This is a genomic window from Tepidibacillus sp. HK-1 (assembly GCF_001748485.2).
Classification (GTDB): Bacteria; Bacillota; Bacilli; order Tepidibacillales; family Tepidibacillaceae; genus Tepidibacillus_B; species Tepidibacillus_B infernus.
The window spans coordinates 57,672-115,342 of sequence record NZ_BDGM02000006.1; the positions used below are offsets into that span (position 1 = coordinate 57,672).

A 57,671-nucleotide genomic window follows, 5' to 3' on the forward strand; every position below is an offset into this window, starting at 1 on the left:
ACATCTGCAAAAATCTAGTAAAAAAGATAAAAGAGAGTAATATTTCTCTTTTCCTTGGCAATAATAAAAGCTAAGGAAGGAGGGAATTTAAAATGACTAGACTTTCATTGATTCTAGTAATCATTGGTGCATTAAATTGGCTACTTGTTGGACTATTTCAATTTGATCTTGTTGCTAGCTTATTTGGTGGCCAAGATGCATGGCTTAGTAGAGTGATTTATACACTCATTGGAATTGCTGGTATCTATTCTATTTCATTATTATTTAGAGAACGTACACATGTTTAAAGGTACAATTTTTCACATTGAATCACGCCCAAGTAACCCCTTGGGCTTTTTCTTTCTTTACATTGATCGGCAATATAACAGATTGGGTTATTGTACCAAGGCTTCATAATCTTTTTGCTGGGACTATGGGTGTCTTAACAAAATGTTGAAATAACAAAAAAAACTTTACATCTTTTTCATTTATTGTTATTATTTAAATATATTAAACTTATTAGTATGTAAATATTGTTTAAGGAGGATTTTAAAATGGAAGAACGTAATGGAGTTGTTACTTTTGCTGGTAAACCAGCGACTTTATTAGGACCAGAAATAAAGGTTGGAGATCAAGCACCTGATTTTACTGTGGTGGATAATGGATTGAATGCTAAAACATTAAAGGACTTTGAGGGAGTTAAATTGATTAGCGTTGTTCCTTCATTAGATACACCTGTCTGCGATGCACAAACAAGACGCTTCAATGAAGAGGCCGCCAAATTAAATGCGACTGTTTTAACGATTAGTGCAGACCTACCATTTGCTCAAAAACGTTGGTGTGGGGCAGCAGGAATCGATAAAGTTGTGACCTTGTCTGATTACCAAACCATGTCTTTCGGTTCTGCATACGGTACTTATCTTAAAGATTTACGTTTGGAAGCTCGCGCAATTTTTGTCGTCAATTCTAAAAATGAAGTTACTTATGTTGAATATGTAAAAGAGGTTACTGATCATCCAGATTATGAAAAAGCGATTGAAGCAGTGAAAGCTGCTCAGTAAAGTTGACTTATTCAGATTTGAAGAAAACCAAGGGCCATATCTATTTGAGATATAGCCCTTTTTTATTAAGCAATTTTAAATTGGTTGATCAATTCCCGCAATTCTTCTGCCATATAAGAAAGTGACTCAATTGATGAACGTACCTCTTCCATTGAAGCATTTTGTTCTTCAGATGCTGCAGCTACTGTTTGGGTAAAACTTGCATTTCCTTCAATTCCTTTTTTCATTTCTTCTATTGCTGAAATCACCTTAGTTACATATTGTTCCATTCCCTTTGCCGCATTCAATGTGCTATCACTTGTCGACGCAACATGCTGAATCGATGTTAAGATTTCTTCAAAAGCAATATTTACTTTCTCGACAGCAAGAATTCCTTCTTTTACTTCATCATTTCCTTTTGTCATCGATTGAACTACTTTGGTCGTATCTTCTTTGATCTCTATAATCATCCCTGCAATATTTTTTGCTGCATTTCCGGATTGTTCGGCAAGCTTTCTTACTTCATCTGCCACAACAGCAAACCCTCTTCCATGCTCCCCTGCTCTTGCTGCTTCAATGGCAGCATTTAATGCTAATAGGTTTGTTTGATCTGCGATATTGGTAATGAGATCGACGATTTCGTTAATCTTTTGTGAGCGTTCATTTAATCTTGTTACCACGTTCACTGATTGATCTACTGTTTTTCCAATTCCATTCATTTGCTTAATTGTTTCTCTTAGCATATTCATTCCGTTATTTGCTAATGTAGATGTTTTTGCTGCACCTGTGCTTGCATCATTCGCGTTTTCAGTAATATGTACAATTCCTTGTTGGAATTGATCAATAAATTCAGCGGTTTCTTGAACATTGACCACCTGAGTATCTGAATTGGCGGCCATCTCTTGCATGGTGAGTGAGATTTGCTCAGTCGATTGTGTGGTTTGTTCTGTGCTTGCTGCTAATTCTACAGAGGTAGACGCTACTTGTTCGGCATGAACTTGAATTTTTGCTACCATTTGTTTTAATTGTTCTTGTAAATATTCAAATGTACGAACTAAATGGCCGATCTCATCATTATTTTTAATATTGGGTATTTGTTGAGTTAGATCTCCATCTGCCATCAGGCTTGCATGTTTATCTAATAATTTAACTGGAGTAGATATCATTCTGGCAAAAACAATTGCAATGGCAACCGCTAATAAAATGGTAATTAAGGTTGTAATTAATACCAATTGTCTAATGTGATTGACTTTATCGTTATCTATTTGTTGCTGTTCAAAGATTCCCTGTTTAATAATCTCCACATTATTCATCATTTTGTCTGCTAAGGTTTCTGCCATTTTTTTGTCCATTAATGAGACAAATTCTCTAATATCATCTTGTCGAGCAGCCTCAATCATTAGTTTTTCAATTTCATTATAATTTGTATAAATGATCTGTAGTTTTTTAAATTCTCTTTGGTCGGCTTCTGTCCTTAGCTTTGTTACTAATTCATTCAACTTCTTGTGGTTCTCTGTTTTTAATTTTTCAATTTGATCAATTAATCTTTCATCTTTTGTCAGTCCTAGTTTTTGAATGTAAGATAATTCCCTTATAATATTTGATTCTAATTCTTGGGCTTCTATCATTGTGTTCATGTCATTTTGAACAATATCTTCATAGCTTTTTTGGATCTGTATCATTTGATATAATGCAAAAAGACTTACAAAAGCCATCAGTACGACTACTGTTAAGAAGCTAACTAGTATTTTTGCTTTGACTGAGATAAATCGCGTTTTCTTACTTTTAGTCTCAATATTTTTTTTAGACCCGTTTTTGTTTAATAATTTACTTGACATTAGCTTGTTAAATCTTTCTTTTAGCTTTAAGTTTGGTAGACTAAATAATTTTTTTCTCACGCCCTGTCCTCCCTTATGTCTTCATCTCTATTCTCTTTTAATTTCCAAAATTATCTTTAAAAAAATTAAATTCTACATATTTTTACAAAATCCTCTTTTAGAGAACCTATAAGAAAAGTTTTGTATATTCCATCGCGCTCCGTCATCCGTGCCCTTCTATGAATAAAGATTACGGAGAGAAGGGCACTTCTGAAGGTCGCAGCTTATGGAATATACAAACCCTTAAATGACAAGTGGAAGAAAGTTATACTTTCTTATTTTTTTAAAAAGAAAAACCTACGAGGTAAAAACCTCATAGGTTCTTATAATAAAGATGTAATTAGTTTAATTTGTTAAGAAACGTTTAAATGAATAAATAGTGGTTTGACGGTTTAGATCAGCAATGGATGTGGTTAAAGGAATACCTTTTGGACATGACTGAACACAGTTTTGTGAGTTACCACAATCGGTAATTCCTCCTTCTCCCATAATAGCCTCTAAACGTTCCTCTGCATTCATTGCTCCAGTTGGATGGGCATTAAATAGTCGAACTTGATTGATCGGGGCTGGACCAATAAATGGTGAATGACTATTTACGTTTGGACATGCCTCTAAACAAACCCCACAAGTCATGCACTTAGATAATTCATATGCCCATTGTCTTGTTTTTTCTGGCATCCTGGGTCCTGGCCCTAAATCATAGGTACCATCAATCGGAATCCATGCTTTTACACGTTTTAACGCATCAAACATCCGACTTCTGTCAATCATCAGGTCGCGAATGATTGGGAAAGTGCTCATCGGCTGTAAGCGAATTGGTTGTTCTAATTGATCGATTAAGGCACTACAAGATTGTCTTGGCTTACCATTAATCACCATAGAACAAGCTCCACATACCTCTTCTAAGCAGTTCATTTCCCAAACAACTGGGGTCGTTTTTTCCCCCTTAGCATTCACTGGGTTCTTTTGTATTTCCATTAAAACACTAATCACGTTCATGTTAGGTCGATAAGGAACTCTAAATTCTTCTGTATAGGATGGTTTATCTGGCCCATCCTGACGAGTGATAATTAGATGAATTGTTTTTTCACTCATTTCATTGTCTCCTCCTTCGATACAGCATAGTTTCGTAGTCTAGGCTTGATCAAAGAGACATCTACTGGTTCATAATCAAAAACAGGACCATCAGGAGTATACTTGGCCTTGGTTGTTTTTAGCCAATCTTCATCATTACGATCTGGGAAATCTGGCTTATAATGTGCTCCACGACTTTCATTACGGTTATAAGCTCCCATCGTAATCGCTTGAGCTAAAACAAGCATACCTTCTAACTGACGAGTAAATGTAGTTGCTTGGTTACTCCATTTTGCAGCGTCATCAATATTAATTTTCTTGTAGCGTTCCATCAATTCTAATAATTTCTCATTTGTTTTGAGTAAGCGGTCATTATAACGTACAACGGTTACATTATCAGTCATCCATTTTCCTAACTCTTCATGAAGCTTGTAAGGATTTTCATTTCCTTTTAGATTTAAGATATCGTTATATTTCTGCTCTTCTAGTTTCTTCTGATCTTCAAAGTATTGTTTGGAAACATCGGCAGCAGATTTTTTCAACCCTTTAATATATTGAACCATTTTTGGACCTGTAATCATACCACTATAGATGGCAGATAATAATGAGTTAGCTCCTAAACGGTTTGCTCCATGATATTGGTAATCTACTTCACCAGCTGCAAATAATCCAGGAATATTAGTCATATGATCGTAATCAACCCATAAACCACCCATTGAATAATGAACGGCTGGGAAAATCTTCATCGGTACTTTTCTTGGATCATCCCCAACAAATTTTTCATAGATTTCTAGAATACCACCTAGTTTAATATCTAATTCTTTAGGATCTTTATGAGATAAATCAAGGTAAACTTTATTTTCTCCATCCACACCTAAACCTAAGTCGACTACAACGTGGAAAATTTCACGCGTCGCAATATCACGTGGTACAAGGTTACCATATGCAGGATATTTTTCCTCTAGGAAATACCATGGCTTTCCATCTTTATATGTCCAAACACGTCCGCCTTCACCACGAGCTGACTCGGACATGAGTCGATTTTTATCATCCCCTGGTATCGCTGTAGGGTGAATTTGAATAAATTCTGGGTTTCCATAAATCGCTCCCTGTCTATATACTGCACTAGTTGCGTAACCAGTGTTAATAACAGAGTTTGTCGATTTTCCAAAGATCATCCCAAGACCGCCAGTAGCTAGAAGGACGGCATCAGCAGCAAAGGTATGAATCTCCATGCTTCTTAAATCTTGTGCTACAATTCCTCTTGCTCTTCCTTCATCATCTAAAACAACAGAGAGGAATTCCCAATGTTCATATTTAGTAACTAAGCCTGCAACTTCCCAACGGCGAACCTGTTCATCTGTTGCATAGAGAAGCTGTTGACCTGTTGTTGCACCAGCAAATGCAGTACGATGGTGTTGTGTTCCACCAAAACGACGGAAATCAAGTAAACCTTCAGGTGTTCTGTTAAACATAACTCCCATACGATCAAATAAATGAATAATTCCAGGAGCTGCCTCAGCCATCGCTTTAACTGGGGGTTGGTTTGCTAAAAAGTCCCCACCATAAACCGTATCATCAAAGTGAACCCAAGGTGAGTCTCCTTCACCTTTTGTATTTACTGCACCATTGATACCACCCTGCGCACAAACAGAATGAGAGCGCTTAACTGGTACTAATGAAAATAAATCAACGTGTACACCTGCTTCAGCAGCTTTGACGGTAGCCATCAAGCCTGCTAATCCTCCACCAACTACAATGATCCTTTGACTACTACTCATGTTCTCGCTCCCCCTTTACCCTAAATTTACTTGTTCGACGTATACTGGATTGACAAAAGCAAATAATGCGGAAACAGCGATAATCGATACTGCTACGAAAACAACCATCCAAACATATGAAGAAATTCTTTGTGCACGTGGTCCAATCGTAATACCCCAGCTTACCAAGAATGACCACATACCATTGGCAAAATGGAATACTGCTGAAATCACTCCAACCAAATAAAAGACAAAAGCCCAATTATTTTTAAGAATGTTAGCCATTAATTCATAATTTAATTCTGCGCCAAGTGCCATTTGAACACGGGTTTCCCATACATGCCAACCAACAAAGATAAGAGTGACAATCCCTGTCATTCTTTGTAAGAAGAACATTACATTTCGGAAATATCCATAATTGTTTACATTATGTTTTGCTTGGAAAGCCACATAAAGTCCATAAATCGCATGGTATAAAAGTGGTAAAAAGATCAATACCCATTCTAGTACTGCCAAGTAGGGCAAACTTTCCATAAAACCAGCTGCACTATTGAAGGCTTCAGGACCCTTGGTTGCTTGATAATTCACCGTTAAATGAATCAACAAAAATACACCTACAGGAATGATTCCTAATAAAGAGTGCAATTTGCGATTAAAATAATGCGTTGTTGCCATAATATCACTTTCCCCCCTTTTAAAATGAAAGAAGACATTTAAAACACCCTAGACCTTACCTTAACCTATAACCTTACCCCCTTTTTTTCATTTAACAATCTATTCCCTCTTTAGTTTCAAAGGTGAAACCAAAAAAATGAAAATTTTTTGACATTTTCATTGTACGCCTTCATTTTTAAAAGCGTCAAGAATAAGTAGAGTTAGATTAATTGTTTATTTTCCACAAAAAACTGGTTATATCGGCTTTTATTCGCTTTTTTAGAAAATTTGAGAAAAATTATATAAAGTCTTTGTTCAATCATGTACAAGTTTTAATCTTCTTAATATTTATTCTTTAGAAATATGATAATTCCTTCAATATAAAAAAATATTTTATTATTCAGAAAATAGTAGAAATGTATATTACATCGAGCTCCGTCATCCATGCCTTTCTATGAAGAAAATGGAACAAATGAAAATCCCTCTTGTAAAAAGAGGGATAAAGAATTGGTATGTTCTATTCATGATCTAATTCAAAAGAACGATGTAATTCTTGTACTCCAGAAATAGCATACTCCTTAGGAACAAGGCAGGAAACCTTAATCTCAGATGTGGTTACCATTTTGATCGGGATATCTGCATTGCTTAAGACCTCAAACATTTTAGCTGCAACTCCAGGGTTAGATATCATCCCAGCCCCCACGATCGAAACCTTTGCTAAATGATCCTCATGACTAATCGTTGTACAGGATTCCACATAACGTTCCAGAATAGCTAACGTATGTTGTAAATCACTGCTTGTGATAGAAAAAGAAACATTGATTTTGTCTTCCCCATAATCACTTGTAACAATCATATCTACATTGACTTTTTCTTTTGCCAAGGTAGAGAATAGATCAGACAAAGCATTGATTTTGTTTTCTAAGCCAATGACCTGTACACGGGCAACATTCATGTCATAGGCTACACCTGTTACTACCTTTACATGTTCCATACCATGTTCCTCCTTTATTACAGTTCCTTCAACCTGAACCAAGCTGGACCTTACAACCAAATGAACACCAAATTTTTTCGCGTTTTCTACTGCTCTAGGATGCAAAACCACTGCACCTAGATTTGCTAATTCAAGCATTTCATCGAAACTAACTTCTTTTAGCTTTTTAGCCTTAGGTTCTATTCTGGGATCTGTTGTATAAACCCCATCTACATCTGTATAGATTTCACATAGATCAGCCTTCAATGCAGCTGCTAATGCAACAGCACTTGTGTCAGATCCACCTCTACCTAAGGTCGTAATTTCCCCTTCCTCACTCACCCCTTGGAAACCTGCAACGATAACAATCTTATCATTTTTTAGCTCTTGTACTATTCTCTCGGATGATATATCTGTAATCCTTGCCTTACTGTGAACTGATTCTGTCTTTACTCCTGCTTGCCAGCCTGTAAAGGAAATTGCTGAAAAACCTATTTCTTGCAAAGCCATTGCTAACAAGGATATTGAGACTTGTTCTCCAGTTGTCAATAACATATCAAGTTCTCTTGAAGACGGTGTAGACGTGATTTGGTGAGCCATGTCTAGAAGGTCATCAGTGGAATCTCCCATCGCTGAAACAACCACAACTACCTGATTTCCCTGTTCTTTCGTTTTCGTAACAATCTTTGCAACGTTTTTGATTCGGTCAATTGTACCTACTGATGTGCCACCAAACTTTTGAACCACGATCCCCATTTTCTCCACCCTTTCCAACATATTGCGATGTTCTTCTAGTTTCGCAGAATTGTACAAAGTACAATTTAATATAAAAAAACAACAGGAAATAGACTCCTGTTGTGAATCACAACATAAAAGTTTCCCCACCCCCAAATAGTCAAGATAGTTCTCCATAGTTAAATTTGGGATCATTTAACTATGACAGTCCTACACTTGTTCAATGTAGACCCAGCTCTACTTCCTGCGAAGAAATAGGCTTCGGCGAAAGTCCCTTTTATCTTTTTTCATCAGATTCGCTTCCTCTAAAAGATGACTCTTGAATTTCGCGCCCCTACCCCACTTTAACTAAATATGATTATAGTGAGGTATACTATTAAATTTTGAAGTTATTATATCATACGGTAAAGAAATGTAAACCCTTATTCTTCAGTATTTATTGCTTCCAAAATCGTTTTAGCTAATTTATCGCCAATTCCAATTTTGCGAAATTCCTCAACAGGAGCTTCTTTCATATTCTTTATTGAGCTAAAGTGTTTTAATAATAATTTTTTCCGCTTTTCACCAACACCTGGAACCTGATCTAATTGCGAAGCAAACACCGTTTTTTTATGGGTTTGACGGTGGAACGTAATCGCAAATCGATGAACTTCATCTTGAATTCGTTGTAATAAATAAAATTCCGGACTATTTCTTTCCATAGATACTGGAACAGGTGGATCACCCATTAACAATACTGCTGTTTTATGTCGTTCATCTTTTTTAAGCCCAGCTACTGGAATAAATAAACCAAGCTCATTTTCTAGTACATCAACTGCAGCATTAATTTGCAATTTTCCGCCATCAACGATGACCAAGTCTGGTAGATTTAAACCTTCTTTTAACACTCTTGTGTAACGACGCCTTATCACCTCTTGCATCGTATGGTAATCATCTGGTCCTTCAACCGTTTTTATCTTAAATTTTCGATAACTCGATTTATCAGGCTTACCATCAATAAATACAACCATAGCGGATACAGGGTCGACACCTTGAATATTGGAATTATCAAAAGCCTCAATACGATGTGGAGTTGCAATCCCTAAACTTTTACCTAAAAGTTCAATGGCTAGACTTGTTTTAGATATATTTTTTTCTTCCATTTTAAACTTCTCTTCTAAAGCAATTCTCGCATTTTCAATCGCCATTTCTACTAATTTTCTTTTTTGACCTCGTTTTGGTTGTTGGATCTTAATTTGTAACCATTCTTCTAACAATTCTTTGTCTAATGATTCTGGCAACAAAATTTCTTTAGGCAATACAGGATTTTCAAAGTAAAACTGTGTAACAAAGGACATAAAATCTTCTTCTGGTACTCCATAATAAGGGAAAATAGAAACATCCCGTTCAATCAGATTTCCTTGCCTCATAAAAAAAACTTGAACACACATCCAACCTTTATCTATATAAAAACCAAAAATGTCTCGATTGACACGATCATTTAAACTAATCACTTGTTTGGACATAATTGCTTCAATATCATTGATTTGATCTCTATATTCTTTTGCGCGTTCGAACTCTAAATTTTCAGCCGCTTTCTCCATTTTTTGCTGAAGTTCTTTTTTTAGTTCTTTATAATCCCCTTGCAAGAAACGGATAATTTTTCGGGTCATTTCTTCATAAGTAGAATGCTCCACCTTAAATTCACACGGAGCCACACATTGACCTAAATGATAATATAGACAAACCCGATCTTTTAGTGTTTTACATTTTCTTAACGGGTATATTTTATCTAAAAGCCTCTTAACCTGCTGTGCAGCACCGGCATTAGGATAAGGGCCAAAATATTTTGCTTTATCATTTAATACTTTGCGTGTCACTTCTAAACGCGGATGTTCGTCATTCGTTAATTTAATATAGGGATAAGTTTTGTCGTCCTTTAACATGATATTGTATTTAGGGCGATATTTTTTGATTAAATGGTTCTCTAAGATTAATGCCTCAATCGCTGAATCAGTGATAATATATTCAAAGTCTACAATATCATTAACCAGCCTTTGGGTTTTTGCATCATGACTCCCAGTAAAATAAGAACGCACACGATTTTTTAATACTTTTGCTTTTCCAACATAGATAACTTGTCCATGATTATTCTTCATTAAATAACAACCTGGTTTATCAGGAAGCAATGTTAATTTTTCCTTGATGTGATCCAATCTTTTTCACCTACCAAATATGGATTAAGTTCTCCCTTCAAGTTCGACAAGTTTATTTTAATACTAACCTATTTTAACGAAGTGTGACTAGAATAAAAATGTTTATAAAACTTGTATGCATATAATAAGATCAGACTTCTTTCAAGAAATCCAATGACGACTTCAATCATCGCTAAAGTAATATAGACTTTCATTCGGCTTGCTTTATCGAATATCTGGAGGTTCATTGTTTCCCTAATATATTCTTTACATAATAGAGAAATCCCTCTATTTTTACTTATCACTAAAAATCAAAAACCCCCTAAAAATTTAGGGGGTTCTACATATTTTAGCTATTATAGATGTTTGCTAATGGTTGCCATTAATTGTTCTTTTGGTTGAAAACCTACAATTTTTTCTACTGGTTTACCATTTTGGAATAACAATAATGTTGGGATTCCCATAATGCCATATTTTGCAGCAGAGGATGGGTTATCATCAACATTTAATTTCGCAATGGTAAGCTTATTTCCAATTTCCTGATCAATTTCTTCTAATACAGGTGCGATCATTTTACATGGGCCACACCATGGTGCCCAGAAATCTACAAGCACTGTGCCTGTGCTTTCTACATCAGTTGCAAAAGATTGATCAGTTACATGAACAATTGCCATTTTAAAAATCCTCCTTCTTCCTCAAAAAAGAAATCTTCTAATAATGAGATACAGTATACAGTATATCATGTCAGAACCAAAATATCCAATACCCAAAAAATCAAAGAAGAAAACATACTTAAGTTCCTGGGCTTCGATCAGGATCATCGGGTGACAATATCTTTGGCCTTTTATTTTTATAAGGCATGGGTGAACGAACTAACACATCTAATAATGCCTTTCCATTAAAGGGAATAAGTGGCCAAAGATAAGGTGTATCGAGAGACTTGGAAAAAACTAATAAAAGGAACCATAGTACGATCCCAATTATGAAACCAACAGTTCCAAATAAATAAATGATGAGCAACAAACCAATTCGGACGACCCGGTTCGCCAAACTCAATTCATAACTTGGTGTTGCAAAAGTTCCGATTCCTGCAATTGATATATAAAGGATCACTTCTTTTGTAAAGAGTCCTACATCAACAGCCATTTGCCCAATCACGATTGCTGCAATTAAGCCCATCGCCGTTGCCAACGCTGAAGGTGTGTGTACGGCTGCCATTCTTAAAATATCTAGTCCTAATTCGGCAATCATAAACTGCCAGAAAATTGAAATTTCCCCAACCTTATTTGGTTCAATAAATTGTAATTCTTTGGATAAAAGAGAAGGATTATTAACCACTAGATACCATAAAGGTAACAAAAACACAGAAACGATCATTGCAAAAAAACGAACCCATCTTAAATAAGCACCCAAAATTGGCTTTTGTCGATACTCTTCTGCATGTTGCACATGATGGAATAGAGTAGTTGGAGTAATCATAACACTTGGCGATGTATCCACATAAATCAAGACATGCCCTTCTAATAAATGAACTGTAGCTACGTCAGGTCTTTCTGTATATCTTACCATAGGATAAGGATTCCAATGATTCTTAAACAAATATTCTTCTAAGGTTTTTTCTGCCATAGGAAGACCGTCGATCTCAATGTTAGAAAGCTTTTTTTTAATCAGTTCTACTAAATCAGGATTTGCAACATCTTCTAAGTAAGCAATTGCCATATCCGTTTTTGAACGTTCTCCTATTTGCATATATTCCATTCTTAAAGAGGGATCTCGTAATCGCCTTCTAGTCAATGCTGTATTGAAAATTAACGTTTCCACAAAACCATCTCTCGAGCCTCTTACCACTCGTTCAATATCTGGTTCTTCTGGTCCTCTTGCAGGATATGTTCTAGCATCTATTAAGATGGCTTTTTCTTCTCCTTCAACTAGTAAAGCTAACGGGCCAGATAAAACCTGAGTTACAATTTTTTTTACATCATCTGTTAATTCAACTTCTAAATAACCAATATGTTGTCCTAATAATTTTTTCACGGGATTAGAAACGAGTTTTTCGTGTTCAAGTTTACCTAAATATTGCATGATTCGGTTCATAATGTCATCCTTGGCAAAGCCATCGACAAAGTATAGAGCAAAATCTAAGCCAGCATAATGAAGTTCTCGATGAATGACATCGAAGCTTTTTCCAACTCCAAGGATTTCATTGATTAACTTTACATTTTCATCTAGATGCTTCGTTAATTTTTTCCCTTCCAATTGGTTAACTGCCACGTATTTTCACTCTCCTTCAAGCTCATACCCCTTCACTGCCAACGTTTTCATAAAAAACCATGTTAAAATAGGTAAGCTACCCGTTACTAATAGAAGGAAACGCAAACTCTTTTCACCCACTGTTGCTATAAAAAAAATAAATATCAAAACACTAAACATTCTACCTAGGTTAAGCCCAATTTCTCTAATCACGATATACTCATCCCTTAGATTAGCCGAATCTTCATTTATTCCAATTAAATCAAAAACAACCGATGTTAGCGGGATAAAATATAAAGGGGCAAAAATACTTGTACCAATTCCATAAATTAAAAGCGTGGTATAATTTGTATCTAAAAACATGGGTATCACAGCCACAGACATCATCATTGAACCAATCAGCATTGAATGATTCCTCCATGTTTTTTTTAACCATTTTCCAACCAAAAAATAAGTAACCAGTGATACTCCTGAAATGACCATTGAATAGGTACCTAAAGAAAACTCATTTTTCGTATAGATATAAACCAATAAACCAATCAGAAAGGTAATTACACCTTCTCGACCACCCTGTGCCATCATCGCCAAAAAGACATGGCTCCAAGCTTTTTGATGTAGGGTTTGCTTGATGACTTGTTTTAATCGGTACTGACCAATCGATTTTCTTTTATAAAAAAAGAAACTAACGATTACCGCTAATAAAAAAACTAAAAGAGAGATAAAAAAAATGGTTTTATAGCCTGTAACACCCTTTTGGTGGGATAAAAACCAACCAGAAAGAAATGGGGCAATCATACCACCAACAGAAGTAAATAGTCCATTCATTCCATTAAAAATATCCCTGTTATCTGGATCAGTAATTTCAAAATATAGAAGGTTAAAAGAAAACCAATAGAATCCTTGGCCGATTCCAATCAAGAGTCCTACAAGGATATAATGATTGGCCGCTTTATCCCCTAATAGAAGCACCACTAGAAAAAAGACCGATAACATGCCAACACCCAATCGTAACAAGAAAATTCGATCCATGGTTTTTGCCATTTTCCCTGCAAGAATGAAGGTAATCATCATTCCAGTAAAATGGAAAAAGTTAAACCAGCCAATGACAAAATAATTTTTTACTATTTTCCACAGATATACATTCACGAAAGTATTGGATAAAGCCACAGCAATGGTAAATAAGGTGCTGACTAAAAGTAGTAACTTTGCATCTTTATTTAACAATGACATCACTCCATAAAAATCCTCCTATTACTATTCCCAAAAGCACAAAAAACATTGCTGGTTAAACGTACCAACAATGTTTTTTAAACGAATATCAACAACTCAGCGAATTACGATCATTCACCTATCATTTTTAAGTAATGCTTGCTCCAATCACAAACGCTAACCCAATGGATATCAACAAAGAAAGCAATCCAACCGCTCTATTATCTTTGGCAATTTCTTCGTCTACTTTAAATTGAGGAGTAAAAAATTCAAATAAATAATAAGCAATTAATTGTAATAAAAATCCAAAAGTCCCCCATATAAAGGCTCCCCAAAGGGAATCATTATGATAAATAGAAAACGCAAGAATAATGGCAATAGCTACAATTTTCCCTCCTGTTGCCATCGCTACAGATAGATTCCCATTTTTTATTTCTTGCCAATCATCATATTTGGTAACTACTTCAAAGATGGCTAAAAAGATGATAATGGAGACGACTGCTAGAATAAAATAAGCAGCAGTTAATACGTACATATTCTCCCAAACTGACAAATCAAACACCTCTTCTTTTTATTTTTCTACAGAGTATGCTTTCATTCAAATTTACTTTAATTCCACTACGGTTACGCCTGATCCACCTTCACCAAACTGACCCATTCTCGTTTGTTTTACATGGGGATGCTTTCGCAAAAAATCTTGAATTCCTGTTCTTAATGCACCGGTACCTTTCCCATGAATAATGGATACTTGACCATATCCAGCGATAAACGCCTCATCTAGATAACGATCAATCTCCATGATGGCATCTTCTACCGTGCTTCCCCGTAAATCCAGCTCAGGCTTAACAAAATCCGTATTTCTTTTAATCCCTGTCATCACTACTTCTTTACTTTCTTTACTTTTTTCTGTGATAAGAACAAGGTCTGATTTGTTTACTTTCATTTTTAATATTCCAATTTGTACCAGATATTCATTTTCATCTATTTTTTCTACTACGATCCCTTTTTGACCAAAGCTTTGAACTTTTACTTCATCACCTGGTTCAATGATTTGATTTTTATTCGTCTTAATCATTTTCGATTTTTTTACTTCTGGTATCGTTTCTTCTAAGCGTTTTTTCATTTCAATCAGGCGATGTTCTTTGATTCCTGCTTGTTCTTCTTTAGCCATTTTCCTTAATTCAGAAATCACTTCATCTGCTTCTCTTCTAGCCTTTTTCACTATTTCTTCTGCATCATGTTTGGCTTTTTGTAAAAGCTTCATCCTTTCTTCCTCAAGTCTTTCAACCTGTTTATCTAATTTAAGCCGTAGTTCTTCTACTTCTATTCTTAATTTTTCAGCTTCCAATCGCTCAAGCTCAGCCGTTTTTTTATTCACCTCAAGCGATGCAATCATTGATTCAACTTGTAGATTATCCTCACTGATTTGTCCTTTTGCAAAGTCGATAATCTCTTCAGATAATCCTAGTCGTTTTGCAATCGCAAAAGCATTACTTCGACCAGGAACACCAATGAGTAGTCGATAGGTTGGCCTTAAGGTCTGTACATCAAATTCCACGCTAGCATTCATCACATCTTTAGAGTTGTATGCATATGCTTTTAATTCACTATAATGGGTTGTTGCCACCACCCTAGCATTGATGCTACGAATTTTTTCAAGAATAGCAATCGCTAAAGCGGCACCTTCTGTTGGATCTGTTCCTGCACCTAATTCATCAAGTAAAATGAGGCTTCCTTTATCCATATGGTTTAGAATTTTAATGATATTGGTTAAATGCCCTGAAAAGGTACTCAAACTTTGCTCAATACTTTGCTCATCGCCAATATCAGCAAATACAGAAGAAAATACTGCAATTTCACTTCCCTCTTCTGCAGGGATGTGTAGCCCAGACATCGCCATTAAAGTTAATAAGCCAATGGTTTTTAATGTAACCGTTTTTCCACCCGTATTCGGCCCGGTAATGACAATCGCTCGGTAATCCTTACCTAACTGTACATCGATTGGGATCACTTGATCTGCTGGGATCAACGGATGTCTTGCTTTTTTTAAGTTGAGAAAACCATTTTGGTTTAATTTAGGTTGGATGGCCTTCATTTCTTTTGCAAGCTCAGCTTTTGCCTGAATAAAGTCAAGATGACCAAGATGCAGAATATTGATTTCCAAGGAATCTGCTACATTGCGAACTTCATCACTTAACATTCTTAGAATCCGTTCGATCTCTTTTTCTTCTTTTAATAGCTGTTCTTTTAATTGGTTGTTAATTTGGACAACGACTTCAGGCTCAATAAAAAGTGTAGCTCCTGAAGCAGACTGGTCATGTACGATCCCACCAAAAACAGAGCGATATTCTTGTTTTACGGGAATGACATAACGGGAATTGCGAATCGTTACAATATTTTCTTGAAGCATTTTTTGATAACTAGCATTACGTAAAATCTGTTCTAATTTTTCCTTTACCCTACCCTCAAACATTCGAATTTGTTGCCTTATTGTTCTTAACTCAGGACTTGCCGAATCTACAACTTCTCCATACTCGTTGATACAAGCGTTAATTTTATCTTCAAGAAAGCCTAATTCAGTGATTTGTTCTGAATGAGAGAGGAGAATCGGAAGAGAAGTATCTTCTGTTAATTTGGAGATGAAACGTTTTATTTTTCTCCCTGCATAAACCGTACTAGCTACTTCTAATAATTGTTCAGTTGTTAGATCTCCACCAATTTTTGCTCTTTTAATCGAAACGCGAATATCTCTAACACCGCCAAAAGAAATTCCACCCTTTAGCCGAATGGCATCCATTGCTTCCTTTGTCTCTTGTTGAGCAACTTCAACCATCTGAAAATCGTTATTAGGTGTTAGTCCTTCGGCCCATTCCTTTCCCATGGTCGTTGAAGCTTTTTTTATTAACATCTCTATCACTTTAGGGAATTCTAATGTTCTTAATCCCCGGATATCCACAAATATGTCCTCCTTCAGCAATTTAAAAAATTTATAATATCATATACAAGTTATTATACCATTGTAGGTTATAAAATCATGTGAAATGGAAATGATAATAAGAGATAAAATTTTTTCTATATGGAATATGGAGGTAATGAATCATGACAATTTTAAGACACATTGTCCGTTTTGTTGTTGCTGCATTTGTTTTGATGTTTGTTGGCTTCCTTGTCCCTAACTTTGCTGTTAATGGGTTTTGGAATGCCTTATTAGCTGCTTTAGTGATCGCAGTATTAGGTTGGGTGATTGAAGCATTCTTCGGTAAAGATGTTTCACCTTATAGTCGAGGAGTCGTTGGATTTCTGGTTAGTGCTTTAGTCATTTATCTTACCCAGTTCTTTATTCCAGGCGTTCGAGTTACGATTCTGGGTGCTTTAATCGCAGCACTAGTCATTGGAATTATCGATTTGTTTGTTCCTATCAAGGCCAAATTTACTGGCAAAGATCGAGACTAGATTACAAAAATTTACATCATATGAAATAAGAATTTGGGACATTCTATTCACTGTGGGAAAGTGAGGTGATTAGAATGACCATTGGAACTCAATTACAACAAGCCATTGCAAGTGCTCAAAGTGTTTCCGCAAGTCTAAAAACATTTGCACTAGAAACACAAGACCAACAAGCAAAACAAATGTTTAACCAGTTGGCTCAGAATATGGATAATACAATCTCTGCACTACAAGCTCGTCTAAATTATGTATCAACTGAAGAGCCACAATATAAACAACAGTAAAGAAAACCTCATAGGGGAATGCTTAAAGAGATAAAGCCCGTTTTATACAGCGGGCTTTATCTTATTTACCATTATGTTTTTTCTTTCACTCATTACGTTTTTTTCTTAGCAAACCTATTCCGCCAATTAAGGCGATGATTAAGAAAAACCATTGTTCCACTGTTAAGCCAAAATATAATTGCATTGAGACATCAAAGATAGAAATAATTAGAAGCCCCATACCAAAAGCAACGTATAGTAGCATTAAATGGTTTTCATCTAATTTAGACCAAATTCCAAAACGAATGATTAATAAAAGTCCAAGCCAAAAGGCCTTATACCAGTTAACAGGATGGTATAGGTAGCTTGATTCACCTTCCAATGAAACCCCAAAAATAAAGCTAGTCACTTTACCATAATCCATAATGAAAAGGTAATAAAGAAACAATGTAATCGTTAATGTAAGCCAACTTAGTTCAAAAAAATCATAAATGGGGTAACGTTCCTTTTTTATTTTATAAATTAAAACGAGTGCTGATAAAATAAATGCCAGCCATAGACTAGCGGTTGAACCAGATGTCCAGATAATGATCCCTGGGTTTTGAATCACTCTTTTTAAATCAAATAAAATCCACCCGAATTTGTAGACGATCAAAAAGGAAAGAAAAAGAATCAATAGTAAGTCAGACCATTTTTCCTTCTCCCAATTTCTTTTTCGAGCTATTTTTTCGGTGATAAAAACTGCAATAAGTAACCCCGCAAACAAAATCAGCCAATTGACGGGGATTTGTAAAGGTCCCAAACTTAAAATTTGATTTGCATCCATCATTATTCTCCTATTATTTTATTGATATTTGATTCAATTTCATCGTAATTCATCGCCCCAATTTTTTTGATCTGAATCACGCCATTTTTGTCGATAAAGAAGCTAGTTGGAATACTTTCAGCTCGATAAAGCTTGGCCACTGTCTTTTTTACATCGGGATTATCATCAAATAAAATAGGCATTTCATATCCATTCGATTTCATGAAAGAAATCGCTTCTTCTCTTGAATCCTGAAATGTGAGATTCACACCTAAGAAAACCACCTGATCCCCATATTTTTCATAGGCTTCCTGGATCAATGGCATCTCTTCTTTACATGGTGGACACCAAGAGGCCCAGAAATTGATAAAAACAGGTTTTCCTTTTAACTGACTTAATGTAACCTCTTTCCCTTCTTCATTCAATAACGTAAAATCTGGAGCCGTAAATCCAGCTTCAGGCCTTGTATCTCGATTACCTGTATTCGATTGATTCATGAAAATAATCACTCCAACAACTAAGACCGCAATAGCAATACTGATCCATCCTTTTTTCACATTTAACACCTTACCTTTTCATATTTATGCTCATCTATTTATCTCTTTTATTTTTTTCAATAAACCAAGCAATTACAAATAAGATAACAAAAATGAGAAAAATAAAAAATGTTCCTCTCAGCCATAAGTTCATATGGTGAACCATCATCGTTCTTCCCATCATCATTCCCATCGAGCTAGGAGGTAGCCAGATCATTCTAAATACAAATAAGATAAATGATATACCAATAATCATCAAAAAGATGATAAGAATAGTCTCGAGGAATTTATTCATAAAACCACATCTTTTCTTTTAAATTTGATGATCATCGTTGTTCCTTTTCCTTCCACACTTTTTGCTTCAATCTGGCCACCATGTAATTGCACAATTTCCTTAACAACGTAAAGCCCTAAACCTGTCCCACCTGTCTTCCTTGCTCTTGATTTTTCTACACGGTAGAAACGTTCCCAAATTCTGGACAATTCCTTTTCTGGGACGCCTATTCCCTGATCCTCAATTTTAATGAAGATAAATTCTTTATCTCCCTCTAAAGATACTTTTATCTCTCCTTGATCCGAATACTTAATCGCATTTTCAATCAAATTATAAATCACCTGTTCCATTCGATTAGGATCAAGATAAAGCACAGGAAGATCAATCATCGGATTAAATAGAATAGAAAGTCCTTTTCCCTCAGCAACAGGTTTAAGGTTCTGGATAACTTTCTCAACTAGTTTAATGAGATTAACATATTCCTTTTTTAGTTGAAATTGTCCTGTTTGTATTTTACTCATATCGAATAAATCATTAACAAGATGTGTTACACGTTTTGCTTCTTCATTGATAATTTTTAAGTAGGTTTGCTGTTCCTGTTTATCCACTATTCGACCTTTAATTAAAATATCACTATACCCTGTTAAATAAGTTAATGGTGTGCGCAACTCATGGGAAACACTAGCTAAAAATTCATTCCTTGTATCTTCATAATATTGTAGCTGTTCACCTAACGATTGAATCGAGTCAGCAAGTTGAGCTAATTCATCGTTTCCCTTCACATCTAAGTGTTGCTTATAATCCCCTTTAGCCATTTCAATTGTTGCTTCTTTCATTTCTAGTAACGGCTTCGTCATCTTTTTAGAAAGGATAACAATCATACCTACAGCGATCAAAACAATCCCAATACTCGCTAAACTAATAAATAATTTTAATACAAAAACCATCTCTTTTAAAATGCTCGTTGGATAGTACATATAAACATATCCCAAATTTCCGTTACGAATGGGTGAGACTGTAGCAATATAATTTAATTGATCCCAGTTTTGGTTTAACACTCGGCTAATTTTGATTGCATTTCCTAAATTTATATACTCTTTCATTTCTTTATCGGTTGGATCAGACTCAACCAAGATTTGTCCTTCTTGATTCGTGACAACAACATTCGTAATGACGTTTTGTTCCATTAATGCAACATGGGTTAACGTTGTCTCATTAAAGTTTTCCTCCAAAACTTTAGCATGATTTTCTCCACGTTTTAGCAAGTCTTGAGTAATATAATCAACAAACAAGTGAGAGAATAGCTCAAATAGTGTGAAACCAAGTAATAGTAATAAAACTAAAAAAATACTGCTAAATAATAACCCTAACTTAAAAGAAATTCCATTAAAACGTTTCAAAATCATCTTCATCATGGAGCCTTATACCCAATTCCCCACACCGTTTGAATGATTTGTTCTTCAATATTAGCTTCTTTTAACTTTTCTCGGAGGTTTTTAATATGAGAGTCCACGGTTCGATCTTCTCCCATAAAATCGATGCCCCAAACCAATTCAACTAACTGTTCACGAGAAAGTACTTTTCCTTTATGATCAATTAAAACGCGGAGTAGGTCAAATTCAGTTTGTGTCAAAGGAATAAGTTTCTCTTCAAAAAATGCATCTCTAGAAGATAAATTAAGAATGATTCCTTTATACTTTAAGATCTCATCCTCTTCCTTATTTTTTTGAGTTCTTCTAAGTAAAGCCTGAACTCGTGCAGCTAGTTCAGCTTCTTCAAATGGTTTAACTAAATAATCGTCAGCACCAGTTGTTAACCCAACGACTTTATCCTCTGTATTTCCTTTCGCCGTAAGCATTAGAATAGGAACATCAGAGATTTTGCGAATTTTCTCTAATGCTTCCCAACCATCCATCACAGGCATCATGACATCTAAAATGACTAGATCATAATCATCGTTTTTAAACACCTTTTCATAAGCTTCTTTTCCGTCACTAGCTTCATCTAGTTGATATGAATAATACTTTAAGTAAAGTTGTAATAATTGTCGCATTGGTGCTTCATCATCGACGATCAAAATTTTTGCAGACATCTTATTCATCTCCTATCACATTCATTATTGACGTTTTCATCTGATTTGAAAAGAAAATTTTGCTATTCTTTATTATACCTAAAAGGGTATATCTGAATCTATTGTTTATATCATTTGAAAATATAGTTTATCAACAATCAATGAAGAAATAATGAAGAAAAAAACAAACTTGCTTCCAGAGCATATTGAACTGAATACAAATGAGGGTAAAAGTGGTATATTAGATTAAAATTAAAAGTTACTAGGAGTGATCTATATGCGAGTAGTGAACAATATGTCTGAACTGATTGGCCAAACTCCCCTTGTAAAAATTAACCGTTTGGCAGATCCTGAAGGGGCGGACGTTTACATAAAGTTAGAAATGTTTAATCCAAGTCGTAGTGTGAAGGATCGGGCAGCCTATAATATGATCATCCAAGCAGAAAAAGAAGGATTACTTAAAAAAGGATCCACGATTATTGAACCGACTAGTGGAAATACAGGGATTGGTTTAGCAATGAATGCAGCAGCCCGTGGATATCGAGCGATTCTTGTAATGCCTGATACAATGACTGTCGAACGAATCAATTTATTAAAAGCATATGGGGCAGAGGTTGTATTAACCCCTGGGGAAGAAAGAATGCCTGGAGCGATACGTAAGGCACAGGAACTAGCAAAACAAATTCCTGATAGCTTTATTCCCATGCAATTTGAAAACATGGCAAATCCTGATGCCCATCGAACAACCACTGCAGTTGAAATAATTGAGGCTGTTGAGCAAACCGAAAAAACGTTTGCAGCCTTTGTTGCAACAGCAGGAACAGGGGGAACGATTACGGGAACAGGGGAAGAATTAAAAAAATATTGTCCTCATTTAACTGTGCATGTAGTAGAACCAGCTGGTTCTCCAGTACTATCTGGTGGACAACCAGGAAAACACAAACTCGTAGGTACAAGCCCAGGGTTTATCCCACCGATTCTCAATCAAAACGTCTATGATGAAATTATCCAAGTCACCGATGAACAAGCGTATGAAATCACTCGACGCCTAGCAAGAGAAGAAGGAATTCTTGTTGGCCCGTCCTCAGGTGCTTCATGTTTTGCTGCAATACAGGTAGCAAAACGCTTCTCACCTGAAGAAGTAGTCGTTTGCATTGCACCTGACACAGGAGAACGGTATTTATCTAGTGACTTGTTTCAATTATAACCCACAAAAGTGGAGCTTTCCCATAAGTCATAAAAATGATTGAGGGTAAGCTCCTTTTATTATTTAACGTAGTTAATTGGATTCTTGGGTACTCCGTTTATCCTTACTTCAAAATGAAGAACGGTCCCTGTCGCATTTCCTGTATTCCCCATTTTCCCTATCTTTTGACCTTGAACAACATTGTCTCCCTCAGAAACATAATACTCACTAAGGTGGTTGTACCACGTTTCTACATTATTACCATGACTAACGATGATCGTTTTGCCATATCCACTTTTCCAGCCTACAAAAGTGACCTTCCCACCATCTGCAGCCTTTACTGTAAGACCATTCGTTCCTGAAATATCAATTCCTGTATGAGCTCTACCCCATCTTTGGCCAAATGGACTTGTGATGATTCCCCCCATTACCGGCCACTTAAAGTTTCCAGAACCTCTTGAAGAAATACTTGATGTAGAGATTTTTGTTCCTTTTTTTACAATCTTATTTATTGGTTTTTTTATCACTTCTTCATTCAAAATACTTTTCTGAATCGTTGTTCCATTTTCCTTTACAACCGCATATTCCACCTTTTTCTTTCCTTCTTCACCTTGTTTTACAACTTTTGTTTGGTTTTGGTAAAGAGTATTATCCTTTTCATAAACCACTTGATAGGGTATTCTTTGTTCTTCAATCACTATTTCCTTTACTTGAACGGTTACCAATGGCTTTACATTCGTCACTTTAAGTTCATCACCAATATTGATATATTCCCCTTGCAGTTTTGGATTTAGATCGTAAACCTGTTTTGTTGTTAACCCATACTTCTCAGCAATCTCTGAAATTGTATCGCCGGATTTTACAATGTATTTTTGTTCCTCTAGCGTTCCTTTTTGTAGTAAAGTAATCATTTCATTTTCAGTAAGAACTTGATTCGGTGAAACCTTTACTTCTTTCATTGATACTTCTTCTTTTAAATCAATACTTTGAACTTGAATGCTTGGTTGTGTGTTATAATCCATAGAGGCAGCAGTAACCTTTGTTTTATTCTTAATTGGTAAATAAGTATTTTTTATTTGATTCAATACTCGTTCAGCAGTTGCATGATTTTTTACATAGCCTACGCCTTTGCCATTTATAACTACTTCTACTCCTTTACCCTGAATGATAAATTTAGATTGAAGGGCATCCAATGCAAGCGCGTTATCGTATTTGCCTTTAAAGATCTTTTGTTCATGATAGGTGATATCATTACCTGGAACCATTTCTAACCCATACGTGATTTGGGCTTTCTTTAGCTGTTGATTCTTCCAATCTTCTACAACTGCAATATCATTAACAACACCTATTTGTTTTTCGTCTACATATACATGGTATAATTTTTCCATATTTAACTGATAATAGAATAAACCAAAGGTTGCCACAGCAATAACTATTCCTGAAATAGAACCGATTATGATAGATTTTCTTTTATTTTCCCATATGTACTGCTTAGTTTTTTGAAGTTGTTGATTTCCCCATAATTTGAACTGGGTGAATCCCTCTTGGAATTTACCTTTAAAGGTGGTAAATTCAAACAGATTGAACTTCTTCATGACAGCCTCCCTTTTTTTGACATAGATTAAGACAAGTTACTTTAAACCTACCCTTAAAATATGGAGAAAGGATGAAGAGATTTAGAATGATTATTGATAAAAGAATGATAGCCAAAGGAGGGGAAAACCTTTGGCTATTTCTATTAGTTAAATAAGGATTTTGCTTTAGTAATATTCTGGACTGCTGTATCTACTAATTTATTGATTTCTTCTACATTAGGGTTAGTTTCTTTTGTTAATTTGCCTAGTTCATGAATCGGTTCACCAATCGCTTCACGCAATTGGGCATCTTTTGCTTTAATTTGATCACCAATGGCATCCACTGTTTCATCTAATTCTCCAGCTTTTGTAGCGGCTAGCTTGAAATCTTTTACTGCCACGGCTTCTTTCAATTCACCTGCTACTACGATTGCTTGATCAAGTGCTTGTAGTTCTTTGCTTTGTTCTTGTTGTATAGGTTCCTCAGTTTGAATAGTTGAATCTGTTTCTGCTTTTGTTTCTTCTTGTGCAGCAGCAGGTTCAGAACCACCCATACCAATATGTTGTTCTGGCTTTGTAAAATAAGCATTGACTGTGAACCCAATAAATAGTAAAACTACAAGAGTTCCAACACTGACCAAGGCTTTTCGATTCGCAAAATGAGGTGTTGGTTTCCGATCAATAAAAGGAACTAAAACTAATCCAATCACTAATAAGATGGATGTAACAATTAACCCTTGTAAGCCAAACCAGTTTTCAATGGTAAAGATACTCATAAAGATCCATGGTGGCTTTGTAGCTTCGATTCCCTCTACAGGTGGTGCCCCAAGTGCAGGCGGGAACACTAACGCTAAAAAGATCAATACCCCAAAAATGATCAATCCATAACCTGTTAGATGTTTGATATGAACCAAGAATGTGCTTTGTCCCTCTGAATCATCTTGATGATTAGCATGTGCAGATTTTTTTGCTGCGTTTGCTTCTTTTTCTGCTTTTGACTTAAATGGTAGTGGAGAAATTTTTAAGGCTTTAATCAATAATAAATGTAAAGGAATTAATCCTAGTAAGACTAATGGTAATATACTTGTGTGTAAGCTAAAGAATTTACTTAACATAGATACAGTTGGATTTTCTGCAAAGTATGCAGCCAATGGTCCGCCTAGCAGTTCTCCGCCTGCTTGAGCATGTTCTAATGCTTCAAATGCCTCTTGGTCCCACTTTAAGATCGTACCTGTATAGTAAAGACCAACCATAACTAAGAATAAGATAACACCTAAAAGCCAGTTCGCTTCACGAGGTTTCTTATAGGAACCATAGAAGAACACGCGTAATAAATGTAAAATAATCGCAGTGATCGAAACTTGAGCCGCCCAATAATGAAGCCCACGGATAAAATTACCAAGTTCGTAATTATTTAATAAAAAACGAATACTTGCATTTGCCTGTTCTGGAGTAGGGGAATAAAACTGAGTTAGAATAATACCTGTAAGGATTGTAAGCAGTGTACTTACTAAAGTAATTCCACCTAAAGTGTATAAAAAGGTGTTTGCATGTTTGGGCACAGGATAATTCAACCCGCCAGTAGGAACTCTTTCCTTCCACCAATTTGTAAATCCATTACTCATGACTCATTCCCCCTTTATTAGCATGTTGTTTTTTAAGTACGAATGCTCCTAATATTACAGAGATAATAGCAAGAATCATAAAGAAAATACTTCCTGCTCCAAAAGATACCTTTGGTTCATATTCCAAATCGTTTTCTGGACTACCACCGATTGCTTCAACCATCAATGTTTTTGCTTCTTCCATTTTCATTTCATCCATTGCTTGTTTAGCTTGTTCCAGTTTTTGTCCATCCGCTAATTGTGTCTCCTGATTCACTTCAATGGCTTCGTTTAATTTATCTTTTGCCATTTCCATGTCATTAATTCCCTCAATAAATGCAATAGACTGTTTGACTAAAGTTGGAACATCTACAGCCCCCTCTTCCTCTCCCCCATGAGCAAAAACGGGTAAAGCACTTGCAAATACTAACAATAATACAACAATAAAAACAGTAAACTTTTTGTGCAACAGAATAACCCCCTTTAGGATGTAAATGGTTTACAATAAATAAACTAACAGAGGGTTATCACTGAAATATCACCAAATTGTAAACAACCATATGAACAATTTGTGAACTTTTTTCTCAATAAATATGAATAAAAATAACCTTCCATTTAGGAAAGGCATAAATGATTTGATCAGATGGGAATAAAAAACTTCTGTGATCATCTTCTTTTTGAATTATCAATCTATGACTGGTAGCGTAAATATAAAAGTAGTTCCTTTACTAACTTCACTTTGAACCTCAATTTGACCTTCATGTGCAAGAATTAACCTTTTCACAATGGCTAAACCGAGTCCTGTTCCTTCACTGCCAGGTGTACGCACTTTATCTACTTTATAAAATCTTTCCCAAATAAAGGGAAGCTCTTCTTTTGGGATTCCAGGACCAGAATCTGTAATCTCAACTCTAGCATGATTCTTCTCTATTGTTGTTTTTACTTTAATTATTCCTGCTGCCGGGGTAAATTTAAGCGCATTATCAAGTAGATTCGTTAAAACTTGATCTATACGATCTATATCTGCATTAATCCAAATAGGACGATCCTTTAACTGAACTTTGAGAGAAAGTGATTTTTTATCTAATATTGGATCTAGTTGGGCTAATAACCTTCTTATCGTTTCATTTAAATCCATTTTCGTTTTAAACAGTTGAAATGTTTTGGCTTCCATTCTAGAAAGATCTAATAGATCTTGTATGAGTCGAGACATTCCTTTTGTTTTGGTTAGTGCCGCAGATACATAATTCTCCATAGCGATTGGATCCTCAGTAAATTTCCTATCATTAATTCCTTGTAAAACTCCGGAAATATAAGTAAGTGGTGAGCGTAATTCATGGGAAACATTAGCAATAAAATCACGACGTACTTGTTCAGTGGTCGCTAATTCTTTTGCCATTGTATTAAAGGTATGTGCTAACTGAGCAATTTCATCATTTCCATCAACATGTATGGGATCCGTTGACTTACCAACAGCAAGCTCACTGGCAGCTTTACTCATTTGTTTTAGTGGTTGGCTAATGCGTGTAGAAATCCAATAGGTTAATAAAGTAGCGATGGCCATTGCAATCAATCCTGCTAGAATAATAAACTTTCTAACCTGTGCCATCGTTTCACGTATATCATAGATCGTCGAATGAAGGGATACGGCCCCTGTAACTTTGTCAATATTTTTTATCGGTACAACAACAGACAATACAGTATCTTGATTAAAATTAAGATAACCCCTATCTTCTCTAGTAACGATTTGATCAGATAGGACTTGATCCCACTGATCCTTTGTAAAGGGATCTTCCTTCTGGGCATGCTCATATAAACGAAGCTTTTCAAATTTTTCTCCATTACGATCAAACAATACTAATTGTGCATTTAAATGATGTTCATAATTTTCTAATGCTTTATTCATTCCATATATATCAAGTTTTCCTTCAAAATAGGATTCGATGACCCTACTTACCTCTTCTCCGTGAGAGATTAATCGTCGTTCTTTTTGTACAATATAGTAGTTTTCAAATAAATAAGATAATAACCCTCCCAAAACAACGAGTGCAATAAAGATAACGGTTAAGTAACTAAACATTAAACGCCTAGCCAGTTTTTTAAACATACTGTTTTTTCACCTCAAATTTATACCCTACACCCCAAAGAGTTTTAATTTGCCATATTTCTTTATCATCATGTACTTTTTTACGTAAGCGATCAACATGTACATCAATCGTTCGTGTACTTCCGGAAAAATCAAATCCCCAAACTTCTTCAAGCAGTTGTTGCCTTGTAAATACTTGATTAGGATGACTAGCTAAAAAGTAAAGTAATTCTAATTCTTTCGGTTTTAATTTTAAATGCTCACCATTTAAGCGAACATGGTATTCGTTGATATCTATCATTAGGTTTGGGTACACAATTTGTTTGACTTCTACCCCTTTTGGAGCATAACGGCGAAGGACAGCCCTTATTCTAGCAATCAATTCTCGGAAATCGAATGGCTTTACGATATAATCATCAGCCCCTAATTCTAAACCAAGAACCTTATCAAACTGTTCCCCTCTAGCAGTCAGCATTACAATTGGGATATTGCTCACCCGACGAATTTCCTTACATACATTCCAACCATCCAATTGAGGTAACATGATATCAAGTAATACAAGATGAGGGGCGAACTCTTTAAATTTCTCTAGAGCAGCTTGTCCATTATCAGCAATCGCTACTTCAAAATTTTCTTGAACAAGGTATGATTTGATCAATTGGCATAAGTTATAATCATCATCGACAATCAGTATTTTTTCTTTATTTGTTTTGTTCACAAGCTTCTCCCCCTACTTGTTAACTCTGTCCATTCGTTTATTTTGTAAAAATCATTACTTTTATTATACAAGCTTATGGAGTTATTTGGGGGCTTTTTCAATAAGAAACGCCCCTTGTTTAAATACAGGAGCGTTTTTTAAAAAAAGTCTTCTTTACTTTACATGATTTTGAAGATCAAATAATGGTCTAAGTTTAACCCCAATGATTGAACCGATAAAGGCTGCTACAAACCATAACCAGCCATGTAAGCTAAAAGAAACAATTCCACTAAAGAAAGCACCGATGTTGCACCCAAAGGCAATTCGAGCACCATATCCCATTAACATTCCACCGATTGCAGTTCCTATGATTGAACGAGTCGAAAATTTCCATTGAACGGGTTTGGTAAAACGTATAGCAAGTGCAGCAGCGAGTAATGCGCCCAATATGATTCCTATATCAAGTACAGAGGTAACATCAGCAAAAATACTCCCATTCAATTCATTAACCCTTGCTGGTGTTTGCCAATATCCCCAACTTTCCACTGGTACGCCGAGTTCCCTCACTATTTTTGAACCCCATAAAGCAAAAGCAGAGGTAATTCCCCATGGTTTTCCAGAGAGAACGAAAATAGCAAATTGAACCAATGCTAAAATAATAGCTCCAGTGACTAATGACCAAGGACCTTGGTAGATGACTTTCCAATCCTTGTTTGGCCGTTGATTACTTTTCAACAACTTACCATGTCGTTTACGTTCCAAATACATGGAAATGGCAACAACGATGACCGCTAGAATCATTTGTATAACAATCCCTTGCCAAATTCCGAAATTATTCAGAAAAGAAACTGGGCCAATATTTGGTGTATCCATCCACCATTGAAAATCTTTTGCTCCAAGTACAGAACCAATGATAAAGAAAATTAATGTGTTCAGAGCACGAAGATCACCACCACCTAAGTGGTATAGTGTTCCTGATGCACATCCATCTCCTAATTGCATGCCAATCCCAAAAATGAATGCTCCGAATAAAAGAGAGATCCCAACAGAACTTATATACCCATTAACCGTTTGGCCAAAAAAGGAACCTTGAATTAATAAGGGTAAGAAAAGAAAGCTCCCCAGCATCATTAAAAGCATTTGCACGCGAATCCCTTCACCACGGCGATTTAAAATAAAGTGTCTCCATGCAGAGGTAAAACCAAAATGAGCATGATATAAAGCAATTCCTGCAATGATTCCTACAAAATATAGTGAAGCCTGGCGTAAAGAAACGGCTTGATATAAGTAAACAACACCGATGAAAGCCACAAATATCGTAGCAATTATAATAGAACGATTATATCCTACCCGTGAAGGGGCAGAATTAGCAACGGTTACGTTTGTTTGCATTCAAATCACCTCTTAGTTAGTAGTTAGATCAAGTTCATTCATGATTCTTTCTCTTATCTTGATAAATTCAGTTCCATTGCGATTACGAGGTCTTGGAAGATCAACAATAATCATATCTTTGATATAACCAGGCCTTGGACTCATCACAAAAATTTTATCGGCCAAGTAAATCGCTTCATCAATATCATGGGTAATCAGAATCATCGTTTTCTGAGAACCCAACCATAAATTCATCAGTTCATTTTGCATTTTTAATTTAGTTATGGCATCTAAGGCACCGTAAGGTTCATCAAGCAATAACACATCTGGATCCATAACCAATGCACGGGCTATGGAAGCACGTTGACGCATTCCTCCAGATAACTGTCCTGGATAGTAATCTTTAAAATCTGTTAATCCAACTTTGACAAGAATCGCTTGAATACGTGCTTCCCTTTCTTCTTTAGCAACATTTGCTAGCTCTAAACCAAACTCTACATTTTCACCAACTGTACGCCAAGGAAATAGAGCGTGCTCTTGGAAAATTAAAGTCCGCTCTGGATCAGGCTGATCAATGATCTGTTCATTAGCCATTACCTTCCCTGTGGTTGGTTTTTCTAAACCAGCAATCATTCTTAATGCTGTGCTCTTTCCACAACCTGAAGGACCGACGATGGCAACAAATTCACCACTTTCAACAGAAAAGTTCACATTAGATAATACCTTTAAATCGCCAAAAGATTTACTAACATTCTCCAACTTGATTGTTTGCATTATACTGAACCCCCTGCTCCTGTCAGATCACGCCACCGAAGAAATTTCCTTTTTAACTGCTCAAGAACAAGATGATCTAGAATGAGGGCGATCCCACCAATCACTACAATATTAAGAAGAACTCCTTCCATATCGGCAATTTCCCCTGCATAACTAATCGACCAACCAAGACCAACTGCTGCTCCTCCAACCATTTCACTAGCCACAAGCGATCTCCAAGCATTGCCAAAAGCAACTTGAGCACCTGTTAAAAAAGATGGAAAGGTTTCAGGCAGAAAAACTTTTGTTACTAATTGTTTTTTATTCGCACCTAATACCTTTGCTAGTTCGAGATGAGTGCGATTTATATTTTCTGTCGCATTAATCATCGCTAAAGCCATAGGAAAGAAACTGGCAATCGTGATCACGATGATAATAGGAAGATCGCCAAACCCAAATAAAATAACTAAAAATGGAATCCACGTTATTGGAGGGATTGATTGCAATATTGAAATTACATTTTTTAGATAGATTTTAAATCCCTTCGATAAACCAGACAATAAGCCAAATAAAGAACCTAGAAGACAAGCTAAAGGATACCCAATGATTAATCGAATTAGACTACTTTGAATACTGTCTAAAAATGCTGGATCTTTTACTTCACTAAGAAATCGCTGAAAGACTTTAACTACATCTGGTAATAAAAAGTTTGGTAAAAACCATGCGATAATTTGCCATATAACGAGTAGTGTAACAATCGCATAAACATATGGAAGTGTCGATTTTATACTTAGACGCTTGACCTTTTTATTCGGTTTTAATATGGTTTGATTAGCAATAGACTTGATGATTTGTGATTCTTTTTTCACTTGAAGTCACCATCTTAAGATTGTTTTTTGTTTTGCCAAGATAAATCAAGAATATCCTCTACATTTAGAGGTTTTGATAGCATTTGTTGATCTATCATCATTTGTACAATATCTTTCATTTGTTGAATATTTTCTTGAGTAATTTCCCAATTAAAGGTTTGAGCTTCAATTGCTTCAGCGATTAAGTCTACTGAATTGATTCTCCCATTTGTTGTATCGATGGTTTCTGTTTCAATAAAACGTTTTGCCAATATTTTTGCTGCTTCTTTTGGTTGATTTTCTAACATCTCAATCGCTTCTTTTTGAGCATCTAACATCTTATTTATCGCAATCTGTTTTTCTTGAAGAATTTTCCCTGAGGTTATCGCCACCATACATGGGAAAGGCCATTCTTCTCCAACATCATAAAGTGGCGTTACAGGAATGGTTTTACGAGCAATTCGATCATATGGTTCAAAGAGAAAAGCAGCATCTACTTTCCCAGCTGTTAAGGATTGGATCGCCACACTTGGTGAAACATAAACCATATTCACATCATTACGTGTAAGATTACCCTCTTTCAGTACAACACCATTTAGCACGATGTCTGCTGTGCTCCCTTGTTTCTGTGTAGCTAGTTGCTTTCCTTTCAAATCTGGTATCGTCTTAATATTACGATCACTTCGCACTAATAGACTGTGATAACCCATTTGCGCACCGCTGATTACTTTTAAATCAGCACCTTTATCAGCCCATGTAACAGCATTTGTAAATCCAAGCACCCCTGCGTCTAATTGCCCTCCAACAATCGCTTTAATCATCTCAGGCCCACTATTAAAGATTTGAACTTCCACTTCTAACCCATTCTTTTCATAAAAACCTGCATCATAAGCAAGCATCACTTGAGCATCATCCATCACGTTTAAATAACCAATACGTAGCTTTTCTTTTGTTTGTGGATTTGTATTTGCTTGCTGCTCCTTGTTTGCTCCACAGGCGGTTAAAAATAAAGAAATGATCATTACAAACATCCCTACCCACCGTAATCGGCGTGCCCCTAAAATTTTTACCAATTCCATTTCCCCCTTTAACGTATAAACTTGACTAATTTAGTCAGGATTGTCCTTGCATATTGCAAGAAAAAACACCTCATAAGAAGAGGTGTTAAGATAACTCTTCTTATCTTTCAGAACAAATTGTTCTGCTGGAATTAGCACCGTATCATACAAATCGGTTGCCGGGTTTCATTGGGCCAGTCCCTCCACCACTCTGGATAAGAACGTGATAATATGTAATTGATCATACTGTGATTCATAGAAAATCGTCAATCCATTAATGTGCTACAATCAAAAAGTTTTTTCATGATTATTCTAATTATGCAACAACATCATAGCCTTGGTCTTCGATCGCTTCTTTCATTTGTTCAAAAGTTACTTTTCCCTCATCGAAAGAAACCGTTACATTTTTGTTCTCAAGACTAACAACCGCATTGGAGACCCCTGCTAATTTTTTTAGTGCCCCTTCTACCGCCATTTTGCAATGATTACATGTCATACCTTCTACTTTAATTACTTTTTCCATTTAAAATCCCTCCATTATAGATGAATGATTATATGAAACCCTTGTTAGGGTAACAAACAATAGTCAATAACCTTGTTTTTTTAAAATTTAATATTTTTTAATCGTAAGGAGTTAAGAACGACTGAGACAGAACTCATTGCCATCGCAGCTCCTGCAATCCAAGGTGCTAATAGACCTGCCATTGCTACTGGAATACTAATTGAATTGTAGAATAAAGAAGCAAATAGATTCTGCTTAATATTTTTTAAGGTCTGTTTACTAATATAGATTGCATCTGCAACCCCTTTTAAGCTCCCACCAATTAAGGTAACATCGGCTGCTTCAATCGCTATATCTGTTCCAGTTCCAATTGCCATCCCTACATCTGCAGTAGCTAATGCTGGAGCATCATTGATGCCATCGCCAACCATGGCAACTGTATATCCTTGAGTTTTTAAGGATTCAACTTCTTTTGCCTTATCTTCAGGCATTACTTCTGCACGAACTTCATCAACACCCACTTCTTGAGCTATACTTTTTGCGGTACGTTGATTATCCCCGGTAATCATCACGACTTTGATACCCATTTCTTTTAATTTGGCAATGGCTTCTTTTGAGTCAGCTTTTACCGTATCAGCCACTGCAAGGATTCCTAATAATTTATCAGGAGTAGCAACTAAAACAACTGTTTTCCCTTGTGCTTCTAATTGGGCCATTTTTTCTTCAATAGCTGCTGGATCAAGTCCAATTTCTCTTACTAATTTACGTGTTCCCACATAAACCATCGTATCGTTCACTTTTGCTTTTAAACCTTTGCCAGGAAGAATCTCAAAATCTTTGACTTGAAGCAAGTCGATTCCTTTTTCTTCTACGCCTTTAGCAATTGCCTTACCAATCGGATGTTCAGACGTTTTTTCAATGGAACCAGCATATTGTAATAATTCCTGTTCACTTGCATCAATCGCAATATAATCTGTTAATTCAGGCTCCCCTTTGGTAATGGTGCCTGTTTTATCTAATACAATCGCATTGATTTTTTTAGTGTTTTCTAAGTGTTCTCCACCTTTGAAAAGAATCCCATGTTCAGCTGCTTTACCGGTCCCAACCATAATAGAAGTTGGTGTTGCTAAACCTAATGCACATGGACAAGCAATAACGAGAACGGCTATCGCATTCACTAAGGCATGTTCAAAATTGTTAGGATCTAGCCAGAAGTAATAACCTAAGAAGGTTAAAATAGCGATGGCCACAACAATCGGCACGAATATCCCCGAAATCACATCAGCCATCCGTTGAATGGGTGCTTTCGTACTATTGGCTTGTTCTACCGCTTTAATAATTTGTGCTAATGCTGTATCTTTCCCAACCTTTGTCGCTTTAAACTTAAAAGAACCATGCTTATTGATTGTAGCCCCAATGACAATATCGCCAACTTTCTTATCGACTGGAATACTTTCCCCTGTAATCATGGATTCATCAACAGACGAATAGCCCTCGATAATTTCACCATCAACAGGGATTTTTTCCCCAGGGCGAACAATGATGATATCTCCTTTTACCACTTCTTTAATTGGAACTTCAATCGGTTCTCCGTTTCTTTCAACCATCGCAGTCTTTGCTTGTAAGCTCATCAATTTTTTAATCGCATCAGATGTTCGACCTTTCGCTAAGGCTTCTAAATATTTACCAAATAAAACGAGCGTAATCAGGACTGCACTCGTTTCAAAATAAAGTTGATGAGTGCCTATAATTATTCCATAAATACTATAAAAGTAAGCAGCAGATGTTCCTAATGCAACAAGGACATCCATATTAGCACTACCATTTTTCAAAGCAGAATAAGCACCATGATAGAATTGATAACCAATATAGAATTGAACTGGTGTTGCTAAAAGAAGTTGAAACCATGGGTTCATGATGATTTCTGGCACCAAATACATAACCCCAAAATGACCCAACATACTCCATAATAGGGGAAGGGATAAGAGAGAAGAAATGATCAACTTGGTTCTCTTTTTACTTAATTCTTTATCCTTAGCAGATTGTTGATCCACTTCATCCTCATGAACTTTTCCATCATATCCTAAGTCCCTAACTTTCTTTATAAAATCATCCACATCTACTTCTTCAGCATTGTATTCGACAACTGCTCTTTCCAGCGCCAGATTGACTGTAGCAGAGTAAACACCTGGTATTTTATTTAATCCCTTTTCGATTCGTGAGGAACATGCAGCACAAGTCATTCCAATTAGATCTAATTCTACTTTTTCCTTTGCTACACCATAGCCAAGATCCTTTTCTTCCGTCACCATTTTACTCACTCCTTTGATGACTATCTATCTATTTAATAAACAATTTAATAACATCCATCAATTCATCAATCGCAGGATCACCATTACCAGATTTAATTGCCTTTTGGACGCATCCGTGTGTATGTCTCTCTAATAAGGATAATCCAACTTTGTCTAAAGCAGCACGTACAGCTGCAATTTGAATTAAGACATCTACACAATAACGATCATCTTCTACCATCTTGTGAATACCACGCACTTGTCCCTCGATTCGTTTTAAACGTTGAAGAATTTTTTGATTCATCTCATTTGGGTGCATATGCTCATTTAAGTTTTCCATACCCCTACCCCCTTTATGTATTAAATTATACCGTATCTATTGAAGGGTGTAAAGTTAACTCAAATGGAAAATCTATCCTAAAAGTAATTTCTTTATTTCTTTTTCGTTCACTTCAAAACCAATAAGTATTTTTTTCTTTTTAAAAAAGCCAAATAAACCGGGTTTTTGAAAAACAAAGGTAGGAACAATTCTTGTACCAGAAACCTCTTTTAGTAGATCCTCCCTTTCAGGATGAATACTAAGATCATGTTCTACATAGTCAATATTGTGTTGGGAAAGAAACTCTTTCGCCGCTTGACAATCTATTCATGTTGGCCTTGTAAATAGTTCTAATGTAATATTTTCCATCCATATCACCCCCTCAAACCCATAAATCCTAATTCAATTTTAATTCTTTTTTAATTTGTCCAAATCAATATTTTCTCTATACAAAAATCCATCACAAATTATACCCATACCCCCGTGTAGTATATTATAAATTATAATCTTTCTAATTTAGTCATGTCTATGTCAATATTGTGTCTAAATAGTGAACTATTTTTGGAGAGGAAATTCATAATATCCTCTTAAAACGTTAGTTCTACATCAAAACCATTCAGTTGCTTCTCAATGTGATCAAAGCGATTGAGTATCTCCTTAAATATTTCCTACACACAAAATCTCCACTAGTATTAACACTCTTCCATCATCTTTTCTATATCTTCTATTAGTTTAGGAATTAACTTTTCCTGATACCCTGCTTTACGTTCTATCTTTATTTGTTCTTTTAATGGCTGTAATTCACTTAGTGTTATTGTCTCTAATTTTTTAAGCCGCGTATCAGATAATTCAACGGTTGACTTTGCTTTCATATATTCATCAACTTCATAATGCCAAAGTTGGACATGTTCGGGGTACCGGTTTTTTAATCTCTCAGCCATTTGAAGGCCCTCAGGGTCATAATCCCCAGAGTAATAAATAATAACATCATTCTGAACAAGGTAATCTAATAAAATCAAGGTAGCGAGTTTAAATTGCCCATGAGTGCATATGATTGGTGGAGACTCTTGTAATTGTAATTGGTCGATGATTGCCGAAAAAACACCAGAATTTTCAACAACAAAAACAACATTGGCTTTTCTTGAATGATACGTAACACCGGGTATAAAGAAATGGAGTTTAATCAATTCCCTTAATGCAACATTCATAACATGATTCCCCTTAAATGCCTCCCACCATAACGATTCTGGCGTCCCATCATCGCAAAAACCTAAAATACCAGTGCAAGTGACAAAATTCAATATATCATCGCGAATGATTCTAAAATATTGCATCAATTCACTAACATCTTCAGCCGTCAACGAACTTACCATCTCATAATCTTGATCTTCCAACTGTCGAATCCATTGTAAAGCCACAATAAGAAACCGACCTTGATCTGTATCCAGGTCAAAACCATGAGGATCTTGTGTCACTTGGTAGGCAAAGATAGGCAATCGAATATAGTCTTTTGTTCTAGTATCTGTCTCTAAACGAAACGTTAAAATAGAAATGGCTTTTATCACTTGTTCCAACTGACTCTTAAATAAATCCCGATCTTTGTCATAAGCAAGATGAAATCCTCTTACACCATTCCCCTTTTCTTGAATATGTTGAAGAAAGCCTAGAGCAAGTGGATCGTTGTATCGTTGTTTAAATTCCTCAAAAAAATTAGCTTTAAGTCGTTCATAGCGTTCTTTTTCTTCTGCCTGCGATATGATTGGATGTCCAATGTAACCATCTAATAAATCCTTAACATCAACTCCTGCAAACTTTGTCCTTTCAAGTGCCTTCTCAAACTGTGAAAATGCGATGGTGATTGATTTCTCTTTGGAAAAGTCCTTACGAAAAAAAGAGGAAAGTACCTCTTTTTCTTGTTCATTCACATTGACGATGGTAACTTTTCCCCCAATTCTTCCTAGACTCTTATATTTGTTGATCAATAGTTGAAAAAGTGTTTGAAAACCTTTCTCCTGTTTGAAGTATTTTACCGCTTCACTGGTTAAATGGTTTAGCTTATCCATGCATTACTTCCCCTTTAAACTTCTTTTTACACCATATACTTTATCTTTTCTTGATCCAGACGATTTTCTTCAATCCCTTCGCTTTTCAATAGTTGCAATCTTCTACCATCCCAGTGGTAGCGAACAACTGTAACATAAGATGCATTCTTCGGTCTAACTAATTCACAGATCGATAATTGAGATACTGTGTCATAATCTCCCCATAAGGCTTGTGAATTAAAGATATAATTAAACCCTAGTTTCTCTACTAGATCAAACATATCACGAATATTATTTTCATCCACACCTGCAAAGGCTTCATCTAAAGAGATGATATATGGTGCGTCATCACGGGCTTCCAGATACCTAGAATAAGCTGCAGAAAATAGCGGAATATACATCGCCATGGCTTTTTCGCCTCCACTAAACGTATAAAAGACATTGTTTGTAAGTTCTCTTTTTGGTTCTCCTTCCCTTTTGTAATAAAGAGTGAATGAAAACCATTTGCGGTAATCCAACATCTCCTTAATCATTTGGTGCAAGGTTTCTCCATAACCCTTTTCTTCAAGTACTTCTTTGGCACGAGTGATCTTAGATTGAAAATGGGTGGTGATACGATTCATATCTTCTGCTTTTAATAGTCTAGAATCAAGACGAAGAAGATCAACTAAATCTTTAGTATCCAATTCTTCTTCTATATCCGCAGTCTTAGGTTTCCATCGAATGGAAAAGGTCAACCCACTTGATGTATCCCTTTCAGACATTAAACGGTTAATTTTCTCCACCCATTGTTCTGCCCGATTAATTCTAGCGCGAATGATTCTCCCTACACTATTTAAAATAATTTCTTCGTATAATTCGCGATCTTTTTCACTTAATATTACTTTTTGCAATTCAATATCTTTATCGATTTGAGTTAAAACATAATAAGGACTGACACGATTACCATTATACTCCATAAGCAGTTGAATTCGTCTTGCTTTCTGTTTTAATTGATCCCATTTCATGATGATGTTTTCATCATCAATACTTATCTCTTCATTGATCTCAAAGATCGTATCTTGGGTAAGACGATATTCTACGAGCACACTCTGTTCTTGATAATAAACGTTTGTTAATCGTTGATTCACTTTTTCGCGATCTAGGTTTTGGAGTAGTGTACCATATTGATTTAAGACTTGTTTAGCACGACTCACAATATGCTCTTCTTCTAACCGAATAGACGAATCCTCGATCACATTCACCAGTTGTAATCGATCATCCTCTGTGAAAATGGTTAACCATTTTTGAAAGAGCTGTTCTGCAAATAAAACCTCTGATTCCTTTTTGTTGATCTCTGCTTCAGTATGATTGATTTGATTGCGTATATCTTGTATGTTTGCGATCAATTCTTTGATTTGAATTGGAATTTGCTTTAATCGTTGAACAATATTTTCAATCAGTTGCCGTATTTCTTCGGCTCCTAACTCTGCTAAACGTTCTTCAATTTGTTGTAACTGAAGATGATATTTCTTTATCTCTCCTTCAATTTGATTCAATTCCCCTTTTAATTCATCAATATCAAACTGAATTTCTTCCAAGTTTTGTTGATATAGCAAGATGCTTTGTTTACTATGTTGATAGTCTTTATAATTACTTTCTAAATCTCGTAGTTCCTGTTGATAATTCAGTATTGATGTTCTTGCCGTTTCATATGCTTCTTCCTGAATAGGCAAGCTGATTTCCTCTGTTAATTCTCGTAATTGATTTTTGATCCTCTGTAATTGTTCAAGCTCTTGTTTTACACGATCATTCTTACGTTTTGCTTCCTCTGCAAGTAATTTGATCTTTTGTCTAGTTTCTACTAATTCTTCATAAACATGTTTTACATCCTTATCTTCTGGAAAATCTAGAAATTCTCGTTCTAAGGTTGCAAGTTTCATTTCCCATCGTTGGGATTCCTGTATCATTCGAATCTTCTCGTCTTCTAGTGCACTGATTTCCTCTTCAATTCGTTGAATCACTTGTAACCGATATTGTTTTCGAGCTTCTTTGCCAATATAGATTGCCTGTGACTGATTAGGGGCATGTCCTTCAATCAGTCCAATCTGATAACGACCCTCTTCATTAATCGAAATGAGAGAATCAGCCTTTTCATCGATAACAATACTTCTTAATACATGATCAATATCCTTTCCTGTTACCTCAACTCCCTCAACCGGTGTTGGATAAAGAAGATCTGCTAACGTATAGCCAAAAAATTGTGGGTTTGGCCGAATGATTCGATCATGAACGAGTTCTACTGAATAAGATTCAGGAATAATCAATGCATCCAATAGACCCATCTCTGTAATCGCTGCTTCAATCCGTTCTCGTTGCGTTATTGACACCTCGACATGAAACTCTACCGCCGAGTAAAAAGGAAGATGAGGGATATTTTGTTTCATAAGTTGTTGTCTAGCTTCTACCGTTTCGTAATGTCTTTCTGGTTCTGGATCTTTCTTTTCCTTCCATTCTTTTAATTCTATTTTCTTCTGTTCTATTTCTTTTAGCTTTGTTTCGATTCTTTGTTGTAATTGAATGCTCTCTTTTTGGAGAACTTGATAGACTTCACGATATCGTTTTTCAATAGGAGCCTTAATTTCTTCTAAAGGATATTCGTCATAGATTTGGCCAATTCGAGAGGCCACCATTTGCACATCCTTATCTGACAAATCCAGCTGTTTATTTTGCTGTTGCCATATATGGAAAGCTTCTAAATAACGCTCTCTCTCCTCTTCAAAATATTGCTCCCATTTCCGTTCATTACTCCGTTGATCATCAAGATCTTTATTAACCTCTCCTAACTCTTTTTCTAATTCTTGATAACGTTTTTTGATGATCGAATGCTCCCTAAGAATTTTAAGAATTTCATCTAGTTTTCCTTGATAATCATGAACTTCTTTCTTCCATAAATCAAATTGATAAACCCCTTGGTAATTTCGTTTAAATTCTGGAGCGGCAATCTGATGATTGAAAAAGGCTGCCTCTTCCGCCAGAAACTCCAATTCATCAAGCGATTCCTGGATCAGGCGATCTGCTTTTTCCTCTTTTTTTGCTTCTATCCGTATTTTATCTTTTAACTCTCTTTCTTTACGCTTTTTTTCTTCTAGGGTTTGTTCCTTTTGCTTTCTTTTGAATTCTATCTGTTTTTCTGCTATTAGTAATTCTTGTTTTTTCTCTTCAGCTTTAAATACATCATGATCTCGTAATTGCTTTTCTTCATCCTTTAGAACTTCTTCTTCTCGCTCAAGTTGTTCCAAATTCCTACTCTGCAAATCCAATTCAGCTTTTAACTCACTCATACTACGCTGCAATTCTGCTTTCTTTTTTCGTACATTTTCCTGCTCTCGATGAGCCACCAATACGCCATTTGCTTTTTCTACTAAAACAAATTGGTTATATTGATCATATTCTTTACATAAGCGTTTCAAGGATCTTTGGTCTCGAATTAGTTGATCTAATTGTTGCTTGGTTTGATCCATATTTTCGATTGTATCAGATAATGGACGTAATTCTTCATCAGATAGGGCTGGTAAAGATTCATTCAAGATATCATAAATGACAGTTGGCTTAAATTCTTTGGATAATTTGGGACTACGCAATTGAATGAGTAACTTAATCAATTCATCATACGCATCTAATGTTTCAAAACCAAATATATATTTATTTACCAACTCCATATATTCTCTTTGTGTACGAACCACCTTACCACCGTTCTCTAATCTATTTTCTAATTCTCTTCTTGTCAGTGGAATCTTCTCTCCAGCTTCTAACTTATACAGGAGTATATCCTGTCCGATTCGGCGGTTATCATAGATCACAAATCCCCAGAATTCCATGTTACTTTGTCTTTTAGCCCGTAAGCCAATTCCAGTTGTCAAGTATTGCTCCGTATCCTGACGCTTATATTCAAGATATAAGTATCCTGTTCTCTCATCGCGATCAACGATCCCTTTTTCACCAAGAAGGTAATCCTCCATCTTTCTTGCTTTCGAGCCAAATGGGTCTAAACGGTCGGGACTTTTCTTTCCGTCTAATAATACAGGGAGTAAACTTTGCATGGTGACGGATTTCCCAGATCCATTACTTCCTCTTAAAAGTAATCTACCTCCCGAAAATTGAAACTCTTCCTCGTCGTAATACCAAAAATTAAGTAAACCTGCACGATGAAGTTGCCATTTATTCCCCTTCACTTTCTCCTACCTCCTCATTTCCGTTAAAATCATCTGGATAACGCCCAATCATTCGCACCAATGCTGGTAAAAGTATGACTGCCCCTGTATCCAATTCTCTCCTAGCCAATTTCCAATCCTCTAAAAGCTGAAATAATTTTATTGTGGTTTCTTGAATAGAGGCTTCACGGTGTTCCTTGCTCCAACCTATCCCATATTTTTCTTTGCAAAATCCTACCCATCGTTCAAAATCTAACCAAGTCAATAATAAAGAACCATCCCATTGAATTGGGATCTCATCTTCAACTTGTTGTTCCCGTACAATACTCGAAAATTGCAAAGCAACGTCCATAATTCCCTTATTATCTGGATATAAATGAAAGCGTGCTTTTCGTTCAGGTAATGTGAGCATTGCTGTATTTTTATATAATTCCAATTGAAAGGGTGTATGAGATTCAATATCTTCCCGTAATCGATTCCGATAATTCCGTAGATATTGAAAGTCAGGATCTTGTACCCCTTCACTGTAGAGTACAGGTGACAAGAATAGCTTTCGATAGATTCGATATCTCCTCATCGCTCCTGTATTCGCTTCTTCTCCCATCCACTCTACTTTCAAAATCTCTTCCATAGACTCAAACTGAAATAGGTCCTTTGGATAGGATCGCATAAAATAACGAGAGATGAGCGGAACTTCATAAAGTACTTCATGGTTTTCTGTCTGCGAGAAACCTTCAATATCTCCATCTACAGCCTTTACAATTCCTATCTCTTCAGAAAACTTGAGTACACGAACAAGAGACTTACGATGTTCATAATTGGTCCAATCGATTCCTTCCTCTCTTGGATAAATACTTAACAGGTCTTCGACAATTTCCATTAATAGAAATTGCTCATCAACGGCTTTCCCCTCTAAAAAGGCTAATACACATGCAAACAAGGCATAATCACGTGGATGTATAAACATTTGAATTCCCATCCATGGTTCTGGATCAACTGGAATTTTTTCTAATTTCGCAAAATGGCGATGCACAATGAAACGGTAACCAAATTTTTCCTGAAAATAATCCCTTAATGCATGTTCTCTCTCCCGAATCATCTGGTATTTCTCTGGATCCTTCTCACGTAGAATCCAAAATTGTTCAAATAAATCCTCTAAAACCTCTTGTGCCACTTCATCAAATATCAAATTTTGTTTCTCCATTTTTTCCACCTAATCTATGAAATAGAAAACATAATTGGGCATTCTTAACCATCCATCTTCTGACTCAAGCTGAATCATAGAATCATTCAATTGTAATAATTTAAATCGTCTACCCGTTTCTGTTTTACCGATTTGTTCTTTATTTCCCATCGCTTTTGCAATCCAATTCAAAAGGGTTTTACGTACGTATGGATCTACTATCGTTAATTGACTAAGTACAATTCGATCATGATTCATTATTTGTTCCATCATTTTCTGTTCTGCCTCTTTTTCTAGCAAATATTGTTGAAGTGTCTCTTTTTTCTCTCGTTCTTTGTTCACAATGATTCCAGGTCTGGTTTTTTCCTTGTATTGTTTAATCCTTGGTTTTAAAGTAAAGATCGTAGGGGGTTGGTCCCAAACCTCGGAATAGATATCTTCTGTCTCTATGCCATCTGTTTGAAAATGCCTCGTATGAAAAGCACCAAAGACAACAGACGATAGTTTATGCGCTGCTTGTATATCCTGCATCTCAGCGAACCATTTCGCTAAATGAAGATAATCCTTTCGGCGACTACGGAAATTTTGACTTCTTTCTCCGATTCGCTGTGCAAATCGAGTCATCCGTCGAATAGTCTCGTTCGTCTCATTTTGCAAAAAGGAAAGTTCACTTTCACGACCATTTTCACCAAGAAACCACTTTTGTAAGCTTTGCCATTGATCAATTGATTGCTGAATTAGATCCTGTTCATTTGGTAGATTTATTAAACGAGGAATCGATAGTTGATAGGTTGCAATACGATTAGCCACATGCTCAATAAAATCAGTCTTAGTATCATGCAAAACGGATTCGATTTTAAAGGAAGACCGTTGTAACGCAGACATAAAATTCCGTAGATATTCGGTTAAAGCATCCTTAAAGGCGAGAAATGTTTCAGTCATCATGACCTCTTCAACCTTCTCACTTTTAAGATAGGCAATATAATCTGTAGCGTTTTCCGCCATTTTCCGAAATTGATCAAACATATCTTCCCACAAACGATATAATGCCTCATTATCTAGCTTGTCCACATCATATTCACGTTTGCCTTTATGAAAGGGATTTTCGTGATAAGCAGTGAGTTGATATAAGGATTCAAGCAATCGATCAAATAAGGTCTTTTCCAATGATCCACCGAAAGAATCCCCTAATTTCTCTAACCCTTGAACCATCCGTTCAATTTCAATGGTGTAGGGAGTCGCCTGATAGCGAAACTTCTTTTTCTTAAAATCCTCAATTGAATTAACTCTTCCTGTCTCTTGACGGGGAATGATATTTTTCCACTGAACTAATTGGTTCAAGTCATTTTGTAATTGTTCTTCTGTATATTCTTGAAAGTGAAAGTTTTGTTTCAAATATTCATAGATTTCCTCTGGGAATAGATAATGACGTAATCGTTCATGCTGTTGATAAAAATAACGTAGGATTGAACGGTATCGCCATGCATTATCTGTCGTTAAATAGGTAACCTCTGATATCGCTCTTAACATTTGATCATTCATAGATTTCCTCACATTTTTAAAAATTTTCTCAGTTACAGTATATCAAACAAACATAAAAAAACATCCCCATTATTCCAAGAGGGATGTTTTTACTAATTTCACTTTTTATCTATTTTAAAAACCTTTTTGCGATTATTTTTTTGAAATTGCTCCATTCTTGCTTTTCTATGGTGAAGAGCTTTTTTTTATAGGTATTGTTTTTACGGTTAGTGTTTTTTTAAAAATTTAAGCTAGTAATGATAGAGTATAAAACAAATTCTCTCTTTTTTTATATAAAACCTGGGCTTCTTCTACAGAAATACTTGAAAAACGAATGGTATGGCCTGGTAATGCTTGCGCTAATAAAGGTAAATCAACTGAAATAACGGTAGCAATTCTAGTATATCCACCTGTTGTTTGTCGGTCTGCCATTAAAACGATTGGATGACCGTTTGATGGAACCTGAATTCCGCCAAAGGGGATAGCATCTGAAATAATATCAGCAGTAGAAAGATGTGTAATTTGGGGACCATTTAAACGGTATCCCATTCGATCCGATTGAGATGAAATTTCAAAAGTTTGGGTTAAAAAGGTCTGAATTCCTTCTTCAGTAAAATAATGAAGGTGTGGCCCTAAAATAACCCTAGCATGAATCTCACTTTTATATGTCGGAATTTCATCATAATGAAGTAACCGTCCAACATATCTTTTTTCTAGAATTCCTTTACCAAATAGAATATCATCTTTTTGTAAAGCACGACCTTTATATCCACCAATTCCGGCTTTTATATAAGTTGATTTGCTTCCCATTACGATAGGAATATCAAACCCGCCTGCAATACTCAAATAGGCTCTTGCACCTTCAACTGGGGCACCAAAAGAAAGAATTTGTCCTTTCTTTAATATAAAACTCTTCCACATGTCTATTTTTTTTCCATCAACTGTAGGAAAAAGATTACCACCACAGATAGCAAGCAACATATCATCTAACGCCTGCAAAGTGGGTCCAATTATTGAAATTTCTAAGACTGCTTCATTTCTTGGATTGCCAACCAGTAAATTGCCTATTTGCATTGAAAAAGCATCCATTACACCTGCAGCGACAATTCCATACTGTTGATAGCCTAACCGCCCTAAATCTTGAACAGTGGTGAGTAACCCAGGTTTGATTACCTTTAATAAAGGTTTAGACATTCGAGGACACTCCAAAATTTTTAATCATGATCTTTTCTTGTTTCAATTTTTCTCTTAGTTTCTTAACAAATGAAAGAGCTTGTGGTTCATCTCCATGTACACAAATGGTGTCAGCTTGAATATCAATATCTTCTCCATTTACTGCTCTTACTTTTCCCTCTTTGACCATTCGAATCACACGTTCAACAGCAAAATCAAGATCATGAATTATCGCATTTGGTTGTAAACGAGAAGTTAATGTGCCATCTGGCTGATAGGTACGATCGGCAAAAACTTCTTGGGCTACTTTCAGTCCATGTTCTACCCCTGCTTTATAAAGTTCACTACCAGCTAAAGCAAATAAAACCAACTCTTTATCTAAATCCTTCACTGCTTTAGCAATCGCCATAGCCATTTCTTTATTTTTTGATGCCATATTATATAATGCACCATGTGGTTTTACATGTTGAACACTTACTTTTTGTGAATTAGCTACACCCAATAATGCGCCTATCTGATAAATCATCATATTGTAAATTTCTTCAGGGGACATTCTTATTTCTCTTCGTCCAAAACCACTTAAATCAGGGAACCCTGGGTGTGCTCCTACCCCTACTCCTAATTCTTTCGCTTTTATTACTGTTTTCATCATAACATTATGATCCCCAGCATGATATCCACACGCAATATTAGCAGAAGTAATATATTTTAGCACCTCGTCATCATTACCAATACGATAATTTCCATAACTTTCTCCTAAGTCACTATTTAAATCAATTGAATACATAATCCATCCCCTCTTCCTTTTTGTAAGTTTTTACTTGATAGTTCCCGTTTTCAACTGCTTTCTTTATTTCTAAATATTCATGATATGAAACGCTTACAAATCTTAAGTAATGTCCTACTGATAGGAGAATGGGACGTTCCTTTGCTTGATCATATAGCTTAAGTGGAGTGATTCCGATGATTTGCCATCCTCCAGGTGTCTCTAACGGATAAATACCAGTCTGTTCACCAGCAATACCAACGGATCCCGCTGGAATACGGGTTCTTGGCTTCTCTTGACGCGGAGTAGCAATCTTATTTGACATACCACCCAAATATGGAAAACCAGGTACAAACCCGATCATATAAATTAAATAATCAGTACCCGTATGGATGGAAATCACTTCATCTTCAGTAAGATTATTATATTTTGCAACATAAGCTAAATCTGGTCCTGTTTCTCCGCCATAATAGGTCGGGATTTCATATATCTTTGCTGAAGGTAAATTAGTTTCTTTAATATGGTCTTTAATCTCTATTAACTTATTCAACATTTCTTTATATGCAATTAGTGCAGGATTATAAAAAATAGTTAGGGAAGCATAAGTTGGAATCCATTCAATAACCCCATAGATTGGGTTTTGACTTAAACCATTTGTGAATAAACGAATCGCCTGATTAATTTCTTTAGAAATTTCATTTCCAAAAGATACTCGAATTGCTGTATCCCCTAGTGGCTGAAAATCTAGGTTCATATACTCCTTCCTCCAAAAAAAGTCTACATATTTTTATTTTACAAAATTAACATAAAGATCATAAAAAAGCAAAACATTGATAAGAAGACATCGAATAATTTGCTTCATATAATTTAATGAAAGTATTAAATAAATTACACAGGAGATAACATTTTTGTCATTCCCTGTGTAAAAGAGTTACTATTTCCACAATTCAGCGATTCCTTGAAGAGATACCCACCCGATATAGGATGTAATCAATACGGCAATTACTCCAAAAATGATCATCCAAGTTGGATGGCGATAGGTTTCTCCAACAATTTTTTTATTTCTAGAAGCTACTAATATAGACCCTAATGTTAAAGGTAAAATTAATCCATTTAAAGAACCAACGATTACCAATATTGTTACTGGCTTACCAACTAACACAAAAACTAACGTTGAGAAAATGATAAATCCCATGATGATAAAATTAGTATATTTATCAAAAAGTGCGTGGAAAGAACGTAAAAATGATACGCTTGTGTAAGCTGCACCAATTACAGAAGTAATCGCTGCAGACCAAAGAACAATACCAAAAAACTTATAGCCGTAGTCACCTAAAGCGATTTGAAAGACTGATGCAGGCGGGTTGGAAGGATCCAACTTATTCCCAGCATATACCACTCCTAAAACAGCTAAAAACAGCAAAATTCTCATTAATCCAGTTACTAAGATTCCATATATCGAAGCCCTGTTTATATATGGCAGATTTTTTTCTCCAGTAATCCCAGCATCTAGCAAACGGTGTCCTCCAGCAAAAGTAATATATCCCCCTACTGTACCACCAATTAAGGTGATCATTGGCAGAAATAATATACTATAATCATCAGGAAAAATACTCTTAACAAGTGCATCTCCTACAGGTGGGTTGGAGATGAACATCACATATCCTACCATTAAAATCATAATTCCGCCAAGAATTTGAGCAATAATATCCATTGCTTTGCCTGCTTCTTTTAAGCTAAAAACAATGATAGCAAAGATGGCTGAAATTATCGCTCCAGTAGTTGGACTAACACCAAAGATAACATTTAATCCTAAACCTGCCCCAGCAACGTTTCCTATATTAAATGCTAAACCGCCTATAACGATTAAGATGGCGATTAAACTTCCTAGTCCTGGCAAGACCATATTAGCAACATCTTGCCCACGCTTTCTAGATACTGCAATGATTCTCCAAATATTTACTTGAGCCCCGATATCAATGATAATCGAGGCTAAAATTGCAAAGGCAAAATTAGCCATAAATTTTTCAGTAAAAACAGCAGTCTGAGTTAAAAACCCGGGGCCGATTGCTGATGTAGCCATAATAAAAATGGCTCCTAATATTACACTAATATTTTTTTTTGAACCCGTAGATGTGTTTGGCAGTAATGGACCATTACTCATAAATTTCCTCCTTTTCAAATCTTACTTTTTAAAAATATATATGTTCCTTGTAAAAGAATATTTTTAATTACTTAATGCTTGAAGAGGTGCCGGGATTCGTCCACCACGGTTAATAAGTTTTTCAGAAGAAAAATGATTGATTTTCATAATTGGGGCACGACCTAATAAACCTCCAAATTCCACAAGTTCACCTTCAGATTTTCCTGGAACAGGGATAACGCGTACAGCAGTTGTTTTTTTGTTAATTACCCCTATAGCAGCTTCATCAGCAATAATAGCTGATAGTGTTGAAGCAGTGACATCGCCTGGTAAAGCGATCATATCTAATCCTACCGAACAAACACTTGTCATCGCTTCTAATTTTGCTAAACTTAATGCACCTTCTTCTACTGCTCGAATCATTCCGTTATCTTCACTTACAGGAATAAATGCACCACTTAGTCCCCCTACATAAGAACTAGCCATTGCACCACCTTTTTTTACCGCATCATTCATTAAAGCTAAGGCAGCAATCGTACCATGGGTTCCAGTACGTTCAAGTCCGATTTCTTCCAAAATCTCAGCTACGCTATCATTAATAGCATTCGTTGGAGCTAAAGATAAATCCATAATTCCAAAAGGAACATTTAATTTTTTTGCTACGACCCTTCCAATTAGTTCTCCTGCTCTTGTAATTTTGAATGCTGTTTTTTTAATCACTTCTGCTATCTCTCCAAGATCAGCATTTGGATAACGTTTTAAAGCATTTAAAACCACCCCAGGCCCACTAACGCCAACATTTAGTACCGCTTCGCCTTCTCCCGAACCATGAAAAGCTCCGGCCATAAAAGGGTTATCTTCAACTGGGTTACAGAAAACGACTAATTTCGCACAAGCAATCCCATCCTGGTCTGCAGTAAGTTCAGCAGCCTGCTTTATTACGTGTCCCATCAACTTCACAGCATCCATATTAATTCCGGTTTTTGTCGTTGCAACTGATACTGAGCCACAAACCCTTTGTGTAGTTGACAAAGCGACAGGTATAGATTCTATTAAGGTTTGGTCGCTTTTAGTCATACCTTTATGTACCAAGGCTGAAAAACCACCAATAAAATCAACCTCTAAATCGATTGCTACTTTATCAAGAGTCTTTGCTATTTCAACTGCCTGTTCTTTTGTACAACTTCCTAATATTTCTGCTATAGGGGTGACTGAAATTCGTTTATTTATAATAGGTATGCCAAATTCCTTTTCAACTTCTTGTGCCACTTTGGTTAAATCTGTTGCAAAGGTAGTTATTTTTTTATAAATTTTCTCTTTCATTTTTTCAAAATCCGTATCATAACAATCACGAAGGTTGATTCCTAAGGTTACAGTACGAATATCGAGGTTTTCCATTTGAACCATCCTGATGGTTTCCATCATTTCAGTTAATGCTAAAGTCACTCTTGTCCCTCCTATCTTATATGCGATGCATCGCTTTAAAGATTTCGTCTAACTGTACATTAATTTTTAGGCCAAGGGCTTCTCCAAGTTTATTTAGATCTTCCCTCACTTGATCCACTTTTCCCTCTACATTAGACAAATCGACAATCATCATCATTGTAAAAAAATCTTGGAGAATCGTTTGACTAATATCCAAAATATTAATTCGATATTCTGCTAAAATACTTGTTACTTGAGCAATAATACCTATTTGATCTTTTCCAATGACACTTACTACGGCTTTTTTCTCATTCATTTATTTCACCTCAATCTAAAATTTTAATGATACCCTTTCCTAATAAACTAAAAAAAGAATATTGATATTATTATGCTTTAATGTAGTAGAGTAAGTCAATTTTTTATTTAAAACAATTTCATAATTGCTTATTTTAAAGAAGGACAGACCTACAGGATTTAGATACCTTTTAAGATACGCATAAAAGAGTGACTTATTCCGTAAAAAAACCCTTCCACTACAGAAGAGTTTTTCAACGGAACTTAAATACTAGTTACATAATTGCTGTTTCTCCCCTTATACTCTTTAATTTCCTTTAGATATTGAACAATCGCATCATGGGATTTAATCCCTAAGAACTTTCTTCGACTTCCAAGTTCCCTAAAGTCCTGCTGGCCTGCTCCAATAATTTTATAGGACTTATCAAGTTTAAGGGGTTCTCCATTTACTTCCACATATTCGATCCGATTACCTTCCCCGTTATATGGTTTGAATGCTATATAGAGTCCTGTTGATCGCAAAATATAACCGCCCATCTGTTGAAATGGATCACTAGCATAGACGGAAGTTAGATTTTTTTCTAAGATTTGCATGAGTTCTCTTCCCTCAACTTCTACTGTAAATAGTTCGGGATTCGAAGGAATAATTTGCCAGATGTCTTTCATAGTAATCGATCCTGGAAGAACTGGAACACCATAACGCCATCCATGAGAAAAAGAAATATCTGCATTAATGTGATGCATATAGGCATCTGTAATGAAGTGGTCCATCGGAGTCTCTAATAAGAACATTCGATGAAGTGGTATGGTTGTCTTGCCAACGACATTCTCTTGCAGGTTTTGATAAGGAATAATAGCTTGATCAACCAGCTCTTTTGTAAGAGGATCTTCCTCAAATTGATCTGTAAGCAAGGGAATAAGTTGATGAGTATAGTCGATGATTTTCCCATTTGAAATTTTCAAATCCAATTGCCCTAGGAAAGATGCATGAGAACCAGATTGGATAATTAATGTATTGTTAATTTTCATTGGCCGTTTAATCCGGTCATGGCTATGACCACTTAAGATCACATCAATACCAGTTACTAGTGTCGCTAATTTTTGAGATAATGGTAGGCCAATATGCTCGATTAATATAACCAAATCTACTTTCTCTTTTGTACGTAGATGCTCGATATATTTAGGCAACACCTCTAATCCTAAAGTGAATGAGAGACCTTCCGAAAAAGACGGGGGCATCGTCTGATCTTCATATGGAAAGGTGAGACCAATCATTCCTACCTTTAATCCTTGCATCTCTTTCACAATATATGGTAGAAAAAGAGGGATTCCATGTACCGAATCAAATACATTACAAGCGATCGTGGAAAATGGGAGACGGTTCGCTAAATTTTGCAATTGTTTAGGACCATAGGCATAATCCCAGTTCCCGGGAACCCATGCATCAAGACCAAGATTGGATACTACAGGAATCAAAGTCTCACCTTTCGATAACAATGCTGGGCCTGTTCCATGAAACAGATCTCCATTATCGATAAAGAGAAGATTGGGGTTTTTTTCTCTTTGTTGTTTCACATATTGGGCAATCCGTGCAAAACCACCTGTCATATCATAACGGATTTCACGGCCATAAAAACCTTCCCAATGTGGTTCAATATGACTATGGCTATCATTTTGTTGGATAATGGTTAATTGTACTATATTCACTCCACTCCTTTCCTCTTTAGGATAACCAAGAGGACTGGCACTATATACTTCTTAACCTTTTTCCATTCTTCTTATCCACGCTTCCATGGCAATAATCTTCGATGTCAGCTCATTGACCGTATAAATAAGAGGAACAATGATTGCCTATGAACCATAGGAACCCAGTCAAACTCTACTCCATAAAAATGGTAACGAAAGGTTAACTCATGAAGACCGAGATCATTTACGTATGAATCTTGTCCAATGTATGGATCAAATTGATGGAAGAACTGTAATGTCCTTTGAATCGTTTGATTTCTTACTTCCTCTGTGGAAATATATTGCTCTCCCACTATTTCAATAATTAGTCCATTAAGCCCTTCGCTCTCTGATACCTTTATAAACCTTTCAAGTGTAGGAAGCGAATTTCTTAGATTTTCTTCTAGCTTTTTCGATTCATCCCATTCATAAGAACCCCAAACTTTCTTCAACGATTCATAAGGTGTTCCTTTCGTCAGTTCACGAAAATGATCGAGGGAAGGTTCAGTCGTTGGATCGTGAGTGATGTCAAACCGATTCTTATCTCGCACAACATCACGATCTAATATTTGATCTACATAGTAGAAAAGAGGGATGTCATAATGATTCGCTAGTTTAATCAAGTCCACATTAAACTTCGCAATTTCCTCCCCTAATCTACATTTCTTCTCTGTTAGTTTCTTTTTCTTATCTCCCTCATAATGATTAAGGATTCTTGCGATCTGCCCAGCTCTCGTAAGAAGACTCATTACCCCATCCACTTTACTGGACACAGGTTGAGCCTGCTTATAAAGCTCTTCAATTTCTATTGGGTAAGCCATTAAAGAAAATTCCTCATTCAAATCCATACAATATTGGTTTCCAACTGATGCTGTGATCACAAAAAGATCTGCCAGTTCCCCTCCCAGGTCTTCTCTATCCATCTCTTCCTGCATGAATAGTTCTGCTAGTTCTCCTAACTCTTCGATCACTCTTGCCAACCCTGAAAGTGGTCGCCAATATCCACCTAATACACGTACAGTTTGATCTACCTTTTGTTGATAATCTCGGATCGTTTTTGTCATTTCCTTTCCCCTTTTTAATTAATGATTTCTACTAATTCCTTGTAAATTTCTACAATCTCATCATTATTTTTCTTCCACATGATTAATAACCCTTCTATTTAAAAAATATTTCCTTATATTATGCTTACCTTCAACCATTCATTTATAATAAGAAAAGATATTTCTTTTTAAAAGACAGGTGATGTGAATGATCTTCATCGTAAATGCATTATATCCTGAAGCCAAACCATTGATCGAGTATTTTCAGCTTAAAAAAGTTTCGCAAATCTCAAGGATCCAACTCTATGAAAATAACGGGATTGTTCTCGCAGTAAGTGGTGTGGGGATTACTTCTTCTGCGATTGCTACAACTTATCTATTAACAAAATATGAAGTAAAGGCCACAGATACCATTTTGAATATTGGGGTTGCGGGAGCTAAGAGCCAAAAGTTACAAGGCGATCTCATCTACTGTCACAAAATCATTCATCATGATACAAAATATAACTACTATCCAGACATCTTAGTACAACATTCTTTTTCTGAAGGGGTGTTAGAGACATTCTCTACAATCGTTGATTTATCAATGAGTAAGGAAGTGATAGGGGATCTTGTAGATATGGAAGGGGCTGGATTTTTTGAAGCTGCTTCTACTTTCTTGCCACCCCATCAAATTCATATTCTAAAAATTATTTCTGACCAATTGCAGCCAAATGAAATCACATCTCTTGATGTCTCACAATTAATGAGAAACCAAATGGAATCAATTGCTGCATTTATTAAAAAATTACAAGAGATTTCTTTTACCGATCCAGAGGTACTAACTGAAGAGGATCTGCAACTTTTACAGCAACTTCGAGATCACCTTCATCTAACCATTACCATGTATCATCAATTGATTCATCTTACAAAACAATATAAAATTCGTACTAAGGAACCTTTAGATCTTTTGCAAGCATATCTACGTGTTGAGATAAAAACTAAGTCTGAAGGGAAGAGCAATTTTGAACAGATCCGAAAACAACTTCTATACACCTAGGTTCTCTCATATTTATGTTGAGGAAAATATGAAAGATCATCCGATGGCTCAAAAGATTCTTCAGCGTTTTCCCAATGCTAGAGTAATTGAAATCGATCATTATCAAGAAGTTTTCCATCGTCCAAAACAAAACTTTTTTGTCCAAAAAAATGCACAAAAGCTTATTTTAGCGGAAAAAAAAGATCATTATTTTTATCCTGGTGCAGAAGTTTGTCATGATTTCGGGAACCCACATTTTTACTACTCGACGAATATCTTAAATTGTATTTATCATTGTGATTATTGCTATCTACAAGGCATGTTTTCTTCTGCTTATGTCGTGATGTTTGTGAATCTAGAAGATTATTTTGCCGAATTAGATCAGATGTTAGAAAAACATTCTGTCTATCTTCCTATCTCTTATGATACCGATCTACTCGCATTTGAGAACGTTGCTCCATTTACAGCGGAATGGATTCACTATGCCAAAAATCATGCGAATGTAACGATTGAGATTCGAACGAAAAGTGTCAATTATCGAGCAATTCGTCATTTTGAACCCTTGAACAATGTGATCTTGGGATGGACGGTATCCCCTGATTTTATCGTGAAACATTATGAACGAGGCACCTCTTCTTTAGAAGCAAGGCTTGCGAATATCAGACAAGCGATCAATGACGGATGGAAGGTTCGATTAAGTTTTGATCCTCTTTTACACATTGATGATTGGCGTGAACACTATCAAGAATGTGTAACCCAAACGTTTATGACCATACCTGTTGAGAAGATTCTGGATATCAGTGTAGGAGTTTTTCGGATGCCCAAAGATTATCTGAAAAATATTCGTAAATATCGAAATAATTCTGATCTGATTTACTACCCTTATGAACATATGAAAGGTGTTTATACCTATCCAAAAGAAATTCGTAATCAACTGATTCAAGAAGTAACTCAGATGATCGAAAAGTATGTACCAAAAGAGAAAATTTATACATCATAATATCAAAAAGGAGTCTACAATGAAATCGGCAATTGTAACAGGAGCATCCACTGGGATTGGCTTAGCCATTACGAAAAAATTGAATCAAATGAATGTTCTAGTGTATGGGTTAGCAAGAGATTTTTCAAAAACGGACTATCAACACAAACACTTTCAAAAAATTGTTTGCGATGTTACCAACACAAAACAACTCGTTGAAGTGACAAAACAAATCAAAGACGAAGAGAATGAAATCTATATCCTTGTGAATAATGCAGGTATAGGCTATTTTGGCCCACACGAGACCTTGAGTCCGAAACAGATTGAAACGATGATTGCAACAAATCTTAAAGCACCATTGATTCTCAGTAATTTGCTTTTGCGAGAACTTCGCCAGACAAAAGGATATATGATTAACATTTCTTCGATCACAGCAAAAAAGTCCAGTACCTTTGGTTGTGCATATGCAGCAACAAAGGCAGGACTTACGCATTTTGGGATCAGCCTATTTGATGAAGTTCGGAAATCAGGAGTAAAAGTTGTCACTATTCATCCAGACATGACGCAAACGTCCTTCTATGATCATTTGGATTTTCAAGAAGGTGACTTACCTGAGAGCTATCTAACACCTGAATGTGTGGCAAATGCGGTAGAAACCATCCTTAGCCAGCGGGAAGGTACGGTGCTGACAGAGCTTACCATTCAACCACAGCGACATATGATTAATAGAAAAAAACAAATGAAAAAATAAGGATCAAACCGCCTACGTAATGTTGTAGACGGTTTTTTGTTTACCTATCACAAATTTATAATCTTATTATTTTTGGAAAAAAACTGAAGAGTGACGCAAATCCTTTCCCTTTAGGAAGAAACATTCGTTTAAATAGACGCAATGGTGTTTTTAATCCCCAATATAGCACTGCAATTTTAGAGATATTTGTTATAAAAGGTAAAAATTTAAGAAATTTAAACAAGTTTAGCTCTCCTTTCAAAAAAAGTGGAATGAAGCTCATAAACTATCCTATTGAAAGGAAGGCATTTCTGCAACGGCGGATATCCACCCATTTTCCTCAATCACAAATCCGGATTTTTCAATATTTTCTAGAGTTCTTCGATTGATATTAGCCCCTGAGAAGCAAACGGTGATTGGATTGTAAACGAGTGTAATCTGAAAATGTGAAATTTTGATATCGATGAAATCAATTCAAATTAACCTTTCTTTCATTCTTTGAATAACATAAGATAGGCAATTACATAAGTTTGTATACTCCAACGCGCTCCGTTGTCCGTGTATTTCTATGAATATAAAACTTAAACGATAAGCGGAAGAAAGTTAAACTTTCTTTACTATTAACAAAGGATGAAAATGAATGATAAATAGGGTTAATGATGAAATCAACCGTTTGATTGGCCTTTTAGAGGAAAAACAAGCGAGTGATGGAGCTTGGTATTTTTGCTTTGAAAATGGAATTATTGCTGATGCCTATCTGATTATTCTTCTAAGATCATTGGAGATGGATGATGAAGCTTTAATTCAAACATTAGTTCGTCGAATAAAAGAAAAACAAACATCGAGTGGCACATGGAAGATTTATCATGATCAAGAAGAGGGAGATTTATCAGCTACAGTGGAAGCTTACTATTCTTTGCTTTATTCAGGATATGTGAATCCAGAGGAACCGAAAATGATCGCAGCAAAACAATTTATCATCGAAAAAGGTGGTTTGTCTCAAGTAAGCCTATTCACAAAAGTGATGCTAGCCTTTACCGGTCAGTATCATTGGCCAGAAAATTTAAGATTACCGATTGAATTGATTCTACTTCCTCCACCTATCCCCTTTAATATCTTTGATTTTGTCGGGTATGCGAGGGTTCACTTTGTCCCCATCATGATTGGAGCAAATAAAAAATTTTCCTTAAAGACATTAAGATCGCCTAACTTATCTGAGTTATATCTTACAGAAAAGTCGAATGAGTCAACTTTCAAACTAATGGCTTGGCAAGAGAAAATGATTGAGAATGCCTTAAACCAACTTTCTGACCTGAAAAATCCACGTGAACTTGCCTTTCAAAAAGCAGAAGAGTTCTTATTGAATCGAATAGAAAATGACGGTACCCTTTATAGTTATTTCACTGCGACGTTTGTCATGATCTTCGCCTTATTAGCACTAGGCTATTCAAAAGATTCAAAAACGATCACAAAAGCAGTGAATGGTTTAAAATCTTATGCATGTAAAACGGATAGATATACAACGATTCAAAACTCCCCTCCAACCATTTGGGATACTGCTCTCATCAGCTATGCGCTTCAAGAAGCTGGTGTTCCTCCTTCGGATCCGATGATTGTAAAAGCTAACCAATACCTATTAGCGAAACAGCGTACAAAATATGGGGATTGGCGACTTCACAATCCAAGAGCCATTCCCGGAGGGTGGGGCTTTTCCCCAAGTAACACCATTAACCCAGATATAGATGATACCACTGTAGCATTACGAGCAATTCAAACAAATGCATTCTATGATCCTTCCTATCTTTATGCTTGGCAAAAAGGGGCGATCTGGACGCTTTCCATGCAAAATCAAGACGGGGGTTGGCCCGCCTTTGAGAAAAACACTAATAAAAAATACACCTCTTTACTACCAATTAAAGGGGTTGAGTCGGTGACGATTGATCCAAGTCATGCCGATTTAACGGGAAGAACGTTAGAATTCCTCGGAAATTACGCAGGCTTAAATGCTTATCATCCTTCGGTC

General features: G+C 35.9%; 51 protein-coding genes and 2 riboswitches (1 of these 53 only partly in view). Of the genes, 9 read left to right on the top strand and 42 right to left on the bottom strand.

Translation table 11 applies throughout. The annotated features are described in order from the left end of the window. Nucleotides 1-92: 92 nt before the first annotated feature. Both BEN26_RS04435 and tpx read left to right on the top strand, forming a co-directional pair. A complete protein-coding gene (locus BEN26_RS04435) occupies nucleotides 93-287 on the top strand; it encodes a DUF378 domain-containing protein (RefSeq protein ID WP_068722986.1) in 195 nt (64 codons plus the stop codon). Nucleotides 288-533: 246 nt separating this feature from the next. Then, nucleotides 534-1,040, top strand: coding sequence for a thiol peroxidase (gene tpx, locus BEN26_RS04440; protein WP_069797374.1), 507 nt, complete (start codon nucleotides 534-536; stop codon nucleotides 1,038-1,040). A gap of 65 nt (nucleotides 1,041-1,105) precedes the next feature. On the opposite strand, the gene BEN26_RS04445 is transcribed toward tpx, so the two are convergent. The 12 genes from BEN26_RS04445 to BEN26_RS04500 form a co-directional block, all read right to left on the bottom strand. Next, on the bottom strand, nucleotides 1,106-2,917 hold the full coding sequence (locus BEN26_RS04445) for a methyl-accepting chemotaxis protein (RefSeq protein WP_069797376.1): 1,812 nt from the start codon (nucleotides 2,915-2,917) through the stop codon (nucleotides 1,106-1,108). A 324-nt stretch (nucleotides 2,918-3,241) separates the two neighbouring features. Beyond that, nucleotides 3,242-3,991: a succinate dehydrogenase iron-sulfur subunit gene (gene sdhB, locus BEN26_RS04450; RefSeq protein ID WP_069797378.1), complete on the bottom strand. Its 750-nt coding sequence runs from the start codon at nucleotides 3,989-3,991 to the stop codon at nucleotides 3,242-3,244. After that, a complete protein-coding gene (sdhA, locus tag BEN26_RS04455) occupies nucleotides 3,988-5,751 on the bottom strand; it encodes a succinate dehydrogenase flavoprotein subunit (RefSeq protein ID WP_069797380.1) in 1,764 nt (587 codons plus the stop codon). The genes sdhB and sdhA overlap by 4 nt, the downstream gene beginning before the upstream one ends. Before the next feature lie 15 nt (nucleotides 5,752-5,766). Further along, nucleotides 5,767-6,408, bottom strand: coding sequence for a succinate dehydrogenase cytochrome b558 subunit (locus BEN26_RS04460; RefSeq protein ID WP_399167980.1), 642 nt, complete (start codon nucleotides 6,406-6,408; stop codon nucleotides 5,767-5,769). Nucleotides 6,409-6,901: 493 nt separating this feature from the next. Next, nucleotides 6,902-8,113: an aspartate kinase gene (locus BEN26_RS04465; protein WP_069797384.1), complete on the bottom strand. Its 1,212-nt coding sequence runs from the start codon at nucleotides 8,111-8,113 to the stop codon at nucleotides 6,902-6,904. A gap of 137 nt (nucleotides 8,114-8,250) precedes the next feature. Then, a riboswitch (Lysine riboswitch) is annotated at nucleotides 8,251-8,437 on the bottom strand. 77 nt (nucleotides 8,438-8,514) lie between these two features. Beyond that, entirely contained in the window at nucleotides 8,515-10,287 is a 1,773-nt protein-coding gene (uvrC, locus tag BEN26_RS04470; RefSeq protein WP_082732328.1) for an excinuclease ABC subunit UvrC, read from the bottom strand. A gap of 68 nt (nucleotides 10,288-10,355) precedes the next feature. Beyond that, the gene (locus tag BEN26_RS04475) at nucleotides 10,356-10,571 is read right to left on the bottom strand and encodes a hypothetical protein (protein ID WP_069797386.1); all 216 of its coding nucleotides are present in this window, start codon (nucleotides 10,569-10,571) and stop codon (nucleotides 10,356-10,358) included. A 51-nt stretch (nucleotides 10,572-10,622) separates the two neighbouring features. Then, nucleotides 10,623-10,940: a thioredoxin gene (gene trxA / locus BEN26_RS04480; protein ID WP_068722929.1), complete on the bottom strand. Its 318-nt coding sequence runs from the start codon at nucleotides 10,938-10,940 to the stop codon at nucleotides 10,623-10,625. A gap of 118 nt (nucleotides 10,941-11,058) precedes the next feature. Further along, a complete protein-coding gene (locus BEN26_RS04485; RefSeq protein ID WP_069797388.1) occupies nucleotides 11,059-12,537 on the bottom strand; it encodes a spore germination protein in 1,479 nt (492 codons plus the stop codon). A gap of 6 nt (nucleotides 12,538-12,543) precedes the next feature. Next, nucleotides 12,544-13,746, bottom strand: a complete 1,203-nt coding sequence (locus BEN26_RS04490) for an MFS transporter (RefSeq protein ID WP_069797390.1) — start codon at nucleotides 13,744-13,746, stop codon at nucleotides 12,544-12,546. A 127-nt stretch (nucleotides 13,747-13,873) separates the two neighbouring features. Further along, a complete protein-coding gene (locus tag BEN26_RS04495; protein WP_069797517.1) occupies nucleotides 13,874-14,260 on the bottom strand; it encodes a DUF350 domain-containing protein in 387 nt (128 codons plus the stop codon). A 69-nt stretch (nucleotides 14,261-14,329) separates the two neighbouring features. Beyond that, nucleotides 14,330-16,681: an endonuclease MutS2 gene (locus BEN26_RS04500; RefSeq protein ID WP_069797392.1), complete on the bottom strand. Its 2,352-nt coding sequence runs from the start codon at nucleotides 16,679-16,681 to the stop codon at nucleotides 14,330-14,332. A gap of 143 nt (nucleotides 16,682-16,824) precedes the next feature. Here BEN26_RS04500 and BEN26_RS04505 point away from each other — a divergent pair, with 143 nt between their 5' ends. Together BEN26_RS04505 and BEN26_RS04510 are read left to right on the top strand one after the other, a co-directional pair. Next, nucleotides 16,825-17,178, top strand: coding sequence for a phage holin family protein (locus BEN26_RS04505; RefSeq protein WP_068722921.1), 354 nt, complete (start codon nucleotides 16,825-16,827; stop codon nucleotides 17,176-17,178). 74 nt (nucleotides 17,179-17,252) lie between these two features. Further along, nucleotides 17,253-17,459 carry a DUF1657 domain-containing protein gene (locus BEN26_RS04510; RefSeq protein ID WP_068722918.1) on the top strand — a complete coding sequence of 69 codons (207 nt, stop codon included), beginning with the start codon at nucleotides 17,253-17,255 and terminating at the stop codon, nucleotides 17,457-17,459. Nucleotides 17,460-17,544: 85 nt separating this feature from the next. On the opposite strand, the gene BEN26_RS04515 is transcribed toward BEN26_RS04510, so the two are convergent. The 5 genes from BEN26_RS04515 to BEN26_RS04535 are packed head-to-tail and all read right to left on the bottom strand — an operon-like array spanning nucleotide 17,545 to nucleotide 21,145. After that, nucleotides 17,545-18,264 (bottom strand): prolipoprotein diacylglyceryl transferase, encoded by a 720-nt coding sequence (locus BEN26_RS04515; protein WP_068722916.1) that lies wholly within the window; start codon nucleotides 18,262-18,264, stop codon nucleotides 17,545-17,547. Between the two features lie 2 nt (nucleotides 18,265-18,266). Further along, nucleotides 18,267-18,800, bottom strand: a complete 534-nt coding sequence (locus BEN26_RS04520) for a TlpA family protein disulfide reductase (protein ID WP_084818684.1) — start codon at nucleotides 18,798-18,800, stop codon at nucleotides 18,267-18,269. Between the two features lie 34 nt (nucleotides 18,801-18,834). Further along, nucleotides 18,835-19,074: a hypothetical protein gene (locus tag BEN26_RS04525; RefSeq protein WP_068722909.1), complete on the bottom strand. Its 240-nt coding sequence runs from the start codon at nucleotides 19,072-19,074 to the stop codon at nucleotides 18,835-18,837. Further along, entirely contained in the window at nucleotides 19,071-20,468 is a 1,398-nt protein-coding gene (locus BEN26_RS04530) for a HAMP domain-containing sensor histidine kinase (RefSeq protein ID WP_255421854.1), read from the bottom strand. The genes BEN26_RS04525 and BEN26_RS04530 overlap by 4 nt, the downstream gene beginning before the upstream one ends. Continuing rightward, nucleotides 20,465-21,145 carry a response regulator transcription factor gene (locus BEN26_RS04535; RefSeq protein ID WP_069797394.1) on the bottom strand — a complete coding sequence of 227 codons (681 nt, stop codon included), beginning with the start codon at nucleotides 21,143-21,145 and terminating at the stop codon, nucleotides 20,465-20,467. Before BEN26_RS04535 ends, BEN26_RS04530 begins: the two co-directional genes overlap by 4 nt. A gap of 256 nt (nucleotides 21,146-21,401) precedes the next feature. Between BEN26_RS04535 and cysK the strand changes: the two genes are divergently transcribed. Next, nucleotides 21,402-22,331: a cysteine synthase A gene (gene cysK / locus BEN26_RS04540; RefSeq protein ID WP_069797396.1), complete on the top strand. Its 930-nt coding sequence runs from the start codon at nucleotides 21,402-21,404 to the stop codon at nucleotides 22,329-22,331. A gap of 59 nt (nucleotides 22,332-22,390) precedes the next feature. Here the strand turns inward: cysK and BEN26_RS04545 are convergent, their stop codons facing one another. The 25 genes from BEN26_RS04545 to BEN26_RS04665 all read right to left on the bottom strand — a co-directional run bounded on the left by BEN26_RS04545 (nucleotide 22,391) and on the right by BEN26_RS04665 (nucleotide 52,942). Then, nucleotides 22,391-23,905: a peptidoglycan DD-metalloendopeptidase family protein gene (locus tag BEN26_RS04545; RefSeq protein ID WP_069797398.1), complete on the bottom strand. Its 1,515-nt coding sequence runs from the start codon at nucleotides 23,903-23,905 to the stop codon at nucleotides 22,391-22,393. A 143-nt stretch (nucleotides 23,906-24,048) separates the two neighbouring features. Further along, on the bottom strand, nucleotides 24,049-25,509 hold the full coding sequence (locus BEN26_RS04550; RefSeq protein WP_069797400.1) for a cytochrome b: 1,461 nt from the start codon (nucleotides 25,507-25,509) through the stop codon (nucleotides 24,049-24,051). Next, nucleotides 25,502-25,957, bottom strand: coding sequence for a hypothetical protein (locus BEN26_RS04555; RefSeq protein ID WP_069797402.1), 456 nt, complete (start codon nucleotides 25,955-25,957; stop codon nucleotides 25,502-25,504). The genes BEN26_RS04550 and BEN26_RS04555 overlap by 8 nt, the downstream gene beginning before the upstream one ends. 216 nt (nucleotides 25,958-26,173) lie before the next feature. Then, entirely contained in the window at nucleotides 26,174-27,595 is a 1,422-nt protein-coding gene (locus BEN26_RS04560; protein WP_069797404.1) for a sensor histidine kinase, read from the bottom strand. After that, a complete protein-coding gene (locus BEN26_RS04565) occupies nucleotides 27,588-28,292 on the bottom strand; it encodes a response regulator transcription factor (protein WP_069797406.1) in 705 nt (234 codons plus the stop codon). The genes BEN26_RS04560 and BEN26_RS04565 overlap by 8 nt, the downstream gene beginning before the upstream one ends. A gap of 153 nt (nucleotides 28,293-28,445) precedes the next feature. After that, nucleotides 28,446-29,663 (bottom strand): YeeE/YedE family protein, encoded by a 1,218-nt coding sequence (locus BEN26_RS04570; protein WP_069797408.1) that lies wholly within the window; start codon nucleotides 29,661-29,663, stop codon nucleotides 28,446-28,448. Between the two features lie 12 nt (nucleotides 29,664-29,675). Beyond that, nucleotides 29,676-30,416, bottom strand: a complete 741-nt coding sequence (locus tag BEN26_RS04575; protein ID WP_069797410.1) for an ABC transporter ATP-binding protein — start codon at nucleotides 30,414-30,416, stop codon at nucleotides 29,676-29,678. After that, nucleotides 30,416-31,264, bottom strand: coding sequence for an ABC transporter permease (locus tag BEN26_RS04580; protein ID WP_084818686.1), 849 nt, complete (start codon nucleotides 31,262-31,264; stop codon nucleotides 30,416-30,418). Before BEN26_RS04580 ends, BEN26_RS04575 begins: the two co-directional genes overlap by 1 nt. 14 nt (nucleotides 31,265-31,278) lie before the next feature. Beyond that, entirely contained in the window at nucleotides 31,279-32,316 is a 1,038-nt protein-coding gene (locus BEN26_RS04585) for an ABC transporter substrate-binding protein (protein ID WP_255421855.1), read from the bottom strand. A gap of 103 nt (nucleotides 32,317-32,419) precedes the next feature. After that, nucleotides 32,420-32,523, bottom strand: a riboswitch (SAM riboswitch). 94 nt (nucleotides 32,524-32,617) lie between these two features. Next, a complete protein-coding gene (gene copZ, locus BEN26_RS04590) occupies nucleotides 32,618-32,824 on the bottom strand; it encodes a copper chaperone CopZ (protein ID WP_068722888.1) in 207 nt (68 codons plus the stop codon). Between the two features lie 80 nt (nucleotides 32,825-32,904). Continuing rightward, nucleotides 32,905-35,115, bottom strand: coding sequence for a heavy metal translocating P-type ATPase (locus BEN26_RS04595; protein WP_069797412.1), 2,211 nt, complete (start codon nucleotides 35,113-35,115; stop codon nucleotides 32,905-32,907). A gap of 28 nt (nucleotides 35,116-35,143) precedes the next feature. After that, nucleotides 35,144-35,434, bottom strand: coding sequence for a metal-sensitive transcriptional regulator (locus BEN26_RS04600; protein WP_068722884.1), 291 nt, complete (start codon nucleotides 35,432-35,434; stop codon nucleotides 35,144-35,146). Between the two features lie 72 nt (nucleotides 35,435-35,506). Further along, nucleotides 35,507-35,740 carry a glutaredoxin family protein gene (locus BEN26_RS04605; RefSeq protein ID WP_255421856.1) on the bottom strand — a complete coding sequence of 78 codons (234 nt, stop codon included), beginning with the start codon at nucleotides 35,738-35,740 and terminating at the stop codon, nucleotides 35,507-35,509. A gap of 365 nt (nucleotides 35,741-36,105) precedes the next feature. Continuing rightward, nucleotides 36,106-37,476 (bottom strand): TIGR02679 domain-containing protein, encoded by a 1,371-nt coding sequence (locus tag BEN26_RS04610; RefSeq protein ID WP_069797414.1) that lies wholly within the window; start codon nucleotides 37,474-37,476, stop codon nucleotides 36,106-36,108. 26 nt (nucleotides 37,477-37,502) lie between these two features. Then, nucleotides 37,503-41,669, bottom strand: a complete 4,167-nt coding sequence (locus tag BEN26_RS04615) for a TIGR02680 family protein (RefSeq protein ID WP_069797416.1) — start codon at nucleotides 41,667-41,669, stop codon at nucleotides 37,503-37,505. After that, nucleotides 41,656-42,852 carry a TIGR02678 family protein gene (locus tag BEN26_RS04620; protein WP_068722878.1) on the bottom strand — a complete coding sequence of 399 codons (1,197 nt, stop codon included), beginning with the start codon at nucleotides 42,850-42,852 and terminating at the stop codon, nucleotides 41,656-41,658. Before BEN26_RS04620 ends, BEN26_RS04615 begins: the two co-directional genes overlap by 14 nt. Nucleotides 42,853-42,861: 9 nt before the next feature. Further along, nucleotides 42,862-44,373, bottom strand: a complete 1,512-nt coding sequence (locus tag BEN26_RS04625) for a TIGR02677 family protein (protein ID WP_069797418.1) — start codon at nucleotides 44,371-44,373, stop codon at nucleotides 42,862-42,864. A gap of 225 nt (nucleotides 44,374-44,598) precedes the next feature. Then, complete coding sequence (locus BEN26_RS04630; RefSeq protein ID WP_069797419.1) at nucleotides 44,599-45,546, bottom strand: 5-oxoprolinase subunit C family protein; 948 nt, start codon at nucleotides 45,544-45,546, stop codon at nucleotides 44,599-44,601. Then, on the bottom strand, nucleotides 45,539-46,312 hold the full coding sequence (locus BEN26_RS04635) for a LamB/YcsF family protein (RefSeq protein WP_069797421.1): 774 nt from the start codon (nucleotides 46,310-46,312) through the stop codon (nucleotides 45,539-45,541). Before BEN26_RS04635 ends, BEN26_RS04630 begins: the two co-directional genes overlap by 8 nt. Next, entirely contained in the window at nucleotides 46,299-47,045 is a 747-nt protein-coding gene (gene pxpB, locus BEN26_RS04640) for a 5-oxoprolinase subunit PxpB (protein WP_069797423.1), read from the bottom strand. The genes BEN26_RS04635 and pxpB overlap by 14 nt, the downstream gene beginning before the upstream one ends. A gap of 180 nt (nucleotides 47,046-47,225) precedes the next feature. Beyond that, complete coding sequence (locus BEN26_RS04645) at nucleotides 47,226-48,455, bottom strand: NRAMP family divalent metal transporter (RefSeq protein ID WP_069797425.1); 1,230 nt, start codon at nucleotides 48,453-48,455, stop codon at nucleotides 47,226-47,228. 63 nt (nucleotides 48,456-48,518) lie between these two features. Beyond that, the gene (locus BEN26_RS04650; protein WP_069797427.1) at nucleotides 48,519-49,880 is read right to left on the bottom strand and encodes a PFL family protein; all 1,362 of its coding nucleotides are present in this window, start codon (nucleotides 49,878-49,880) and stop codon (nucleotides 48,519-48,521) included. Nucleotides 49,881-49,896: 16 nt separating this feature from the next. Further along, the gene (locus tag BEN26_RS04655) at nucleotides 49,897-50,175 is read right to left on the bottom strand and encodes an ACT domain-containing protein (protein ID WP_068722865.1); all 279 of its coding nucleotides are present in this window, start codon (nucleotides 50,173-50,175) and stop codon (nucleotides 49,897-49,899) included. A gap of 242 nt (nucleotides 50,176-50,417) precedes the next feature. Further along, on the bottom strand, nucleotides 50,418-51,860 hold the full coding sequence (locus BEN26_RS04660; protein ID WP_069797429.1) for a bifunctional metallophosphatase/5'-nucleotidase: 1,443 nt from the start codon (nucleotides 51,858-51,860) through the stop codon (nucleotides 50,418-50,420). A gap of 104 nt (nucleotides 51,861-51,964) precedes the next feature. After that, complete coding sequence (locus BEN26_RS04665; protein ID WP_069797431.1) at nucleotides 51,965-52,942, bottom strand: nucleoside triphosphate pyrophosphohydrolase family protein; 978 nt, start codon at nucleotides 52,940-52,942, stop codon at nucleotides 51,965-51,967. Nucleotides 52,943-53,129: 187 nt separating this feature from the next. Here BEN26_RS04665 and BEN26_RS04670 point away from each other — a divergent pair, with 187 nt between their 5' ends. The 4 genes from BEN26_RS04670 to shc all read left to right on the top strand — a co-directional run. Then, complete coding sequence (locus BEN26_RS04670) at nucleotides 53,130-53,960, top strand: 5'-methylthioadenosine/S-adenosylhomocysteine nucleosidase family protein (protein ID WP_069797433.1); 831 nt, start codon at nucleotides 53,130-53,132, stop codon at nucleotides 53,958-53,960. Then, nucleotides 53,926-54,939 carry a spore photoproduct lyase family protein gene (locus BEN26_RS04675; protein WP_069797435.1) on the top strand — a complete coding sequence of 338 codons (1,014 nt, stop codon included), beginning with the start codon at nucleotides 53,926-53,928 and terminating at the stop codon, nucleotides 54,937-54,939. Before BEN26_RS04670 ends, BEN26_RS04675 begins: the two co-directional genes overlap by 35 nt. A gap of 19 nt (nucleotides 54,940-54,958) precedes the next feature. After that, a complete protein-coding gene (locus tag BEN26_RS04680; RefSeq protein ID WP_069797437.1) occupies nucleotides 54,959-55,669 on the top strand; it encodes an SDR family oxidoreductase in 711 nt (236 codons plus the stop codon). A 619-nt stretch (nucleotides 55,670-56,288) separates the two neighbouring features. Further along, nucleotides 56,289-57,671, top strand: the 5' portion of a protein-coding gene (gene shc, locus BEN26_RS04685) for a squalene--hopene cyclase (protein ID WP_069797439.1). The gene runs 483 nt beyond the window's last position; the window shows 1,383 of its 1,866 coding nt (coding positions 1-1,383); its start codon is at nucleotides 56,289-56,291; its stop codon lies beyond the right edge, outside the window.

Excerpts from the sequence above, each read along its gene's own strand:
- BEN26_RS04435 (WP_068722986.1), top strand. The coding sequence starts at position 93 with ATGACTAGACTTTCATTGATTCTAGTAATCATTGGTGCATTAAATTGG.
- tpx (WP_069797374.1), top strand. The coding sequence starts at position 534 with ATGGAAGAACGTAATGGAGTTGTTACTTTTGCTGGTAAACCAGCGACT.
- sdhB (WP_069797378.1), bottom strand. The coding sequence starts at position 3,991 with ATGAGTGAAAAAACAATTCATCTAATTATCACTCGTCAGGATGGGCCA.
- sdhA (WP_069797380.1), bottom strand. The coding sequence starts at position 5,751 with ATGAGTAGTAGTCAAAGGATCATTGTAGTTGGTGGAGGATTAGCAGGC.
- BEN26_RS04465 (WP_069797384.1), bottom strand. The coding sequence starts at position 8,113 with ATGGGGATCGTGGTTCAAAAGTTTGGTGGCACATCAGTAGGTACAATT.
- trxA (WP_068722929.1), bottom strand. The coding sequence starts at position 10,940 with ATGGCAATTGTTCATGTAACTGATCAATCTTTTGCAACTGATGTAGAA.
- BEN26_RS04490 (WP_069797390.1), bottom strand. The coding sequence starts at position 13,746 with ATGTCATTGTTAAATAAAGATGCAAAGTTACTACTTTTAGTCAGCACC.
- BEN26_RS04495 (WP_069797517.1), bottom strand. The coding sequence starts at position 14,260 with ATGTACGTATTAACTGCTGCTTATTTTATTCTAGCAGTCGTCTCCATT.
- BEN26_RS04505 (WP_068722921.1), top strand. The coding sequence starts at position 16,825 with ATGACAATTTTAAGACACATTGTCCGTTTTGTTGTTGCTGCATTTGTT.
- BEN26_RS04510 (WP_068722918.1), top strand. The coding sequence starts at position 17,253 with ATGACCATTGGAACTCAATTACAACAAGCCATTGCAAGTGCTCAAAGT.
- BEN26_RS04515 (WP_068722916.1), bottom strand. The coding sequence starts at position 18,264 with ATGGATGCAAATCAAATTTTAAGTTTGGGACCTTTACAAATCCCCGTC.
- BEN26_RS04525 (WP_068722909.1), bottom strand. The coding sequence starts at position 19,074 with ATGAATAAATTCCTCGAGACTATTCTTATCATCTTTTTGATGATTATT.
- BEN26_RS04530 (WP_255421854.1), bottom strand. The coding sequence starts at position 20,468 with ATGATGAAGATGATTTTGAAACGTTTTAATGGAATTTCTTTTAAGTTA.
- BEN26_RS04535 (WP_069797394.1), bottom strand. The coding sequence starts at position 21,145 with ATGTCTGCAAAAATTTTGATCGTCGATGATGAAGCACCAATGCGACAA.
- cysK (WP_069797396.1), top strand. The coding sequence starts at position 21,402 with ATGCGAGTAGTGAACAATATGTCTGAACTGATTGGCCAAACTCCCCTT.
- BEN26_RS04545 (WP_069797398.1), bottom strand. The coding sequence starts at position 23,905 with ATGAAGAAGTTCAATCTGTTTGAATTTACCACCTTTAAAGGTAAATTC.
- BEN26_RS04550 (WP_069797400.1), bottom strand. The coding sequence starts at position 25,509 with ATGAGTAATGGATTTACAAATTGGTGGAAGGAAAGAGTTCCTACTGGC.
- BEN26_RS04560 (WP_069797404.1), bottom strand. The coding sequence starts at position 27,595 with ATGTTTAAAAAACTGGCTAGGCGTTTAATGTTTAGTTACTTAACCGTT.
- BEN26_RS04570 (WP_069797408.1), bottom strand. The coding sequence starts at position 29,663 with ATGCAAACAAACGTAACCGTTGCTAATTCTGCCCCTTCACGGGTAGGA.
- BEN26_RS04575 (WP_069797410.1), bottom strand. The coding sequence starts at position 30,416 with ATGCAAACAATCAAGTTGGAGAATGTTAGTAAATCTTTTGGCGATTTA.
- copZ (WP_068722888.1), bottom strand. The coding sequence starts at position 32,824 with ATGGAAAAAGTAATTAAAGTAGAAGGTATGACATGTAATCATTGCAAA.
- BEN26_RS04595 (WP_069797412.1), bottom strand. The coding sequence starts at position 35,115 with ATGGTGACGGAAGAAAAGGATCTTGGCTATGGTGTAGCAAAGGAAAAA.
- BEN26_RS04600 (WP_068722884.1), bottom strand. The coding sequence starts at position 35,434 with ATGGAAAACTTAAATGAGCATATGCACCCAAATGAGATGAATCAAAAA.
- BEN26_RS04610 (WP_069797414.1), bottom strand. The coding sequence starts at position 37,476 with ATGGATAAGCTAAACCATTTAACCAGTGAAGCGGTAAAATACTTCAAA.
- BEN26_RS04620 (WP_068722878.1), bottom strand. The coding sequence starts at position 42,852 with ATGGAGAAACAAAATTTGATATTTGATGAAGTGGCACAAGAGGTTTTA.
- BEN26_RS04625 (WP_069797418.1), bottom strand. The coding sequence starts at position 44,373 with ATGAATGATCAAATGTTAAGAGCGATATCAGAGGTTACCTATTTAACG.
- BEN26_RS04630 (WP_069797419.1), bottom strand. The coding sequence starts at position 45,546 with ATGTCTAAACCTTTATTAAAGGTAATCAAACCTGGGTTACTCACCACT.
- BEN26_RS04635 (WP_069797421.1), bottom strand. The coding sequence starts at position 46,312 with ATGTATTCAATTGATTTAAATAGTGACTTAGGAGAAAGTTATGGAAAT.
- pxpB (WP_069797423.1), bottom strand. The coding sequence starts at position 47,045 with ATGAACCTAGATTTTCAGCCACTAGGGGATACAGCAATTCGAGTATCT.
- BEN26_RS04645 (WP_069797425.1), bottom strand. The coding sequence starts at position 48,455 with ATGAGTAATGGTCCATTACTGCCAAACACATCTACGGGTTCAAAAAAA.
- BEN26_RS04655 (WP_068722865.1), bottom strand. The coding sequence starts at position 50,175 with ATGAATGAGAAAAAAGCCGTAGTAAGTGTCATTGGAAAAGATCAAATA.
- BEN26_RS04665 (WP_069797431.1), bottom strand. The coding sequence starts at position 52,942 with ATGACAAAAACGATCCGAGATTATCAACAAAAGGTAGATCAAACTGTA.
- BEN26_RS04670 (WP_069797433.1), top strand. The coding sequence starts at position 53,130 with ATGATCTTCATCGTAAATGCATTATATCCTGAAGCCAAACCATTGATC.
- BEN26_RS04680 (WP_069797437.1), top strand. The coding sequence starts at position 54,959 with ATGAAATCGGCAATTGTAACAGGAGCATCCACTGGGATTGGCTTAGCC.